This window comes from Streptomyces sp. KL116D (assembly GCF_030766975.1).
Lineage (GTDB): Bacteria > Actinomycetota > Actinomycetes > Streptomycetales > Streptomycetaceae > Streptomyces > Streptomyces longispororuber_A.
Genome location: NZ_JASERH010000110.1, coordinates 1 through 54155, shown reverse-complemented (window position 1 = coordinate 54155; position 54155 = coordinate 1). Strand labels below are relative to the sequence as shown.

Annotated in this window: 57 protein-coding genes (1 of these 57 running past the window's edge); 31 read left to right on the top strand and 26 right to left on the bottom strand. The window is 71.9% G+C overall.

Annotation, left to right across the window (positions count from 1 at the left end; genetic code table 11):
• Positions 1–181 carry the 3' portion of an APC family permease gene (locus RBJ77_RS43105; protein WP_372349997.1) on the top strand. The gene continues 1202 nt to the left of window position 1, outside the view, so 181 of the gene's 1383 nt are visible here — the last part of the coding sequence; its start codon lies beyond the left edge, outside the window; its stop codon occupies positions 179–181.
• 366 nt (positions 182–547) lie between these two features.
• On the opposite strand, the gene RBJ77_RS43100 is transcribed toward RBJ77_RS43105, so the two are convergent.
• Positions 548–1390 (bottom strand): NAD(P)H-binding protein, encoded by an 843-nt coding sequence (locus RBJ77_RS43100; RefSeq protein ID WP_372349996.1) that lies wholly within the window; start codon positions 1388–1390, stop codon positions 548–550.
• Between the two features lie 82 nt (positions 1391–1472).
• On the opposite strand from RBJ77_RS43100, the gene RBJ77_RS43095 reads away from it, so the two are divergent.
• Together RBJ77_RS43095 and RBJ77_RS43090 are read left to right on the top strand one after the other, a co-directional pair.
• Positions 1473–1871 carry a helix-turn-helix domain-containing protein gene (locus RBJ77_RS43095; protein ID WP_255983545.1) on the top strand — a complete coding sequence of 133 codons (399 nt, stop codon included), beginning with the start codon at positions 1473–1475 and terminating at the stop codon, positions 1869–1871.
• Positions 1861–3030: a DUF2786 domain-containing protein gene (locus tag RBJ77_RS43090; RefSeq protein ID WP_372349995.1), complete on the top strand. Its 1170-nt coding sequence runs from the start codon at positions 1861–1863 to the stop codon at positions 3028–3030. Before RBJ77_RS43095 ends, RBJ77_RS43090 begins: the two co-directional genes overlap by 11 nt.
• Before the next feature lie 369 nt (positions 3031–3399).
• Here RBJ77_RS43090 and RBJ77_RS43085 read toward each other — a convergent pair whose 3' ends face one another.
• Positions 3400–4506: a Gfo/Idh/MocA family protein gene (locus RBJ77_RS43085; RefSeq protein ID WP_372349994.1), complete on the bottom strand. Its 1107-nt coding sequence runs from the start codon at positions 4504–4506 to the stop codon at positions 3400–3402.
• A gap of 157 nt (positions 4507–4663) precedes the next feature.
• On the opposite strand from RBJ77_RS43085, the gene RBJ77_RS43080 reads away from it, so the two are divergent.
• Positions 4664–5002, top strand: a complete 339-nt coding sequence (locus tag RBJ77_RS43080; protein ID WP_372349993.1) for an ArsR/SmtB family transcription factor — start codon at positions 4664–4666, stop codon at positions 5000–5002.
• A gap of 89 nt (positions 5003–5091) precedes the next feature.
• Complete coding sequence (locus tag RBJ77_RS43075; protein ID WP_372349992.1) at positions 5092–7500, top strand: FUSC family protein; 2409 nt, start codon at positions 5092–5094, stop codon at positions 7498–7500.
• A gap of 33 nt (positions 7501–7533) precedes the next feature.
• On the opposite strand, the gene RBJ77_RS43070 is transcribed toward RBJ77_RS43075, so the two are convergent.
• Positions 7534–8025 carry a hypothetical protein gene (locus RBJ77_RS43070; protein WP_372349991.1) on the bottom strand — a complete coding sequence of 164 codons (492 nt, stop codon included), beginning with the start codon at positions 8023–8025 and terminating at the stop codon, positions 7534–7536.
• A 166-nt stretch (positions 8026–8191) separates the two neighbouring features.
• Here RBJ77_RS43070 and rpmG point away from each other — a divergent pair, with 166 nt between their 5' ends.
• Together rpmG and RBJ77_RS43060 are read left to right on the top strand one after the other, a co-directional pair.
• Complete coding sequence (gene rpmG, locus RBJ77_RS43065) at positions 8192–8356, top strand: 50S ribosomal protein L33 (RefSeq protein WP_255980253.1); 165 nt, start codon at positions 8192–8194, stop codon at positions 8354–8356.
• A 5-nt stretch (positions 8357–8361) separates the two neighbouring features.
• Positions 8362–8604 carry a type B 50S ribosomal protein L31 gene (locus RBJ77_RS43060; RefSeq protein WP_255980283.1) on the top strand — a complete coding sequence of 81 codons (243 nt, stop codon included), beginning with the start codon at positions 8362–8364 and terminating at the stop codon, positions 8602–8604.
• 73 nt (positions 8605–8677) lie between these two features.
• Here RBJ77_RS43060 and RBJ77_RS43055 read toward each other — a convergent pair whose 3' ends face one another.
• Together RBJ77_RS43055 and RBJ77_RS43050 are read right to left on the bottom strand one after the other, a co-directional pair.
• Positions 8678–10162, bottom strand: a complete 1485-nt coding sequence (locus RBJ77_RS43055; RefSeq protein WP_372349990.1) for an aldehyde dehydrogenase family protein — start codon at positions 10160–10162, stop codon at positions 8678–8680.
• 99 nt (positions 10163–10261) lie between these two features.
• Complete coding sequence (locus RBJ77_RS43050) at positions 10262–11128, bottom strand: helix-turn-helix domain-containing protein (RefSeq protein ID WP_372349989.1); 867 nt, start codon at positions 11126–11128, stop codon at positions 10262–10264.
• Between the two features lie 259 nt (positions 11129–11387).
• Between RBJ77_RS43050 and RBJ77_RS43045 the strand changes: the two genes are divergently transcribed.
• On the top strand, positions 11388–11879 hold the full coding sequence (locus tag RBJ77_RS43045) for an ATP-binding protein (protein ID WP_372350025.1): 492 nt from the start codon (positions 11388–11390) through the stop codon (positions 11877–11879).
• 60 nt (positions 11880–11939) lie between these two features.
• On the opposite strand, the gene RBJ77_RS43040 is transcribed toward RBJ77_RS43045, so the two are convergent.
• The 4 genes from RBJ77_RS43040 to RBJ77_RS43025 all read right to left on the bottom strand — a co-directional run bounded on the left by RBJ77_RS43040 (position 11940) and on the right by RBJ77_RS43025 (position 13532).
• Positions 11940–12182, bottom strand: a complete 243-nt coding sequence (locus RBJ77_RS43040) for a DUF397 domain-containing protein (protein WP_372349988.1) — start codon at positions 12180–12182, stop codon at positions 11940–11942.
• A gap of 159 nt (positions 12183–12341) precedes the next feature.
• Positions 12342–12800 carry an SRPBCC domain-containing protein gene (locus RBJ77_RS43035; protein WP_372349987.1) on the bottom strand — a complete coding sequence of 153 codons (459 nt, stop codon included), beginning with the start codon at positions 12798–12800 and terminating at the stop codon, positions 12342–12344.
• A complete protein-coding gene (locus RBJ77_RS43030; protein WP_372349986.1) occupies positions 12797–13153 on the bottom strand; it encodes a metalloregulator ArsR/SmtB family transcription factor in 357 nt (118 codons plus the stop codon). The genes RBJ77_RS43035 and RBJ77_RS43030 overlap by 4 nt, the downstream gene beginning before the upstream one ends.
• A 4-nt stretch (positions 13154–13157) precedes the next feature.
• Entirely contained in the window at positions 13158–13532 is a 375-nt protein-coding gene (locus RBJ77_RS43025) for a VOC family protein (RefSeq protein WP_372349985.1), read from the bottom strand.
• 157 nt (positions 13533–13689) lie between these two features.
• On the opposite strand from RBJ77_RS43025, the gene RBJ77_RS43020 reads away from it, so the two are divergent.
• The 4 genes from RBJ77_RS43020 (at position 13690) to RBJ77_RS43005 (ending at position 16707) form a co-directional block, all read left to right on the top strand.
• Positions 13690–14226 (top strand): DinB family protein, encoded by a 537-nt coding sequence (locus RBJ77_RS43020; protein ID WP_372349984.1) that lies wholly within the window; start codon positions 13690–13692, stop codon positions 14224–14226.
• 28 nt (positions 14227–14254) lie between these two features.
• The gene (locus tag RBJ77_RS43015) at positions 14255–14926 is read left to right on the top strand and encodes a PadR family transcriptional regulator (protein ID WP_372349983.1); all 672 of its coding nucleotides are present in this window, start codon (positions 14255–14257) and stop codon (positions 14924–14926) included.
• A 90-nt stretch (positions 14927–15016) separates the two neighbouring features.
• Entirely contained in the window at positions 15017–15943 is a 927-nt protein-coding gene (locus tag RBJ77_RS43010; protein WP_372349982.1) for an ATP-binding cassette domain-containing protein, read from the top strand.
• Positions 15940–16707 (top strand): ABC transporter permease, encoded by a 768-nt coding sequence (locus RBJ77_RS43005; RefSeq protein ID WP_372349981.1) that lies wholly within the window; start codon positions 15940–15942, stop codon positions 16705–16707. The genes RBJ77_RS43010 and RBJ77_RS43005 overlap by 4 nt, the downstream gene beginning before the upstream one ends.
• A gap of 386 nt (positions 16708–17093) precedes the next feature.
• Here the strand turns inward: RBJ77_RS43005 and RBJ77_RS43000 are convergent, their stop codons facing one another.
• Together RBJ77_RS43000 and RBJ77_RS42995 are read right to left on the bottom strand one after the other, a co-directional pair.
• Complete coding sequence (locus tag RBJ77_RS43000; RefSeq protein ID WP_372349980.1) at positions 17094–18512, bottom strand: glutamate decarboxylase; 1419 nt, start codon at positions 18510–18512, stop codon at positions 17094–17096.
• A gap of 45 nt (positions 18513–18557) precedes the next feature.
• Positions 18558–19808, bottom strand: a complete 1251-nt coding sequence (locus RBJ77_RS42995; RefSeq protein WP_372349979.1) for an ion channel protein — start codon at positions 19806–19808, stop codon at positions 18558–18560.
• Positions 19809–20044: 236 nt separating this feature from the next.
• Between RBJ77_RS42995 and RBJ77_RS42990 the strand changes: the two genes are divergently transcribed.
• Complete coding sequence (locus RBJ77_RS42990; RefSeq protein ID WP_372349978.1) at positions 20045–20806, top strand: MerR family transcriptional regulator; 762 nt, start codon at positions 20045–20047, stop codon at positions 20804–20806.
• A 21-nt stretch (positions 20807–20827) separates the two neighbouring features.
• On the opposite strand, the gene RBJ77_RS42985 is transcribed toward RBJ77_RS42990, so the two are convergent.
• Positions 20828–21202 carry a YbjQ family protein gene (locus RBJ77_RS42985; RefSeq protein WP_372349977.1) on the bottom strand — a complete coding sequence of 125 codons (375 nt, stop codon included), beginning with the start codon at positions 21200–21202 and terminating at the stop codon, positions 20828–20830.
• 137 nt (positions 21203–21339) lie between these two features.
• Between RBJ77_RS42985 and RBJ77_RS42980 the strand changes: the two genes are divergently transcribed.
• Positions 21340–22029 carry a DedA family protein gene (locus RBJ77_RS42980; RefSeq protein ID WP_372349976.1) on the top strand — a complete coding sequence of 230 codons (690 nt, stop codon included), beginning with the start codon at positions 21340–21342 and terminating at the stop codon, positions 22027–22029.
• Between the two features lie 277 nt (positions 22030–22306).
• Here RBJ77_RS42980 and RBJ77_RS42975 read toward each other — a convergent pair whose 3' ends face one another.
• Together RBJ77_RS42975 and RBJ77_RS42970 are read right to left on the bottom strand one after the other, a co-directional pair.
• Positions 22307–23980, bottom strand: a complete 1674-nt coding sequence (locus tag RBJ77_RS42975) for a threonine/serine exporter ThrE family protein (RefSeq protein WP_372349975.1) — start codon at positions 23978–23980, stop codon at positions 22307–22309.
• Between the two features lie 133 nt (positions 23981–24113).
• Positions 24114–24605, bottom strand: a complete 492-nt coding sequence (locus tag RBJ77_RS42970) for an inorganic diphosphatase (RefSeq protein WP_164303342.1) — start codon at positions 24603–24605, stop codon at positions 24114–24116.
• Between the two features lie 177 nt (positions 24606–24782).
• On the opposite strand from RBJ77_RS42970, the gene dacB reads away from it, so the two are divergent.
• The 6 genes from dacB (at position 24783) to folE (ending at position 32218) form a co-directional block, all read left to right on the top strand.
• Positions 24783–26261, top strand: a complete 1479-nt coding sequence (dacB, locus tag RBJ77_RS42965) for a D-alanyl-D-alanine carboxypeptidase/D-alanyl-D-alanine-endopeptidase (RefSeq protein WP_372349974.1) — start codon at positions 24783–24785, stop codon at positions 26259–26261.
• Between the two features lie 64 nt (positions 26262–26325).
• Positions 26326–27471, top strand: a complete 1146-nt coding sequence (locus RBJ77_RS42960; protein ID WP_372349973.1) for a zinc-dependent metalloprotease — start codon at positions 26326–26328, stop codon at positions 27469–27471.
• Between the two features lie 208 nt (positions 27472–27679).
• Entirely contained in the window at positions 27680–28687 is a 1008-nt protein-coding gene (gene tilS / locus RBJ77_RS42955) for a tRNA lysidine(34) synthetase TilS (RefSeq protein WP_372349972.1), read from the top strand.
• Between the two features lie 65 nt (positions 28688–28752).
• Positions 28753–29292 (top strand): hypoxanthine phosphoribosyltransferase, encoded by a 540-nt coding sequence (gene hpt / locus RBJ77_RS42950; protein ID WP_372349971.1) that lies wholly within the window; start codon positions 28753–28755, stop codon positions 29290–29292.
• A gap of 195 nt (positions 29293–29487) precedes the next feature.
• Positions 29488–31503, top strand: a complete 2016-nt coding sequence (ftsH, locus tag RBJ77_RS42945) for an ATP-dependent zinc metalloprotease FtsH (protein WP_372349970.1) — start codon at positions 29488–29490, stop codon at positions 31501–31503.
• A 109-nt stretch (positions 31504–31612) separates the two neighbouring features.
• Positions 31613–32218: a GTP cyclohydrolase I FolE gene (gene folE, locus RBJ77_RS42940; RefSeq protein ID WP_372349969.1), complete on the top strand. Its 606-nt coding sequence runs from the start codon at positions 31613–31615 to the stop codon at positions 32216–32218.
• Between the two features lie 4 nt (positions 32219–32222).
• Here folE and RBJ77_RS42935 read toward each other — a convergent pair whose 3' ends face one another.
• The 6 genes from RBJ77_RS42935 to RBJ77_RS42910 form a co-directional block, all read right to left on the bottom strand.
• On the bottom strand, positions 32223–32705 hold the full coding sequence (locus tag RBJ77_RS42935; RefSeq protein ID WP_372349968.1) for a DUF3180 domain-containing protein: 483 nt from the start codon (positions 32703–32705) through the stop codon (positions 32223–32225).
• 70 nt (positions 32706–32775) lie between these two features.
• Positions 32776–33375, bottom strand: a complete 600-nt coding sequence (gene folK / locus RBJ77_RS42930) for a 2-amino-4-hydroxy-6-hydroxymethyldihydropteridine diphosphokinase (RefSeq protein ID WP_372349967.1) — start codon at positions 33373–33375, stop codon at positions 32776–32778.
• Complete coding sequence (gene folB, locus RBJ77_RS42925) at positions 33372–33731, bottom strand: dihydroneopterin aldolase (RefSeq protein ID WP_372349966.1); 360 nt, start codon at positions 33729–33731, stop codon at positions 33372–33374. The genes folK and folB overlap by 4 nt, the downstream gene beginning before the upstream one ends.
• Before the next feature lie 227 nt (positions 33732–33958).
• Positions 33959–34423: a nuclear transport factor 2 family protein gene (locus RBJ77_RS42920; RefSeq protein ID WP_372350024.1), complete on the bottom strand. Its 465-nt coding sequence runs from the start codon at positions 34421–34423 to the stop codon at positions 33959–33961.
• 53 nt (positions 34424–34476) lie between these two features.
• A complete protein-coding gene (gene folP, locus RBJ77_RS42915) occupies positions 34477–35340 on the bottom strand; it encodes a dihydropteroate synthase (RefSeq protein ID WP_372349965.1) in 864 nt (287 codons plus the stop codon).
• 57 nt (positions 35341–35397) lie between these two features.
• Positions 35398–37161, bottom strand: coding sequence for a phosphatidylglycerol lysyltransferase domain-containing protein (locus RBJ77_RS42910; protein WP_372349964.1), 1764 nt, complete (start codon positions 37159–37161; stop codon positions 35398–35400).
• Between the two features lie 256 nt (positions 37162–37417).
• Here RBJ77_RS42910 and RBJ77_RS42905 point away from each other — a divergent pair, with 256 nt between their 5' ends.
• Positions 37418–38521: an alpha/beta hydrolase gene (locus tag RBJ77_RS42905; protein ID WP_372349963.1), complete on the top strand. Its 1104-nt coding sequence runs from the start codon at positions 37418–37420 to the stop codon at positions 38519–38521.
• On the opposite strand, the gene RBJ77_RS42900 is transcribed toward RBJ77_RS42905, so the two are convergent.
• Entirely contained in the window at positions 38514–39668 is a 1155-nt protein-coding gene (locus RBJ77_RS42900) for an ABC transporter ATP-binding protein (RefSeq protein ID WP_372349962.1), read from the bottom strand. The two genes, RBJ77_RS42905 and RBJ77_RS42900, sit on opposite strands and share 8 nt — an antisense overlap.
• A 195-nt stretch (positions 39669–39863) precedes the next feature.
• Here RBJ77_RS42900 and RBJ77_RS42895 point away from each other — a divergent pair, with 195 nt between their 5' ends.
• The 4 genes from RBJ77_RS42895 (at position 39864) to RBJ77_RS42880 (ending at position 43528) form a co-directional block, all read left to right on the top strand.
• Positions 39864–40607, top strand: a complete 744-nt coding sequence (locus tag RBJ77_RS42895) for an ABC transporter permease (RefSeq protein ID WP_372349961.1) — start codon at positions 39864–39866, stop codon at positions 40605–40607.
• Complete coding sequence (locus RBJ77_RS42890; protein ID WP_255979630.1) at positions 40604–41272, top strand: ABC transporter permease; 669 nt, start codon at positions 40604–40606, stop codon at positions 41270–41272. The genes RBJ77_RS42895 and RBJ77_RS42890 overlap by 4 nt, the downstream gene beginning before the upstream one ends.
• Before the next feature lie 106 nt (positions 41273–41378).
• Complete coding sequence (locus RBJ77_RS42885) at positions 41379–42350, top strand: ABC transporter substrate-binding protein (RefSeq protein ID WP_372349960.1); 972 nt, start codon at positions 41379–41381, stop codon at positions 42348–42350.
• Positions 42351–42487: 137 nt separating this feature from the next.
• A complete protein-coding gene (locus RBJ77_RS42880) occupies positions 42488–43528 on the top strand; it encodes a hypothetical protein (RefSeq protein WP_372349959.1) in 1041 nt (346 codons plus the stop codon).
• Positions 43529–43552: 24 nt separating this feature from the next.
• Here RBJ77_RS42880 and RBJ77_RS42875 read toward each other — a convergent pair whose 3' ends face one another.
• The gene (locus tag RBJ77_RS42875) at positions 43553–44911 is read right to left on the bottom strand and encodes a PH domain-containing protein (RefSeq protein ID WP_372349958.1); all 1359 of its coding nucleotides are present in this window, start codon (positions 44909–44911) and stop codon (positions 43553–43555) included.
• Positions 44912–44937: 26 nt separating this feature from the next.
• Positions 44938–45546 carry a PH domain-containing protein gene (locus RBJ77_RS42870; protein ID WP_372349957.1) on the bottom strand — a complete coding sequence of 203 codons (609 nt, stop codon included), beginning with the start codon at positions 45544–45546 and terminating at the stop codon, positions 44938–44940.
• Between the two features lie 31 nt (positions 45547–45577).
• Between RBJ77_RS42870 and RBJ77_RS42865 the strand changes: the two genes are divergently transcribed.
• Entirely contained in the window at positions 45578–46729 is a 1152-nt protein-coding gene (locus RBJ77_RS42865) for an NADH-quinone oxidoreductase subunit D (protein WP_372349956.1), read from the top strand.
• Here RBJ77_RS42865 and RBJ77_RS42860 read toward each other — a convergent pair.
• On the bottom strand, positions 46694–47728 hold the full coding sequence (locus RBJ77_RS42860) for an SAM-dependent methyltransferase (RefSeq protein WP_372349955.1): 1035 nt from the start codon (positions 47726–47728) through the stop codon (positions 46694–46696). The genes RBJ77_RS42865 and RBJ77_RS42860 overlap by 36 nt on opposite strands.
• Positions 47729–47846: 118 nt before the next feature.
• Here RBJ77_RS42860 and RBJ77_RS42855 point away from each other — a divergent pair, with 118 nt between their 5' ends.
• Positions 47847–49043, top strand: coding sequence for a sensor histidine kinase (locus tag RBJ77_RS42855; RefSeq protein WP_372349954.1), 1197 nt, complete (start codon positions 47847–47849; stop codon positions 49041–49043).
• Positions 49044–49099: 56 nt separating this feature from the next.
• Positions 49100–49774 carry a response regulator transcription factor gene (locus RBJ77_RS42850; RefSeq protein ID WP_255979647.1) on the top strand — a complete coding sequence of 225 codons (675 nt, stop codon included), beginning with the start codon at positions 49100–49102 and terminating at the stop codon, positions 49772–49774.
• A gap of 32 nt (positions 49775–49806) precedes the next feature.
• Here the strand turns inward: RBJ77_RS42850 and RBJ77_RS42845 are convergent, their stop codons facing one another.
• Positions 49807–50913: a DUF5937 family protein gene (locus RBJ77_RS42845; protein WP_372349953.1), complete on the bottom strand. Its 1107-nt coding sequence runs from the start codon at positions 50911–50913 to the stop codon at positions 49807–49809.
• A 158-nt stretch (positions 50914–51071) separates the two neighbouring features.
• On the opposite strand from RBJ77_RS42845, the gene RBJ77_RS42840 reads away from it, so the two are divergent.
• Positions 51072–51311, top strand: coding sequence for a hypothetical protein (locus tag RBJ77_RS42840; protein ID WP_372349952.1), 240 nt, complete (start codon positions 51072–51074; stop codon positions 51309–51311).
• A gap of 9 nt (positions 51312–51320) precedes the next feature.
• Here the strand turns inward: RBJ77_RS42840 and RBJ77_RS42835 are convergent, their stop codons facing one another.
• Positions 51321–52481 carry a low specificity L-threonine aldolase gene (locus RBJ77_RS42835; protein ID WP_372349951.1) on the bottom strand — a complete coding sequence of 387 codons (1161 nt, stop codon included), beginning with the start codon at positions 52479–52481 and terminating at the stop codon, positions 51321–51323.
• Positions 52482–52615: 134 nt separating this feature from the next.
• Here RBJ77_RS42835 and RBJ77_RS42830 point away from each other — a divergent pair, with 134 nt between their 5' ends.
• Together RBJ77_RS42830 and panC are read left to right on the top strand one after the other, a co-directional pair.
• Positions 52616–53545, top strand: coding sequence for a Rossmann-like and DUF2520 domain-containing protein (locus tag RBJ77_RS42830; protein WP_372349950.1), 930 nt, complete (start codon positions 52616–52618; stop codon positions 53543–53545).
• Positions 53542–54155: pantoate--beta-alanine ligase (gene panC / locus RBJ77_RS42825; protein WP_372349949.1), on the top strand; the 614-nt coding region annotated here is incomplete at its 3' end. The genes RBJ77_RS42830 and panC, both read left to right, overlap by 4 nt.

The window sequence follows — 54155 nt, the reverse complement described above, 5'->3', positions numbered from 1 at the left end:
CGGCGTGTATGTGGTGCTGCCGGTGGGGCTGGGTGTGTGTTGTGTCGTGTGGGGGTGGGTGGGGGTTGGTCGGGCGGGTCGTGTGCGGCTGCGGGTGGGTGCCGGCTGCGTCTGCCGGGCGGGCCTTCGTCGCGGGCTGCGGGCGGGTGGGGGCTGGTCGCGCAGTTCCCCGCGCCCCTGAAATGCCGGCTGCGTCTGCCGGGTGGGGGTTTCGTCGCGGGCTGCGGGCGGGTGGGGGCTGGCCGCGCAGTTCCCCGCGCCCCTGAGAGGCGCACTTCGTGCGCCGTCTCGTGGGGCGCCTATGGGGCTGCGGCGAAGCCGCATGCTCCAGGGGCGCGGGGAACGGCGCGAGCAACCACGACGAGAGTCGTACTCGGCGGACAACCGGTGATGGCTATGGCGCGTAGCCGTGCTCTGAGGGGCGCGGCGAACGGCGCGAGCGACCACGATGAGAGTCGTACTCGGTGGACAACCGGTGATGGCTACGGCGCGTAGCCGTGCTGTCAGGGGCGCGGGGAACTGCGCGAGAAGTCCCACCCCGCTGGGCCTACGGCGCGGTCAGGGGCAGGGCCTGCGCGTACGTGGTGAGTGCGGGGTGGGGGGCGCGGTCCAGGAGGGTGCGGAGCGTGCGGCGGTCCGCGGCGGGCACGCCGGAGCCGTCGAGGAAACCCGCTGCGATCGCCGCGTACGTACCGACCAGCATCGGCACCTGGAACGGCACCGCGCCGGACGCCGAGAGCCGGGACCGTACCTCCGCGAGCGTCCCCGGCTCGTACGATGCGCCGACGGCAGACGCCAACTCCCGGCCACCCAGGGCCACTTCGCCGACCAGCTCGTACGTACGCCCCGCATGCGGCGACGGATCGAGCGCCACCCGCGCCGCGACCTCCGCCAGATCGGCCCGGGCCACCGCCGCGAGCCGCCCCCCGGCGAGCGGCGCCGTGATCACGCCGGACGCGTCCGGCGCGGCGAGGAAGGCGAGCAGCTCGGCGTAGAGGCCGTTGCGCAGCACCGTCCAGGCCAGGGACGACTCCCGCAGGCGCCGCTCGGTCCAGCGGTGGGCGAGCGCGTACGGGAGGTGGTCGCCGTCACCGGACAGGCTCGTGTAGACGACGTGCCGCACCCCCGCCTTCTCGGCCGCCGAGATCGCCGCGTCGTGACGGGCGATGACGGTGTCGTCCTCGCCGTAACCCGCCGAGACCAGCAGCACGGTGTCCGCTCCGGCGAAGCCCTCGGCGAGGGTGTCGGGGGCGTCGAAGTCGATCCGGCGGCGCCCGTCCCCACCCCCGGCGCCGGGTTCGCGGGTGCCGAGCACGACGTCGTCACGGCCCGCGAGCCGCTCGGCGATCAACGTGCCGAGTCCGCCGGAAGCGCCTGTGAGCAGCAGCATGGAAGGTCCCCCTCGGGTGATGCGTCGGGTTTGCTGAGACCATCGTCGGGGCGTGGGCGGACGCGCGTAAGGAGGCACTTTGATGTCAGTGGGGCACACGGAGGTAACCACCCCGGAGCCGGTCGTCACCTGCGACGACCACGACGACTGCGGGATCCGGGACGTGCTCGACCGGCTCGGCGACAAGTGGTCGGTGCTCGTCGTGGTCGAACTCGCCGCGGGCGTACGGCGGTTCCGCGAGCTGCAGCGTGCCGTCACCGGCATCTCGCAGCGGATGCTGACGCTGACGGTGCGCCGTCTGGAGCGCGACGGCCTGGTCAGCCGCACGGTGCACCCGACGATCCCGCCGCAGGTGGAGTACGAGCTGACCGCGATGGGGCACAGCCTCACCCACCTGATCAAGGGGCTCGCCGACTGGTCGCGCGACCACAAGCCCGCGATCGCCGCGTCCCGCGCCTCCTGGGACAGCCGTGAGCACTAGCACCGTGGAGCGCGCCTTCGTCGCCGCCCTGTACGGGCCGGGCGGCGACGGCGACCTGGACACCGCCGCGTCCCTGCTCGCCGCCGACCCGGCCGCCGACGCCGAACTCGCGCTGCGCGGGCGGGAGTTCGTGCGCCGGGCCTGGGAGCGTGGCTGGCAGCCGGCCGACGTGATCCGGATGGTCGTACGGGAGGAGTCGCTGGACGCGGCGCACGTCCGGCTCGCCGCGCGCCTCGTCCGGGCCGAGTGCACGCGCTACGACACCCTGCCGCCGCGCTGGGCGGCCCAGCTCGCCGAACTGCCTCCGGACGGCGACGGGCCCCGCCAGGACCGCTTCTCGTCCGCCACCGTGACCCTGGAGCTGTACCGGCTGCTGCTGCGGCTGCCCGCGATCGAGCCGGTCGGGCCGGTGCCGGGGCAGCCGGTGACCGTGCCCGTCGTGGGCGAGCCGCGCGCCCTGGCCCGGATCAGGGCGCTGCTCGCGAAGGCGGAGGCGACCGGGTACCCGCCGGAGGCCGAGGCGCTGACGGCGAAGGCGCAGGAGCTGATGGCCCGGCACTCCGTCGACGAGGCGCTGCTCGCCTCCCGTACGCACGCCGAGGACGCGCCCGCCGCCTGCCGGATCGGGGTCGACGCCCCGTACGAGACGGCGAAGGCGGTGCTGCTCGACGCGGTGGCGTCGGCGAACCGGTGCCGGGCGGTGTGGAACAGCGGCTTCGGCTTCTCGACGGTCGTCGGCTTCGAGCCCGAGCTGGAGGTGGTGGAGCTGCTGTACACGTCGCTGCTGGTGCAGGCCGACGCGGCGATGACGCGGGCCGAGGCGGAGCAGCGGGCGGGTGGCCGGCGGCGCACGAAGACGTTCCGGCAGTCGTTCCTGGCCGCGTACGCCCATCGCATCGGCGACCGGCTGGCCGCGGTCGCCGGGCGGGTGGCCGAGGAGGAGGGCGGCGGGTTGCTGCCGGTGCTCGTGGCGCGGGACGTCGCGGTGGCCGGCCGGGCCGAGGAGATGTTCCCGGAGACCGTGACGACCCGGATGAGGGGGGTCACGGACGGCGCGGGCTGGGGCGAGGGCGCCGCGGCGGCGGACCGGGCGCGACTCGGCGGGGGCCCGGCCAGGCCGGACCGGGGCCGGCTCGGCGGGGGCGCTGCGTGGCGGTGAGCGGGGCCTGCTGGCCGGGTGTCGCGGCTCGACGAGAGCGCGGGCCCGGCGGACCGGGTCCCCTTCGGCGGACGTGCCGCAGGCGGTGACCGGGTGCCCGGCCGGTTCGGTGGAGCGGGGGCTCGGGCAGGCCGGACGGGGCCGGTTCGGAGGATGGACGTGCCGCAGGCGGTGGCCGGGTGCCCGGCTGGTTCGGTGGAGCGGGGGTCCGGGCAGGCCGGACGGGGCCGGTTCGGCGGACGTGCTGCAGGCGGTGGCCGGGTGACCGGCCGGTTCGGTGGAGGCAGGGGTGCGCCGGGCCCGGCCGGTTCGGTGGGCGTGGGAGTGCCGCAGGGCGGTGACCGGGCCCCGGACAGCCTGCTCCTCGGGTCAGCCGCGGTGCGCCGCGCGCTCGATGCGGTCGAGCAGTCGGTGGTGCCGGGCGGCGTGGGCGAAGTCGGGTACCAGGGAGGTGCCGTCCGTCAGGTCGCGGCGGATCTGTTCGTAGGCGGCGCCGACGTTGTACGCGGTGGTGCCGCGCAGCTCCCGGAGTTCGGGTTCGAAGTAGTGCTCGGGCACGGGGAGCGGGCCGAGCGCGGTGTCGGTGCCGTGGGCCCCCGTGACGGCGTACTCGCCCATCTGCAGGTGCCCGTGGTCACCGGTGACGACGAGGTCCCCGTCGGTCCCGTTGATCTCCCAGCGGAAGCCGGTGCCCCGCGACCGGCCGCCCCGGTAGTGCACGGAGGCCACCGCGCCGGAGGAGAGCACGCCGCCGACGACCACCTGGTCGGGGACGTCGGGCCGGTGGACCAGACCGGTGTGCGGGTCCTCGATCGCCCGGCGGCGGGTGGCGGTGACCGCGCCGACCTCGTCGAGGTCGCCGAGCACCATGGTCAGGGCGTCCAGGGTGTGCCCGAACGGAATGGTCAGCAGGTTCGCCCCCGACCTGCGGTCCAGCAGGTACGCGCCGCCTTCCGGGAACGCGGCTCCCCAGCCCCGCCCGTCCGCGACCAGGGTGGTCGACAGCACCTCGCCCAGGTAACCGTCGGCGACCAGGTCGCGCAGGTACCGCACCACAGGGGCGGAGCGCGCCTGCAGCCCGGTGAAGGTGCGCAGCCGGTGCGCGGCGGCGAGGGAGGCCAGCTCCTCGGCCTCGGCGGGGCCGGTGCCCAGCGGCCACTCGGAGAGCACCGCCTTGCCCGCGGCCAGGGCGGACCTGACGATCTCGCGGTGGTCCGGCACCTTGACGGTGACGACCACCAGGTCGACCGCGTCGGACGCGGCCAGTTCGGCGGCGGTCCCGAAATGGTGTGCGACGCCGTGCTTCTCGGCGGACTGCCGCGCGGACTCGGCGCTGCTGGCGGAGAGGGCCCGTACCTCGAAGCCCTTGAGGCCGCGCAGGGCGGGCAGGTGGGCGGTGGAGGCCCAGCCGCGCCGGGCGGAGAGGCCGACGATGCCGACGCCGATGGGGGAGGGTGGCTGCGGGGACGCGGGCATGGCGGACTCCTCCGTACGGGACGGTAGACTGTTTGATGGGGAACGAACACCCGCCACGGAGTGTACGCACGGCGTCGAACACTCTGCAAGGCGTTCGGGCCGCGAGGAGACGGTCGGCCGGCCGGGCGGGCCGGAGGCGAGGAAGGGAGTGCAGGGCATGACATCGACGGGCACGGGCGCGAGCCACCGGGCGGCACCGGTCCACATCGACCCCCGGGAGGTGTCCCTCGAATCGGCGCTGCTCGCCCTCGCGGACCCGGTCCGCCGCACCCTCGTGCGCGAGCTGGCCGCGTCGGGCCCCTGGGAGCGGACCTGCGGGACCTTCGACGTGCCGGTCACCAAGGCCACGCTCAGCAGGCACTTCGCGGTGCTGCGCGAGGCGGGGCTGCTGGAGCAGAAGGACGCGGGGCCGCGCCGGCTGAACCGGCTGCGCCGCGAGGAGTTCGACGCGCGCTTCCCGGGGCTGCTGGCCCTGGTGCTCCGCGACGAGGGCTGAGGCGGGCGCGGCTCCGGAGTGCGGGGCCGCTACGGCATCGCCAGGTCCATTTTTGGGTCATTTGTCCACCACGCCCGTATTCTGGCGGGGTGAGCTGGTTCCGGGCGCTGAAGGACACCACCCGCTCGGGACTGACGGTCGAGCGGAAACGGCTGGAACCCTCGATCGCCCTGCGCGGCGCGGCGGGTCTCGCCATCGTCATCGCCGTGAGCCTCGCGCTGTTCGGGCCGCTGGTGGCGGCCGGTTCGGCGTTCGGCGCGTTCCAGGCGGCGATCGCGACGTTCCAGCGCAGCTGGCGGCCCCGCCCCGAGCTGGCCGTGGCCTCCGGCGCGAGCCTCGGCATCTCCACGTTCCTCGGCTACCTCACCGGCTCCCACCTGGCCCTCTTCCTGCCCCTCCTCGCCGTCTGGACGTTCCTGGCGGGCCTGTCCTGGGCGGCGGGCCCGACCATCGGCATCATCGCCTCGTCGAACGTCGCGATGATGCTGGTGACCATCACCCTGCCGACGTCGATCTCCGAGGCCGCCGCGCACGCCGCGATGATGATCTTCGGCGGCCTGGTCCAGGCGGCCCTGGTGATCCTCTTTCCCGTACGGAGATGGGGAGCGCAGCGCGACGCACTCGCCGACGCCCTCGCGGCCGAGGCCGACTACGCGCGCCGGCTGCGCCACGACCCGGTCGCCCCGTTCGACCCCGAACCGCTGATGCTGGCCCGCAGCGCCGCCGCCCTCACCCCGCGCCAGGCCCGCACCCGCCCTGCCCAGCTGCACGGCGCGCGCGGCCTCGCCGAACGCATCCGGCCGGTCCTCGCCTCCCTCGCCGACCCGGCGGTCGGCGTCCCGGCGGAGGGGCCCGAACGCGACCGGGTCAGGGAACTCCTCGCCGCCACCGGTTCGATCCTGGACGCGGCGGCCCGCGCCATCCGGCACGGCGACCCGGTGTCGATCCCGGCGGGCGCGGTCGCGGTCTTCCGCACCCCGGACACCAGCGTCATCCTCACGGGCCCGCCCCGGCGAGCGGCCACCCGCCTGGGTTCGCTGCTCCGCGACGTGGTCGAGACGGCGGGCGGCACCCCGTCGGAGGCAGCCGCCTCACCCACCCTCACCCGGCACTGGGCAACGGCCCCTCTCCGCGCCCTCCGCCGCCCACCCCGGTCCACCGGACCCCAGGCCCCGCCGACCGACCCGCCCATCGCGACGACCAGCGCGCCCGCTCCCGCGTCCGATTCGCCCATCCCGGCGCCCGACCTGCCCACCCCCGCGCCCAGCTCCCCCGTCCCGGCGGCCGATCCGCCGACCCCGGCGGCCGCCCCGCCGACCCCAGCGCCGGGCCCGCCCGCCCCCACGGCTCAACCCCCCACCCTCCTGAACCGCCCCAGCCTCGTCCGGCTGCTGCCCGTGGTCGTCGCCGCCGTGCGCAAAGAGGTGCGGCCCGGGTCGCCGATCCTGCGGCACGCCACCCGTGTCACCGTGGTCGCCGTCATCGGCTACCTCCTGGGGAACGCGCTCCCGTTCGGTCACGGCTACTGGGCTCCCATGGCGGCCGTGATGATCATGCGGCCCGACTTCTCCCAGACGTACTCCCGCGCGGTGGCCCGGTTCGGCGGCACGCTCGTGGGCGTGGCCCTGGCCACCGGGGTCGTCCAGCTGACGACCCCGGACACCTACCTCTCCGCCGCCCTGGCCGTCACCTGCGCCTGCCTGATGTACCTGCTCATGCGCACGGGCCAGCTCGCGGCCCAGGCCTGCGTCGCCGCGTACGTCGTCTTCCTGCTCGGCATGGGCGGCGAGACCTGGGACCAGACCGTCCCGGAGCGCGTCGTGCTCACCCTGGTCGGCGGCCTCCTGGCGATGCTGTCGTACGCCCTGTACCCGGCCTGGGAGACCCCGCGCCTGCGCACCCGCCTCGCCGACTGGCTCACCGCGCTCGGTGAGTACGCGGCCGCGGTCGTCGGCCACTACGCCCACCCGGAGGGCAAGTCCTGCCCGGACGTCCGCGAGGCCCTGCTGAACGCCCGTAACGCGCACATCGCCTGGCAGGAGGCGGTGGCCAGGGCCAAGACCGAACCCGTACGGCACCGCGGCCTGTCCCGGGCCGCCGCCGACGACGCCGCGCACGCCCTGCACCACTTCGGCCGCGTCGCGATGCTGATGGAGGCCCATCTCCCGGAGCGCGACGCCACCCCGGTCCCCGCGGCCGAGCAGCTCGCCGACGCCCTGCGCGCGGCGACCCGCGACGGCGCCCGCGCTATCCGCGAGCGCCGGGTCCCGCGCTGGAAACCGGTCCGCGCCGCCCTCGACGCCTGGGACGGCGAGGGCGTCCCCGACCGGGTCGTGCGCCGCGGCGCCGGCCTGCTCCTCGGCACCCTCGACGAACTCACCGAGGCCCTCGACACCGACGAGCCCCCGATGACCGTCAAGCCTCGGGACGAGGCGCAGGACAAGGCCCCGGAAGCTTCCCGAGCCCCGGAAACGCCGGACGGGCCGCGCGGCTCCTGAGAGCGCACGGCCCGACGGACGGGGCGGGACGGGTCAGTTGGTGGGCATCCCGCTCGGCAGCCCCTCCGGCAGCTTCCCGTCCTTGGACTTCGTGAAGGTGTCCCGCGCCCCGGCGTCCCAGGAGACCTTCATCGTCGTGCCGTCGTTGGACTCGATCGCCCCCATCGTGCGGTCGGTGCTGCCGTCCGCACACTTGAGGTTCAGCATCGGCTTGCCCATGTCGGCCAGCGCCCCGACGCACAGGTGTCCGTCACCCGTGCTCAGCGACGCCTGCTTGCCGCCGACGACGAGGACGACGGGCTTCCCGTCCGTGGTGGCGCTCCAGATGCCCTCGGCGTCCTTCGCGGATCCGGTCGACCCGCCGGACGACGCTCCGCCGTCGGGCGCCGCCGACGAGGACGACCCGTCCGACGCCTTGTCCTTGCCCTTGTCCTTGCCGCCGTCGTCACTGCTGCAGCCGGTCACCGCGAGAGCGGCCACGACGGCCGCGGCACCCGCGACGACCCGTACGTTCCTGATGCGCACAACATCCCCCTACGTCACTGCTGTTGTCCTGAATCGCGGCTGCAAGTTACCAGCAGTCACCAGGACGAACGACAGGCCACGGGCAGGAAAACGGCGTGACGCACCTCTCACTCCCGACGAGCCCCACCCTATTGAAAACGGGAGTCATTTTCATATACTGAGCCACATGGCACGCAACGAACTCCGCCCAGTGATCAAACTCAGGTCCACCGCGGGGACCGGCTTCACGTACGTGACGCGCAAGAACCGCCGCAACGACCCGGACCGCCTGGCCCTGCGCAAGTACGACCCCGTAGCGGGCCGCCACGTCGACTTCCGAGAGGAGCGATGACCACCATGAAGAACGGCATCCACCCCGAGTACGCCCCCGTCGTCTTCCGCGACCGGGCCGCCGGCCACAGCTTCCTGACCGGCTCGACGATGACGAGCGAGAAGACCGTCGAGTGGACGGACGGGAACACCTACCCCGTCGTCGACGTCGAGATCTCGAACGTCAGCCACCCCTTCTACACCGGCAACCAGCGGGTCCTGGACACCGCGGGCCGCGTCGAGCGCTTCCAGCGCCGGTACGGGAAGTAGCCGGCAGCGGAAGCAGAAGACCCTCCGGGGCGCGGCACCGCCGCGCCCCGGAGGGTCTTCGCAAGGCAGGGGGCTAGAACGGGAACTGCGAGCGGCCGTGCTGGACCGAGATCCACTTCTGCGTGGTGAAGGCCTCCACGGTCGCCTCGCCGTTCAGCCGGCCGAGGCCGGACCGCTTCTCGCCGCCGAACGCCACGAGCGGCTCGTCGTGCACGGTCCCGTCGTTGACGTGGATCATGCCGGTGTCGATCTGCTGGGCGAACGCCACGCCCCGCTCGATGTCCCCGGTGTGCACGGCGCCGCTCAGCCCGTAGGGCGTGTCGTTCGCGATCCGGACCGCCTCCTCGTCCCCGTCGAAGGGGATGAGCAGGGCCACCGGACCGAAGATCTCCTGGCGCAGCACCGGTGAGTCGGCGGGCAGGCCGGTGAGGACGACCGGCTCCACCAGGTTCCCGTCCACCTCGCCCCGGACGAGCGCGGTCCCGCCCTCGGCGAGGGCCTGCTCCACGACGGCCGACACGGCGTCCGCCTGCGTGGAGTTGATGACCGGGCCGATCACGGTCGACGGGTCGCGCGGATCGCCCGCCTTCAGGCCCTTGACCTTCGCCACGAACTTCTCGGTGAACTCCTTCTCGACCTTGCGGTCCACCAGGATCCGGTTCGCGGCCATGCAGACCTGGCCCTGGTGCACGTAGCGGCTGAAGACCGCCGCGTCGACCGCGTAGTCGATGTCGGCGTCGTCGAGCACCGTCAGCGCGCTGTTGCCGCCGAGCTCCAGGACCGCGTGCTTGAACTGCGAGGCGCACACGGTCGCGACGTGCTGACCGATCTTGTCCGAACCGGTGAAGGAGATGACCTTCGGGACCGGGTGGGTCAGGAGCGCGTCACCGATCTCGGCGATGTCCGTGATCACCACGTTCAGCAGACCGGCCGGCAGCCCCGCGTCCTCGAAGATCTTCGCGACCAGCGAGCCGCCGACGATCGGCGTGTTCTGGTGCGGCTTCAGGACCACGCCGTTGCCCAGCGCCAGCGCCGGGGCGACGGACTTGAGCGACAGCAGGAACGGGAAGTTGAAGGGGGAGATGACGCCGACCACCCCGACCGGCACCCGGTAGAGCCGGTTCTCCTTGCCGTCCACCGGGGAGGGGATGACGCGGCCCTGCGGGCGCAGCGCCAGCTGGACGGCCTCGCGCAGGAACTCCTTGGCCAGGTGCAGCTCGAACCCGGCCTTCACCCGCGTGCCGCCGAGCTCGTCGATGATGGCGTCGGCTATGTCCGCCTCGCGCTCCTCGACGATGTGCAGCGCCCGCTCGAAGACCATCCGGCGCGCGTACGCGTTGGTCTTCGCCCAGTCCTTCTGCGCCCGCTCGGCGGCCCGGTACGCCTCGTCGATCTCGTCGGCCGATGCGACGGTGATCGAGGCCAGCTTGTCGCCGCTGTACGGGTTGAAGTCGATGATGTCCCAGGACCCGCGCCCGTCACGCCACTCGCCGTCGATGTACTGCCGGTCCAGTTCCGTGAAGTACGCCTGTGCGGACTGTGACGACTTTGAGGTCATGGGGAGATCCCTTGCTGCAGCGCCGGACACCTGAAGTGACGTCATGGTACGTCCGTTACCTGTCAGTTGCGGCAAGGGATCGGTCAACTGCCGTTGTATTTACGCGAATTCAGTCAGTACCCGGCGCAGCAGATCGATGCTCTCCTCGGGCGAGGGGCACTCCTCCTGGAGCTGCGCCATCGCCCGCTCGTACTGCGCGACGTCCTCGCGCTTGTCCAAGTACAGGGCGCTGGTGAGCTGTTCGAGGAAGACGACGTCCGAGAGGTCGGACTCCGGGAAGGTGAGCACGGTGAAGGTGCCGGACTCGCCGGAGTGCCAGCCGTGGCTGAACGGCATGATCTGCAGCGTCAGATGGGGCAGTTGGGCCACCTCGATCAGATGCTCCAGCTGTCCGCGCATCACGTCGCGCCCGCCCTGCACGCGGCGCAGCGCGGCCTCGTCGAGCACGATGTGGATGTCCGGCGCCCGCTCGGCGACCAGCAGCTTCTGGCGCTCCAGGCGCAGTGCCACGCGCCGGTCGATGTCCTCGGCGGCGGCGCCCTTCATGCCGTGCCGGACGACCGCGTGCGCATACGCCTCGGTCTGCAGCAGGCCGTGCACGAACTGGGCCTCGTAGCCGCGGATCAGCGAGGCGGCGCCCTCCAGGCCGATGTACGTCTGGAACCAGCCGGGCAGCACGTCCGAGTAACTGTGCCACCAGCCCGCGACGTTGGCCTCTTTCACGAGGGAGAGCAGCGCGGTGCGCTCGGCCTCGTCCGCCACCCCGTACAGCGTCAGCAGATCCTCTACGTCCCTCGCCTTGAAGCTCACCCGTCCCAACTCCAAGCGGCTGATCTTCGATTCGGAGGCGCGGATCGAGTAGCCGGCGGCCTCTCGTGTGATGCCGCGCGCTTCCCTCAGGCGCCTCAGTTGCGAGCCCAGCAGAATGCGCCGCACCACCGAGCCGCTCGACTCCCCAGCGGTCACGTCTCTTCATCCTCCCCATCGGTTCAAGGGCCGCAGTCTGCCATTAAAACGCTCCAGCCCGTACTCGTTCGGTTACAGAAAGGGAGAGATGCCGAAAGGGCTGCGCAAGAAGTCGTAGGAAGAAATGAGCAAGAAGCGGTGCGGGAACGACCAAGTCGGGCGCGTGCACGTGCATCTGCCCTTGCATCCGATGTACGCATTCGGAACGATGGTCGTCACCACCGCTCGCTACGTACTGCGAAACTGGGGAGAGCCTCGCATGGGGACGAATGGATCGACCATGCTCGAGCCGTTAAGGCAGGGGCTGCCTCCGCTCGATCCCTCGGCCGTCTCCAGTGCCGCGTCGTGCGCCCTGCCCGCCCGCTACGAAGCGGTGCGCAGCGCACGGGAGTTCACCCGCCGCACCCTCGCCGACTGGGACGTGCCCGAGCGCTTCGACGACATCTGTCTGGTGGTCTCGGAGCTGGTCACGAACGCCCTGCGGCACGCGCTGCCGGCCGACACCCCGTACGACCAGGACCCGCCCGTACGGCTGCACCTGATGCGCTGGGCCTCACGGGTGGTCTGCGCGGTGCGCGATCCCAGCAACGACAGCCCGGTCGCGGGCGACGGCGAGGGCGTGGTGGACGACTTCGCCTCGGAGTCCGGGCGCGGCCTGTTCCTCGTCGATTCGTTCAGTGACGGCTGGGGGTGGCATCCGCTGGCGGGCACGCTGAGCGGAAAGGTCGTCTGGGCTCTGTTCAGACTGTGAACGCGGGCCCGTATCGGCGTACGGACGGGTAGGACGTGGCGCGTGCCGGATCTACGCGCGTCAGGCGCCCGCTACCAGATGGTCGAACTCCCCGTCCTTCACACCGAGCAGCATCGCCTCGATCTCCGCGGGCGTGTACACGAGCGCGGGACCGTCGGGGAAGTTCGAGTTGCGGACGGCGACCCTGCCGCCGGGCAGCTTGGCGAACTCCACGCAGGAACCCTGCGAGTTGCTGTGCCTGCTCTTCTGCCAGACCACTCCGTGCAGCTCCGTGGCCGCCATGCCGTTGTACACGTGATGCACGGTTCGCTCCCCGGTGGTGCTGTGACTGTGAACTGACCCTGTGATGGATGAGAAAGCAGTGGTCAACTGCCCCAACTGTCCAGGATCATAGCTGTGTTCATATGCCAATGCATGGGCAGATGCACGTGCACGCGGGGTGTTCCCTCGGTTACAGCGTTGTCAGTAGCTGCCGAGTACCTGCCCCAATGCGCGCATGACATGCGAACGCCAGCCACCGTCCATGATCTTCCGGGCCATCTCCTGCGCCGGGTCGTCCGGGTCGAACCCCTCGTGCACAAGGAAGAGACGCGTCCCGCGCCCTTCCGGCTCCAGGGTCCAAGTGATCGTCCAGTCCGCGGCGTTGGCGGGGTCGCGGTCGGTCCAGCGGACGCTCAGCATCCGCCCGTCCGCGTAGTCGAGCACCTCGACGTCGACCGTTCCCGAGAAGTTCGTGTTCGGGCGCGGGACCGAGGTCATCGCGTACCGGTGCCCGATCCGGAGCTGGAAGTCCTCGCTGCCGGGCATCATCCAGCGCCGGATCAGCTCGGGCTCGGTCAGCGCCCGCCAGACCTTGGCCGGCGGGTGCGGGAGGAACTGGTCGACGGTGATGCGAGTGGGGTCGGGCTCGTCGGTGCTCATGAGGCGTCATCGTCGGGCATGGCGTCCAGCACCTCGCCGAGGCCGGTCAGCCGCTGCCGCCAGAACCGCTCGTAGGGGTGCAGCCAGTCCTGCACGTCGGCGAGCGGGGCGGCCTCCAGCCGGTAGATGCGCTGCCGGCCGGCCCGCTCCTCGCTCACCAGTCCGGCCTCCCGCAGCACCTTCAGGTGCTCCGACAGGCTCGGCCGGGCCATGTCGAACCGGTCGGCGATGGCCCCCGCCGGCTGCGGCCCCCGCTCGCGCAGCAGTCGCAGGACCTCGCGCCGGGTGCCGTTGGCGAGCGCGGCGAACAGCCGGTCCTGCCCGGCGGTGTCACGCGTGCTCGCGGTGGCCATGGCGTCAGAAGCCTTCCTTCTCCGTGATCAGCATCAGACCGTTGCCGTCCGGGTCGCGGAATCCCGCCATCCGCCCCCACGGCAGTTCGTCGGGACCGCTGACCTCGACCCCGGCGGCGGCCAGGCGGGCGCAGTCGGCGTCGACATCGGTCGTGACCAACATGATCCCCTGCGCCGATCCCGGCACGAAACCGCCCATGCCCGGGCCGGCGAGCGTGAAGACGGTCTGCGCGCCGGCGGGGGCGACCTGCAGCCAGCGCCCCGGCGGCATCTCCCGGTCCGCGGTGATGTCAAAGCCGAGCACGTCGACGTAGAAGCGCAGGGCCCGGTCCTGGTCGGCGACGGGGAGGGTGACGAAGGAGGCGTGGGTGACGTTCATGCCGCCACGATAAGTAGGAGATTCCCTACGCGTCAAACGTAGGAAAGTTCCTACGCGTAAATCGGTGGCGCCATCCGCCTTGCGGCCAGAAGCTGACCGCAAGCCTCCCTATCTTTCTCGGTACCGGCAGCAAGGCGACGACGAAAGGCGGCCCCCGATGGTCATGCACGTTTCTCCCGAAGCCCGAGGCGACGAGTGCGGGGCGCTGCTCGCGTTCATCGAGGAGCAGCGGGGCGGCATCCGCCGGTCCCTGCTCGGCCTCACCGACGAGCAGGCGTCCGCCACGCCCAGCGCCAGCTCCCTGTCCCTGGTGGGGATCGCCAAGCACGTGGCCGAGGTCGAGGAGGGCTGGATCGCCCTGGCCGGCGGTCCGAGGCCCCAGGTGGAGCGCACGCAGGAGGCGTATCTGGACGGCTTCCGGCTCCTGGAGGGCGAGTCGGTGAAGTCGGTCCTCGCGTACTGGGAGGACGTGGCGCGCCGCACCGAGGAGTTCTTCCGGGCGGCTCCCGGCCTCGACGACACGTTCCCGCTGCCCGACGAGCCCTGGTTCCCCGACGGCCAGGAGGTCTCGCTGCGCTGGCTCGGTCTGCACCTGATCCGCGAGACGGCCCGGCACGCGGGCCACGCCGACATCGTCCGGGAGTCCCTGGACGGCAAGACCGCCTTCGAGCTGGTGGCCCTCGCCCACCAGTGAGGACCGGTCACGTCCTACGCTTGACTCCATGTCAGCGATCCGCCTCCTGGTCCTCGGGGCCGTACGCCAGCACGGCCGCGCGCACGGCTACCAGGTGCGCAACGACCTGGAGTACTGGGGCGCCCACGAGTGGTCGAACGCCAAGCCGGGGTCGATCTACCACGCCCTGAAGCAGATGGCGAAGCAAGGGCTGCTGGTCGCGCACGAGGTCGCCCCGTCCACGGCGGGCGGCCCGCCGCGCACCGAGTACGAGATCACGGAGCAGGGCACCGAGGAGTACCTCGCCCTGCTCCGTGAGTCGCTCACCGCCTACGACCAGCGGCCCGACATCCTCACGGCGGCCCTCGGCTTCATGGTCGACCTGCCGCGCGAGGAGGCGATGGGCCTGCTCAAGGAGCGGGTGCGCCGGATCGAGGAGTGGCGGACCTCCGTCACCGAGTACTACACGCCCGAGGACGGCCCCGAGCAGCTCGGCCACATCGGCGAGATCATGAACTACTGGGTGTACTCGGCGGACACCGGCGCGAAGTGGACCCGGGGGCTGATCGCCCGGATCGAGGGCGGCGCGTACACCTTCGCGGGCGAGGGGGACCCCTTCGTCGGCGTGCTCGCGGAGGGGCAGGAGAACCCCTTCGCCGCGGGGGAGCAGGCCGAGCGGACGGCGCGGACTGAGCGGCGGGCTCCGGAGGAAGATCGCTAATCAAGTTTGACGAATGGATGAGGGTCGGTTACCTTCGTCCACCTAGTCAAGTTTGACTAGGTGGACTGTGCGGCGAGCGGAGGGAGCCGGATGACGGACGCGATCGTCACCGAAGGGGTGTGCAAGCGGTACGGGGAGAAGGCGGCGCTGGACGGGCTCGACCTGACGGTCGGCCGGGGCACCGTGCACGGGGTGCTCGGGCCGAACGGGGCGGGCAAGACCACCGCCGTCCGCGTCATGGCGACGCTGCTGCGCGCGGACGAGGGCCGCGTCGTGGTCGCCGGCCACGACGTGCGCACCGCGCCGGGCGAGGTGCGGCGCCGGATCGGGCTGCTGGGCCAGCACGCGGCGCTGGACGAGGAGCTGAGCGGGCGGCAGAACCTGGAGATGTTCGGCCGCCTCCACCACCTGGGGGCGCGCGGGGCGGGCGTGCGGGCCGACGAACTCCTCGCCCGGTTCGGCCTCGCGGACACCGGCCGCAAGGCCGTCAAGGCGTACAGCGGAGGCATGCGGCGCCGGCTCGACCTCGCGGCGTCCCTCATCACCGACCCCGAGGTCCTCTTCCTCGACGAACCGACGACGGGCCTCGACCCGCGCGGCCGCGCCGAGGTCTGGGCCGCGGTGCGCTCGCTGGTGGGCGGCGGCACGACGGTGCTGCTCACCACGCAGTACCTGGAGGAGGCCGACCAGCTCGCCGACCGGATCTCGCTGGTCGACCGGGGCCGGGTCGCCGCCGACGGCACGCCGGACCAGCTCAAGGCGCGACTGGGCGGCGACCGGATCGACGTGATCGTCCGCGACGCGGCCCAACTCCCGCGCGTCGCCGACCTGTTGCCGTCCGGCGCCGAGGTCGACGCGGACCGGCGGCTGGTCAGCGCGCCGGTGAAGGACCGGATGGGCGCGCTCACCGACGTCGTCCGGGCCCTTCAGGAGACCGGGATCGAGGCGGAGGACGTGGCGCTGCGCCGGCCGACGCTCGACGAGGTGTTCCTGCGACTGACGGAGGTGCGGGCATGAGCACCGCGATCACCTGGGCGGTCACGGACTCCTGGACCATGACCCGCCGCGAACTCGCCCACTGGGCCCGGCAACCGGTACAGGTCCTGGTGGGCCTCGTCTTCCCCGTGATGCTGCTCGTGATGTTCGGGTATCTGATCGGCGGCGGCAAAGGCATCGAGGGTGACTACGTCGACTTCCTCGTCCCCGGCATGCTGGCGCTGACGATGGCGTTCGGCCTGGAGTCGACGATGCTGGCGGTGACGCAGGACCTGAACAAGGGCGTGATCGACCGGTTCCGGGCCATGCCGATGACCAACGGGGCGGTGCTGGTGGGGCGTTCGGTGGCGGACATGGTGCAGTCGGCGGCGGCGCTGGTGGTCATGGCGGGGGTCGGGCTCGCGCTGGGCTGGCGCACGCACGGCTCCGCCGGGGGGCTGGTGGGGGCGTTCGGCCTCCTCCTGCTCCTCCGCTTCGCGATGCTGTGGATGGGGATCTGGCTGGCGATGGTGGCGGGGCGGCCGGAGCTGGTGCAGGCGGTGCAGATCCTGGTGTGGCCGGTGGGGTTCCTCTCCAACGCCTTTACGGTGCCGGAGACCATGCCGGGCTGGCTCGGGGCGGTCGTCGAGTGGAACCCGATGTCGGCGACGGCGTCCTCGGTGAGGTTCTTGTTCGGTAATCCGGGTGGGGCGGACGAGGTGGCACTGGCGTTGGCGTGGCCGGTGGGGTTGGTGGCGGTGTTCTTTCCGCTGGCGGTACGAAGGTTTGCTGCGCTGAGCAGGTAGGGGTGCGTCTGGTGCGGGTGCGTGGGGGTTGCTCGCGCAGTTCCCCGCGCCCCTGAGCATCTGCCGGGCCGAGCTTTCGTCGTCTTCTGCGGCCCGGCGGGACTTCTCGCGCAGTTCCCCGCGCCCCTGAAGGCATGCGCTGACGCGCAGCCTCCCCCGTCGGGGAGATGCCGCACCGAAGGTGCGCATCTCGGGGGCGCGGGGAACTGCGCGAGCGACCACGACGAGGCGCGCGCCAAAAATCGATCCGCGACATGGCAGACGCTCCAGGGGCGCGGGGAACTGCGCGAGCAGCCCCTCCGCACCCGCAGACGCCGTCCCAGGAGCAGGGTTCCGCCCGTGGGGGCGGATGGCGGTGCAGTCGCCCCCAGGGGGCCGGTCAACCGTTAGTGGTGGAAGCCTGTCGCTGCCTCGCGGTCATGCGTGAAGGGGTGCGGTTGGCGGCGCAGTTCCGGCAGCAACCGCCCCAGGTCCTCGATCAGAAGCTCCGCCAGGTCCGACGAGAACCCGTTGCGGCACACCACCCGCAGGACGGCCAGATCCTCCCGGTGCGCCGGGAACGTGTAGGCCGGGACCAGCCACCCCCGCTCCCGCAACCGCCGCGACACGTCGAACACGTCGAACGCCTTCACGTCGTCCGCCGTGGTGAACGCGAACACCGGCAACTCGTCGCCGCGCGTGATGAGCTGGAAGTCGCCCAGCGCCTCGATCCGCTCGGCGAGCCCCCGCGCCACGTCCCGCGTGGCCTGCTGCACCGCCCGGTACCCCTCCCGGCCGAGCCGCAGGAACGAGTAGTACTGGGCGACCACCTGCGCCCCGGGCCGCGAGAAGTTCAGCGCGAACGTGGGCATGTCGCCGCCCAGGTAGTTCACCCGGAACACCAGCTCCTCCGGCAGGGCGTCCGCGTTCCGCCACAGGGCCCAGCCGACCCCCGGGTACACGAGCCCGTACTTGTGGCCCGACGTGTTGATCGACGCGACCCGCGGGAGGCGGAAGTCCCACGCCAGGTCAGGGTCGAGGAACGGCGCGACCATCGCGCCCGACGCCCCGTCGACGTGCACCGGTATGTCGAGCCCGGTGCGCTCCTGCAACGCGTCGAGCGCGGCGCACAGTTCGGCGATCGGCTCGTACGACCCGTCGAAGGTCGACCCGAGGATGCCGACGACCCCGATCGTGTTCTCGTCGCACAGCTCGGCGGCCGCCGCCGGATCCAGATGGAACCGGTCGCCCTCCATCGGCACCTGCCGCGCCTCCACCTCCCAGAAGGTGCAGAACTTCTCCCAGCAGACCTGCACGTTCACACCCATGACGAGATTGGGGCGGGCCTCGCGCGAGGGGTAGCGGTCGGCGCTGCGCCGCATCCAGCGGCGCTTCAGGGCCATCCCGGCGAGCATGCACGCCTCGCTCGACCCGGTCGTCGAACAGCCCACGGCGGACGTCGGATCCGGCGCGTTCCACAGGTCGGCGAGCATGGCGACGCAGCGGCGCTCCAGCTCCGCCGTGCGCGGGTACTCGTCCTTGTCGATCATGTTCTTGTCCCGGCACTCGCCCATGAGGACGCCGGCCTGCGGCTCCATCCACGTGGTGACGAAGGTGGCGAGGTTGAGCCGGGAGTTGCCGTCCAGCATCAGTTCGTCGTGGACCAGCTGGTACGCGGTCATCGGGGCCAGCGGCCGGTCCGGCAGCCGGTGCTTGGGCGGCGCGTCCGCCATGCCGGCCGTCGGATTGGCCTCGCCGTAGAAGGGATTGACGGCGAGCGGCCGTTCGCCGGGCTTGTCGGAAGGGCTCTGGTGCAACGGGGACATGACCGTAACTCCTTTGCGGACGAAGCGAGTCGGCGCCGGCCGGGCTCAGCGCAGGGCCCGGCCGTCCTCCGACAGTTGCATCTGCGGCCGTCCGGTCACCAGGAGCCAGGCGGGCAATGACGCGATACACATCAGGGCGATGATCGCGGGCGAGGCGACGAGGACCGCCGCCGTGAAGAGACTGACCCAGCCGGAGCGGGTGACGGCGAGCAGGACGCCGAGGACGCCCGCGGCGATGCCGACCGACGCATTCACGCCGGGGACGAGCGCGTGCGCGCACAGCCCGAACGCGGCGCCGACGAAGACCGCGGGGAAGATCCGGCCGCCCCGGAACCCGCAGGACGCCGCGACCAGCAGCGCCGCCAGCTTCACCACGGTCAGCAGCGCGAACTCGCCGGCCGACCGGCCCTCCGGGTCCGCCGCGATCTCCTTGACCTCCTCCAGGCCCTTGAACAGCGTCAGATGGCCGCCGAGCGCGCCCAGCAGGCCGAGCACGAGCCCGCCGACCGGGAGCATCAGCATCGGGTGGCCGAGCCGCCCGAAGGCGCCGTGCACGTACGGGAACGCGTACACCGCCAGCATGGTGAGCACGGCCGCCGCGCAGGCGACGACGACCGCGGACGCCAGGTCGGCCGGGCCCGGGTGATCGAACGGGGCGAGCCCCAGGTCGAAGGAGGGCGAGGCGACGAGCGTGGTGGTCAGCGCGCCGGCCGAGGCGGCGAGCAGCGGCCCGAAGAGGTTGTCCCACAGCGAGCCCTTGAGCGGCATCGCCCGCCCGGCGAGGGCCTCGGAGACCAGCAGGGCGGCGGCGATCGGGGTGCCGAACAGGGCGCCGATGGTGGCCGCCGAGGCGAGGTTCGGCCAGAGCGCGGCGGGCGAGGCGGGCAGCAGGGTGCGGCCGAGCCAGAACATCAGGCCCACGTTCACGGCGATGATCGGGTTCTCGGGGCCCAGGCTCGGCCCGCCGGCCAGCATCAGGGCGGCGGCCAGCGCGAGCCCCGGCAGGACGCGGGGCGCCAGCGGTTCCTCGCCGCCGAGGCCCATCGTGGCCGGGTCGGGGCCCGCGTGTCCGGGCGCCTGCCAGACGACGAGCCCGACCAGGACGCCCGTCAGGGTGAGCATGACGATGATCCAGAGGGACGAGTAGCCGCCGACGCCGAGCGCGTCGGGCAGATCGTCCCAGAGCACGTCCTGGAGCCGTTCGGCGATCCAGCTGAGGGCGAGGAAGAGCAGACTGCAGACGACGCCGACGACGATCGCAGGACCGACGACCGGCAGCAGGGTGCGAGCGGACACGGCGGGAGGAGCCGGGGGAGGGGCCGTGGGCGGGCCCGATGGCGACGGGGCTTCGGCGGGAGTGCTCACGCGGTCACCCTAAGCGGACATTCGACACATAACACCCGGAAGTGTTCGGTCGGACGCGGGCCGGAACGACTTGCACCTCACGTGACGTGAGGACGCAGGCTGATGGGCGTACGACCCGTACGACTCCCGTACGGCACGGAGAGCGCGCACGTGAAGGAGAGCGGGCCATGAGTTACTCGGTGGGCCAGGTGGCCGGATTCGCCGGGGTCACGGTGCGGACGCTGCACCACTACGACCAGATCGGCCTGCTCGTCCCGAGCGAGCGCAACCACGCGGGCCACCGCCGGTACAGCGAGACGGACCTCGACCGGCTCCAGCAGATCCTCTTCTACCGGGAGCTCGGCTTCCCGCTGGACGAGGTGCAGACCCTGCTGGACGACCCGGCGACGGACCCCCGCGCCCACCTGCGGCGCCAGCACGAGGTGCTCGTCGCCCGCATCGAGAGACTGCAGAAGATGGCCGACGCCGTCGAACACGCCATGGAGGCACAGAAGATGGGGATCCAGCTCACACCGGAGGAGCGGTTCGAGGTCTTCGGGGACAAGGACCCGGAGGAGTTCTCCGAGGAGGCCGAGCGCCGCTGGGGCGGCACGGCGGCGTACGCCGAGTCGCAGCGGCGGGCCGCGACCTACTCCAAGGAGGACTGGCAGCGCATGAAGGCCGAGGTCGACGACTGGAGCGCGCGCTACGCGGCCCTCGTCGCGGCCGGCGAGGAACCGACCGGCGAGCGCGCCCTGGCGATGGCCGAGGAGCACCGCGCGCACATCTCCCGGTGGTTCTACGAGTGCCCGTACGAGATGCACGCCGCCCTCGGCGCCATGTACGTGGCCGACGAGCGCTTCAAGGCGTTCTACGACTCCATGGGCGAGGGCGTCGCCGACCACCTGAGCACCGCGATCCACGCGAACGCGCAGCGGCACCAGGAGTGACGCGCGGCAGGCGCGCCCGGCTCACACCATGGGCTCCTGGGCGATGACGGCGGCCGTCCCGTACGCGCACACCTCCGCGGCCCCGTCCATCGCGTCGGTCACGTCGAACCGGAACATGAGCACGGCGTTGGCGCCCCGCGCCCGCGCCTGCTCGACGAGCCGCTCCATGGCCTGGTTCCGGGTCTCGACCAGCGTCTTGGTCAGGCCCTTCAGCTCGCCGCCGATCATGGACTTCAGTCCGGCGCCGATCTGGCTGCCGAGGTGCCGGGACCGTACGGTCAGCCCGAAAACCTCGCCGATGACCTGCTGGACCCGGTACCCCGGGACGTCGTTCGTGGTGACGACGAGCACATCCGCCTGCGGATTCTGGCCGCCGCCGAAGTCTTCGATACCCATACCGACAGGTTTGCCACAGTTGACGCACAGTGCATCCTGAGAGGGCCACTGGAACCTGGCAGGGAAACCCGGCGTTGATAACTTTGCACCGCCATTGCCCTTGCCTGCCTCACCCCCTTCAGGAGCCCGGACCCGTGATGACGCTTGCTCTCGGACCAAGCTGGCTGGACCCGGACTATCTGCTGAACACGTTCGGCATCTGGGGCCTGCTCCTGATCGTCTTCGCCGAGTCGGGCCTGCTCATCGGCTTCTTCCTGCCGGGTGACTCCCTGCTGTTCACGACGGGTCTGCTGATCACGGCGGGCACGCTCGACTTCCCGCTGTGGGGAGCCGTCGCGCTGATCTGCCTCGCGGCGGTCCTCGGTGACCAGGCGGGTTACGTCTTCGGCAAGAAGGTCGGGCCCTCGCTGTTCCGGCGGCCGGACTCCAAGCTGTTCAAGCAGGAGAACGTGCAGAAGGCGCACGAGTTCTTCGAGAAGCACGGCCCCAAGTCGCTGGTCCTGGCCCGCTTCGTGCCCATCGTCCGCACGTTCACGCCGATCATCGCGGGCGTCTCGGGCATGAAGTACCGCTCGTTCATCACGTTCAACGTGATCGGTGGCGTGCTCTGGGGCGCGGGCGTGACGCTGCTCGGCTCCTGGCTGGGGAACATCGAGTTCGTCCACAAGAACATCGAGGCGATCCTGATCCTGATCGTCCTCGTCTCGGTGGTCCCGATCGCGATCGAATTCCTCCGGGCCCGCAGCAAGTCCAAGAAGACGGCCGCGGAGCCGGGCCGCCCGCCCCAGGCGACCCCGTCCCAACGCGGCCGCCACGCCAAGCGCTAGCGCTCCGCTGGGGGGCGGGTGTTGTGGGCGACTGCGGGCCGGTGGGGCTTCTCGCGCAGTTCCCCGCGCCCCTGACGGGGCGCCCCTGAGATGGCGCACGAAGTGCGCATCTCAGGGGCGCGGGGAACTGCGCGACCAGCCCCCACCGGCCCGCAGTCGCAGTCCGCGGGCAGGGTCCTCGTCCAGGGGCTGATCAGGGGCGCGGGGAACTGCGCGACCAGCCACGACGGGCCCGCGCCCGGCCGCGGACCGGATCCCGGCAGACGCCGAACCGGATCTAGAAGCCTCGCGTCCGCTTCGCCGCACGGCGCCCCGACGCCCCGGGCGAGCGGATGAACAGGCGGGAGATCTCCCCACCCAGGTTCACCCCGATCGCGATGGCCATCGCCAGCGCCGCCGCCTTGGACAGCGACACCAGCCCGGCGTCCACGTCGTTCTGGGCGATGTGCAGCAGCCCGAAGTACGTCGCCGAACCCGGCAGCAGCGGCCCGATCGCCGCGGTGACGTACGGCAGCGCCGAAGCGAACTGGTACCGCGAGAAGAGCTGACCGAACAGACCGACCAGCCCGGCCGCCGCCGCGGTGGACGCGACCGGCGAGATCTCGCCGGCGTAGTGCATGGCCCCGTAGACCACCCACGCCACGCCGCCGTTGAGCGTCACGGCGATCACGGTCGACCGCTCCTGCTGCAACAGCACGGCGAACGCGAGGGACAGCGCCATCGACGCCGCGATCTGCCAGTACGGCCGCTGCGGACCCGTCAGCGCCGCCTCCGGGTTGAGCTGCGCGTGCAGCTGCACCCCCACGTACAGCATGATCAGCACGCCGATGACGATGCCCACGAAGAAGTACATGACTTCCAGGAGGCGGGCCGCGGCCGTGATGTAGAAGCCGGTCAGACCGTCCTGGACGCCCGCCACCAGCGCCCGCCCCGGCAGCAGCGCGAACAGCCCACCGGTGATCACCGCGGAGGCGCGCACGTCCACGTAGTCGTGCGCCAGGGTCAGCAGGATGCCGATCGCGGCGGGCGGCATCGCGGCCACCGTGAACTGGTAGAACTCCGGGAACCCGCGCCCCGCGCACAGCCAGGCCAGCCGGTCCCCGAGCATCGCGCCGATCGCCGCCGCGACGAACACGATGAGATCACCGCCGACGAGGATGGAGGCGGCGCCGGCCAGCAGCCCGTTCGCCGCGGTGAGCGCCCAGCCGGGGTAGGGGTGCCGGTTGCGGCGGATCTCCGCGAGCCGCCGGTAGGCCTCCTCCAGGGTGACGCCCGCGGCCTCGTGCTCCGCGTCGCTGATGTCGTCGACGAGCCGGAACACCGCGGCGAGCCGGTTGTAGTCCGTGCCGCGCCGCCGCACCGTGCGCGACGCCGTCACCGGATCGTCGACGAGCGACGGCTGGAAGGAGATCGACAGCAGCGTGAACGTGACCGTCGGCTCGCACCGGTCGAGCCCGTAGGACCGGCACACGGCGAACATCGCCGCCTCCACGTCCTCGGCGCCCTCACCGCCCGCGAGCAGCAGCTCCCCGATGCGCAGCGTCAGGTCGAGCACGCGCGGCACGGCGGGCCCCGCGTCGTCCTCCTTCGCGACCTTCTCCGGCGCGGGCCGCTCGGCGACCGGCATCCGCAGCATCGTGCGCATCCGGTCCTGCCAGGGCGCCTCCTTGGTCAGCTTGACCACGGGGATGCCCTGCGGGGGAGTGAACGCGGGCGGGGACTGCCGGGCACTGTACGTCCGGGGCGGCGTGAACGCGGACCCCTCCGACTCGACGGCGTCCGCCGGCGGCGCGCTGAACCCCTGCGGGAGCGAGAACTCCGACGTGGTCGACGCCTCGTCGTCCACCACCGGCGCCGGTGAGACCACTCCGATGGGCTGGGTGAACGCACTGCGCGCCTCGTCGGACTGCGGTTTGCGGTCCTCCGGGGCCTCGGACTCCCGTTCCGTCACGTCTGCCGATCCTCGCCCTTCGCACGACTACTGACGCGTCTGCCTCATCTACGCCTCAGTATGCGCACGATTACACGAACGGGCCGCACGACCCCGGCTGGGATCGTGCGGCCCGTTCGTGAACGCGCGGGGGTCAGTGACCGCCCTGGTCCTGCGCACGCTTGTAGGAACGCTCGATCTCGGCCTCGGCCTCGGTGCGGCCGACCCAGTCGGCGCCCTCGACGGACTTGCCGGGCTCCAGGTCCTTGTAGACCTCGAAGAAGTGCTGGATCTCCAGGCGGTCGAACTCGGAGACGTGGTGGATGTCGCGCAGGTGCTCCATCCGCGGGTCCGTCGCCGGGACGCACAGCAGCTTGTCGTCGCCGCCGGCCTCGTCCGTCATGCGGAACATGCCGATGGCGCGGCACTTGATGAGGCAGCCCGGGAACGTCGGCTCGTCCAGGATGACCAGGGCGTCCAGCGGGTCGCCGTCCTCGCCCAGCGTGTTCTCGACGAAGCCGTAGTCCGTCGGGTAGGCGGTCGACGTGAACAGACGACGGTCGAGGCGGATGCGACCGGACTCGTGGTCGACCTCGTACTTGTTCCGCGATCCCTTCGGAATCTCGATCGTGACGTCGAACTCCACCGGTGGCTCCTCCATGATCAACACAACGACTGGTGATACTGCTTCTCCCGGGGAGCGACCCCCGGACCCCCAGCCGACTTCGGAGCCGGTGTGCCGCCCGGAAGTGATCGCGCGGCGAGGGGCAGTGGTTAAGTGTCCCTCACGCAGGTGTGTGATCGCGAAAGGGGCTGGTCCGCGGTGCCGGAGCTGAAGGCTTCGCAGCTCGTGAAGAGTGCGGCGAAGACTGTTGCCGGGTCCAAGACCAAGCACGTCACGGTGGGCGCGACGGCGGTGGGTCTCGCCCTCGCGGCCGTCGTGGTGGCCTCGGCCGGTCCCTGGGACGCTTCGGGTCAGCGTAAGGCCGAGGCGCACCGGGCGGCCTCCCAGGAGGCCACGGGTGGCGCAGATCACGGCCGTACGTCCCCGGGAGCACCCTCCGCCGCACCCAGCGCCCCCGCGGTGCTCGCGGCGCCCGGCGCCTCCGTGCCCGGCCCCACCGAGCGCGCCCTGGCCGACGTCCTCGACCCGCTCCTCAAGGACGCCGCGCTCGGCTCGCACCGCACCGCCGCGGTCGTCGACGCCGTCACCGGGAAGAGGCTCTACGGGAAGTCCGCCGGAGACACCCTCACCCCGGCGTCCACGACGAAGCTGGCCACCGCGGTCGCCGCGCTCTCGGCGGCGGGCCCCGACCACCGCATCGCCACCCGCACGGCCCTGGAGAAGGACGCGAAGGAACTCGTCCTGATCGGCGGCGGCGACCCCACGCTCACCGCCCGCGCCAAGAACCCCTACGACGCCGCGAGCCTGCGCACCCTCGCCGACGCCACGGCCGCCGCCCTGAAGAAGAGCGGCACCACCGAGGTGACCCTCTCGTACGACACCTCGCTGTACTCGGGACCGACCACCCACCCCATCGGCCCCAACGAGAACCTCGCCCAGGTCACCGCCCTGATGGCCGACGAGGCCCGGCTCGACGACTCCAACAGCGGACCGGCAGGACGCGCCGCCGACCCCGCCGCGTCGGCCGCGCAGAAGTTCGCCGGCCTGCTGCGCGAGCGCGGCGTCAGGACCAAGGGCGACCCCGGCCCCGGCAAGGCGTCCGGGCAGGCCGAGGACGTCGCGAAGGTCGAGTCGCCGCCGCTGTCCGCCCTCGTCGAGCGGATGCTGACGCACAGCGACAACGACATCGCCGAGGCCCTCGCCCGGCAGACCGCGATCGCCGCCGACGAGAGCCACAGCTTCGACGGCGCCGGCCGGGCCGTCGACAAGCAGCTGGACAAGCTCCGACTCCCGCTCTCCGGCGCCCACTTCGCCGACGGCAGCGGCCTCGACCGCGCCGACAAGATCTCCGCCGACCTGCTCACCGGACTGCTCGCCAAGGCCGCCGACCCCGCCCACCCCGAGCTCCGCTCCGTCCTCACGGGCCTGCCCGTCGCGGGCTTCACCGGCACCCTCACCAACCGCTACGAGGACCCCGCCGACGCCTCGGGGACGGGCCTGGTCCGCGCCAAGACCGGCACCCTCACCGGCGTGAACACCCTCGCCGGCACCGTCGTCGACGCCGACGGACGCCTCCTCGTCTTCGCGTTCATGACGGAGGGCGCCCCGGGACCGCAGGCGGCCCAGGCCGGACTCGACCGCCTGGCCTCCTCCGTGGCGAACTGCGGCTGCCGCTGAGAGTCAGGGTTCAGTCCGGGTCCAACCCCCTTCACGTAGGGAGAGGGTCACGTACCGTTGACGCATGACGAGCATCGGCGGTGCTGCTTCTTCAGGGATGGTCGACTGGAACCTCGCGGTGGCGACCGCGACCCGACTCGTACGCCCCGGTCCGGAGGTGAGCCGCGACGAGGCCCGCGCCATCGTCGCCGAGCTGCGCCGGCACGCCAAGGAGTCCGAGGAGCACGTGCGCGCGTACACGCGCATGGCGACGGACGCGGCGCACGACACCCCCGTCCTCGTCGTCGACCGGCCGGGCTGGGTGAAGGCCAACGTCGCGGGCTTCCGCGAGATCCTCAAGCCGCTGCTCGACAAGATGCAGGAGCGCCGCTCGGGCCCCGGCGGAGCCGTGCTCGGCGCGGTCGGCGGCAAGGTCACCGGCGTCGAACTCGGCATGCTGCTCTCGTTCCTGTCCTCCCGCGTCCTCGGCCAGTACGAGACCTTCGCCCCCGCCACCCGCGAGCTGCCCGCGGCCCCCGACGGCGGCGGCCGGCTGCTGCTCGTCGCGCCGAACATCGTGCACGTCGAGCGCGAACTCGACGTGGATCCGCACGACTTCAGGCTCTGGGTCTGCCTGCACGAGGAGACGCACCGCACCCAGTTCACGGCCGTGCCCTGGCTGCGCGACCACCTGGAGGGCGAAATCCAGTCGTTCCTCGCCGAGACCGAGGTCGACCCCACGACCTTCCTGGAGCGGGTCAGGGAAGCCGCCCAGTCCCTCGCCGGCGGCCGGCCCGACACCGAGGAGGACGACGGCGGCCGCTCCCTGGTCGAACTCGTCCAGTCGCCCGCCCAGCGCGAGATCCTCGCCCGGCTCACCGCCGTCATGTCCCTCCTCGAAGGCCACGCGGACTACGTGATGGACGGCGTCGGCCCCGCCGTCGTGCCGACGGTGGGGGAGATCCGCGAGAAGTTCCAGCAGCGCAGGCAGAAGGGCGCCTCCCGGCTCGACCTCGCCCTGCGCAAGCTCCTGGGCCTGGACGCCAAGCTGCGCCAGTACCGCGACGGCGAGCGCTTCGTGCGCGCGGTCGTCGACCAGGTCGGCATGGACGGCTTCAACCGCGTGTGGACCTCGCCGAACACGCTGCCGACCAAGGCGGAGATCGCCAAACCGGCGGACTGGGTCGCGCGGGTGCACAACAAGACAGACGGCGCTCACGACGCCACGTAAGCCACGCCCAAAATTGCTCAGGATCACCCATCCGAGGGACCGTAGGCCGTGCGCAGGCGTGCAATGCTCGGGGAATCGCTCGGCTCTGTCACCATCGACACACTCTGCGTGACTGAATTCACCGAGTCACCGTTGAGCGACTGAGCCGTTCCAGTCGGTTCTTAGATTGGCGCCCACCCCCCAGACAACGGAATGAAGGGAACCGGACATGGGTCCCCATCCTGCGGTCGCGGCGATACGCCTGGCGGTCCGCCGCGTCCTCCACGACATCCTCAACGAACACCCCCCGCTCTCCCCCGGCGAACAGCCGCTCGTGCTGGTCGCCTGCTCGGGCGGCGCCGACTCCATGGCGCTCGCCTCGGCCCTCGCCTTCGAAGCGCCCAAACTCGGCGTCCGAGCCGGTGGCATCACCGTCGACCACGGTCTGCAGCCCGGCTCCGACACCCGCGCCGAGGACGTCGTGCTGCGCCTGACCGCCCTCGGCCTCGCCCCCGCCGAATCCGTCGCCGTCCGGGTCGGCCGCGAAGGCGGCCCGGAAGCCGCCGCCCGCGACGCGCGCTACGCCGCGCTCGACGCCGCGGCCGCACGCCACGGCGCGACCGCCGTCCTGCTCGGCCACACCCGCGACGACCAGGCCGAGACCGTCCTCCTCGGCCTCGCCCGCGGCTCCGGCATCCGCTCCCTGTCCGGAATGGCCGCGGTCTCGGGGGCCGACGGCCGTTACCGCCGCCCCTTCCTGCGGCTCGACCGGCAGACCGCCCGCAAGGCGTGCCTCGTCCAGCACCTGCCCGTCTGGGACGACCCGCACAACACCGACCCGGCCTACACCAGGTCCCGGCTGCGCCACGAGGGCCTGCCCGCCCTGGAGAAGGCGCTCGGCAAGGGCGTCGTCGAGGCACTCGCCCGTACGGCCCAGCTGTCCCGCGACGACGCCGACGCGCTGGACACCTGGGCCCAGCAGGCCGCCGAATCCGTCCGGGACGCGGCCGGACTCCTCGAATGCGCCAAGCTCTACGCGCTGCCGCCCGCCGTACGCCGCCGCATCCTGCGCAAGGCCGCCATCGAGGCGGGCGCCCCGGCCGGTGCGCTCTTCGCCCGCCACATCGAAGAGGTCGACCGTCTGATCACCGGATGGCGCGGCCAGGGGGAGATCAATCTCCCGGGCAAAGTCGTCGCCCAGCGACAGGGTGGCAGACTGGTCATCCGGCAAGGCTGAGTTCGCGGCTCACGTCGCGGCGGCCGGTGGGACGACCGAAAGTGATGCGGGTGGACGCGAAAGACATGGGCACCGACCTTCAGTCGGTGCTCATCACCAAGGAAGAGATCGACGCGAAGCTGGCCGAGCTGGCCGGCAAGGTCGATGCCGAATACGCGGGCAAGGACCTGCTCATCGTCGGAGTCCTCAAGGGCGCCGTGATGGTCATGGCGGACCTGGCACGCGCCCTGTCCACCCCCGTCACCATGGACTGGATGGCCGTGTCGTCGTACGGCGCGGGCACCCAGTCCTCCGGTGTCGTCCGGATCCTCAAGGACCTGGACACCGACATCAAGGGCAAGCACGTCCTGATCGTCGAGGACATCATCGACTCCGGCCTGACACTGTCCTGGCTGCTCACCAACCTCGGCTCGCGCGAGCCCGCCTCCCTCGAGGTGTGCACGCTGCTGCGCAAGCCGGAGGCGGCCAAGGTCGCCATCGACGTGAAGTGGGTCGGCTTCGACATCCCGAACGAGTTCGTGGTCGGGTACGGCCTGGACTACGCCGAGAAGTACCGGAACCTGCCGTTCGTCGGCACGCTCGCGCCGCACGTGTACGGCGGCTGAGCACGCGTCACATCGGCGGGAACCCTCACGGGTTTCCCGCCGTTGGAGCATGCGAAGGGCAGTTTGACGGCCGTCCCCTGCGGCTTCGGGTGACAATGCTGGGGTACCGTCCGAAGAACAGTTCTTCAAACAGCTTCAAACAGCCTTATCAAACTCACTATGGCAGGAGGGACGGGGCGGCATCGCTCCGTATGGATGGACGTGAAGCGATACTTCCGTGGGCCGGTCATGTGGATCGTGCTGGCCGTCCTTGCCGTGGTCGTGTTGATGCAGGTCGTCGGTTCGTCCGGCGGCTACAAGACGGTGGACACCGGCCAGGTCATTCAGGCCATCAACGACAACAAGGTGAAGCAGGCGAAGCTCACCACCGGCGATGAGAACACCATCAAGGTCGAGCTGAAGGACGGCCAGAAGGTCGACGGCTCGGACAAGATCCAGGCCAGCTACATCGGCGACCAGGGCGTCGCGGTGGCCAAGGACCTGCAGGCCAAGTTCGAGGACAAGCAGATTCCGGACGGCTACACCGTCTCCCCGACCAAGCAGAACGCCTTCGTCGGCATCCTGCTGTCGCTGCTGCCCTTCGTCCTCATCGTCGTTGTCTTCCTGTTCCTGATGAACCAGATGCAGGGCGGCGGCTCCCGAGTCATGCAGTTCGGGAAGTCCAAGGCCAAGCTGATCACCAAGGACACCCCCAAGACGACGTTCGCCGACGTCGCCGGTTCGGACGAGGCCGTCGAGGAACTCCACGAGATCAAGGAGTTCCTCCAGGAGCCGGCCAAGTTCCAGGCCGTCGGCGCCAAGATTCCCAAGGGCGTGCTGCTGTACGGCCCGCCCGGTACGGGCAAGACCCTGCTCGCGCGCGCCGTCGCGGGCGAGGCGGGCGTGCCCTTCTACTCGATCTCCGGTTCCGACTTCGTCGAGATGTTCGTCGGTGTCGGTGCCTCCCGAGTCCGTGACCTCTTCGAGCAGGCCAAGGCGAACGCTCCGGCGATCGTCTTCGTCGACGAGATCGACGCGGTCGGCCGCCACCGCGGCGCCGGCCTCGGCGGCGGTCACGACGAGCGCGAGCAGACGCTCAACCAGCTGCTCGTCGAGATGGACGGCTTCGACGTGAAGGGCGGCGTCATCCTGATCGCCGCCACGAACCGGCCCGACATCCTCGACCCGGCCCTCCTGCGGCCCGGCCGTTTCGACCGCCAGATCGCGGTCGACCGCCCGGACATGCAGGGCCGTCTGGAGATCCTCAAGGTCCACCAGAAGGGCAAGCCGGTCGCCCAGGACGTCGACCTGTCGGCCGTCGCCCGCCGCACCCCCGGCTTCACCGGTGCCGATCTGTCGAACGTGCTGAACGAGGCCGCGCTGCTGACGGCCCGCTCGGACCGCAAGCTGATCGACAACCAGATGCTGGACGAGGCGATCGACCGTGTGGTCGCGGGCCCGCAGAAGCGGACCCGGATCATGTCGGACAAGGAGAAGAAGATCACCGCGTACCACGAGGGCGGTCACGCCCTGGTCGCGGCGGCGTCTCCGAACTCCGACCCGGTCCACAAGATCACGATCCTCTCCCGAGGCCGTGCTCTGGGCTACACGATGGTGCTGCCGGACGAGGACAAGTACTCGACCACGCGCAACGAGATGCTCGACCAGCTCGCCTACATGCTGGGCGGCCGCGCGGCCGAGGAGCTCGTCTTCCACGACCCGACGACGGGTGCCGCGAACGACATCGAGAAGGCCACCGGTACGGCCCGCGCGATGGTCACGCAGTACGGCATGACCGAGCGGCTCGGCGCGATCAAGTTCGGCGGTGACAACACCGAGCCGTTCCTGGGCCGCGAGATGGGTCACCAGCGCGACTACTCGGAAGAGGTCGCCGCGCTCGTCGACGAAGAGGTCAAGAAGCTCATCGAGACCGCGCACAACGAGGCGTGGGAGATCCTGGTCGAGAACCGCGACGTCCTGGACAACCTGGTCCTCGCGCTGCTCGAGAAGGAGACGCTGAACAAGGAGCAGATCGCCGAGATCTTCGCCCCGATCGTGAAGCGCCCGGCCCGCCCCGCGTGGACCGGCTCCTCCCGCCGCACCCCCTCGACCCGCCCGCCGGTGCTCTCCCCCAAGGAGCTGTCACTGACGAACGGGGCGAACGGATCGGCTGCCGCCATCGAGGCCACCACCCCGGTGGACACGGTGAAGGAAGACCGCCCCGAGAGCTGACCGTCGCCTCAGCAGGGCCCGGAATGCATGCCGCGTCCCCCACGCTTTACGGTGTGGGGGACGCGGCTTTTTGCGCTGCCGCGCCGGTTCATACGAGAAGAGGCACCAGATGACCGACCCGGTGACGTTGGACGGCGAGGGCTCGATCGGCGAGTTCGACGAGAAGCGGGCCGAGAACGCCGTGCGCGAGCTGCTCATCGCGGTCGGCGAGGACCCCGACCGCGAGGGCCTGCGGGAGACGCCGGGGCGGGTGGCACGGGCGTACCGGGAGATATTCGCGGGGCTGTGGCAGAAGCCCGAGGACGTGCTGACGACGACGTTCGACCTGGGGCACGACGAGATGGTCCTGGTGAAGGACATCGAGGTGCAGAGCAGCTGCGAGCACCATCTCGTCCCGTTCGTCGGCGTCGCCCACGTCGGTTACATCCCGTCCTCCGACGGCAAGATCACGGGCCTGTCGAAGCTGGCCAGGCTCGTCGACGTCTACGCCCGCCGTCCGCAGGTCCAGGAGCGCCTCACCACGCAGATCGCGGACTCCCTGATGGAGATCCTGGAGCCGCGCGGCGTCATCGTCGTCGTGGAGTGCGAGCACATGTGCATGACGATGCGCGGGGTGCGGAAGCCGGGCGCGAAGACGATCACGTCGGCCGTGCGCGGGCAGCTGCGCGACCCCGCGACCCGTAACGAGGCGATGAGCCTGATCATCGGGCGCTGAGCCGTCAGGCGGCCGGTGCCGTGCCCTCGGTGTCGTCGTCTTCCGGGAGTTTGCAGACGCGCTCCAGGAACAGGGCCGCCGCTATGACGGCGATGCCCGCGAGGACGGAGAAGCCGGCGTAGATCGCCTGGTCGCGTCGGGCGGGGACCTCCAGGTGTTCGAGGAGGAACGCCCCCGTGCCGCCGTACATGCCCGCGACCAGGGCCGCGACCAGGGCGCTCGCCTGGCCGAAGACGAGGGCGCGGGCAGCCATCATCGGGTCGACGCCCTTGGCACCGGGGCGGCGCTCGCGCTGGGCGCGGAGCCGGGAGCGGATGGACAGGGCCGTCGCGAGCAGGATGGCGGCGATCACCGCGAGGACGATGGGCGCGGCCAGCGGGACCCGGGGCAGCGTGCCGACCGAGTTCCACAGGCGGGCGCCCGCCCAGGACAGCACTCCGGCGACCACGAAGAGACCGGCCAGCGTCCTGATGCGCAGTTGCTTCATCCCCGTCGGTCGCCCCTCATGTGTTCACCTGTCGGCACTTCTGCCCGCTGGACCTACTCGACCTTAACGATTACTCGGGCAGCCGGAGTTCCAGGTCGGCGCGCGGCGCGACGCCTTCGCGGGTCACGGTGGCGAGCAGCTCGGTGACGGCGCCCCGGCCCGGCAGCTGGGCCCCCGGCTCGACGTCGTGCCAGGGCGCGAGCACGAAGGCGCGCTCGTGGGCCCGGGGGTGCGGGAGGGTGAGGACGGGGTCGTCGGAGACCACGTCCGCGTAGGCGACGATGTCGACGTCGATGGTGCGCGGGCCCCAGCGCTCGTCCCGTACGCGGTGGAAGGCCTCCTCGACGGCGTGGGCGCGCTCCAGGAGCGAGGACGGCGGGAGCGTCGTCTTCAGGACCACGACCGCGTTGAAGTACGAGGGCTGGCTGCCGGGCTCGACGCCCCAGGGCTCCGTCTCGTAGACGGGCGAGACGGCTTTGACGCGGACGCCGGGGGTGTCCTCCAGGGCGTCGATGGCGCCCTGGAGGGTCTCCAGGCGGTTGCCCAGGTTCGAGCCGAGGGAGAGCACGGCGCGCTTGGGGTTGGAGAGCGTGGTGTCGGCGGCGTCGACCTGCTCCACCACGGAAGTCGGCACCGGCTGGACGGTCGGGTCGAACTGAGTCTGATTCATGCTCGGCTCCGGGTGATGGTGACGGTCACGTCGTCGAAGGGCACGGTGATCGGTGCGTCCGGCTTGTGGACGCAGACCTCGACCTCCTGGACCCCCTCGTGCTTCAGGCACGTCTGGGCGATGCGCTCGGCGAGCGTCTCGATGAGGTCGACGGGCTCGCCCGCGACGACGGCCACGACCTCCTCCGCCACGATGCCGTAGTGCACGGTCTTCGCCAGGTCGTCGTCGGCCGCCGCCGCCCGGGTGTCCAGTCCGAGCACCAGGTCCACGATGAAGGTCTGGCCTTCCTCGCGCTCCTTGGGGAAGACGCCATGGTGCCCGCGGGCCTTGAGGCCGCGCAGCGCGACACGATCCACGCGAATCACTCCTGCAGTCGTCGGTAGAGGCCGGTCCCGTCGATGTGCGGTCGACGCGCCGGCCTCGATCGAATCTACCTGCGAGCACTGACACCGCTCGCCCGCGGGGGCTATGACTGATCCCACCCGGTCGGCGCCGGCTCACGGCTGGTAGCCGCCCATACCCACGTGATCGCGACGCGAACCCCCGGCTCTCGATTCCGGTCCTTTCGGAGGCGCCTACCCACTCAGGCGGGTGACCCGTCGTCGTCCGCGTTGCCCTCGATGTCCGGGTCGTCGTCCGATTCGGCGAGCACCGGCGAGGCGTGGTGCGACCACAGCTTCCAGCCGTCCCGGGTGCGCCGGAACACGTTCGTGGCGACGACGCGCTGGCCGACGAGCGGGCCGAGTTCCTCGCCGTCGTCGGGGGCGGGGCCGCCGCTGAGGATGTTCTCCGTGCAGGTCACCAGGGCGGTGTCGGCGACGACGCTGATGTGCACGTCGGTGAGGAAGAACTGGATGTACTCGGTGTTCGCCATGATCAGCGCGTACGAGCGCAGCACCTCGCCGCGGCCGGTGAGCGCGGGCCAGCCGGGGTGGACGCAGCTGATGGAGGTGTCCTCGGCGTCGTCCGGGTCGGCGTCCTCGGCGTAGCTGACGTCCTCGGGGGCGAGCCACAGGGAGGTGAGCTCCTCGAAGTCGCCGCGCTCCATGGCTTCGTAGAAGGCGCGGTTGGCGCCCTCGACGGCCTGGGTGTCGGTGCTGGTCACTGGGCTCCTTCGACGGCGCGCGCCACGCGGACGGCGTCGGCGGTGGCCCGTACCTCGTGGACGCGGACGGCCCAGGCGCCCTGGTGGGCGGCGATGGCGGAGACGGCGGCGGTGGCGGCGTCGCGCTCGCGGGCGGGCGGCGGGGCGCCCTGGTCGCCGGCCAGGACGTGGCCGAGGAACCGCTTGCGGGAGGCGGCGACCAGGATCGGGTGGCCCAGGGCGCGCAGCCGGTCGAGGTGGGCGAGGAGGGACAGGTCGTGGTCGGCCTCCTTGGAGAAGCCGAGGCCGGGGTCGACGACGATGCGGTCCGGGGCGATGCCGCCCTCGATGACCGCCGCCACGCGCGCGTGGAGCTCACCGACGACTTCGGAGACGACGTCCTCGTAGGTGCCTTGGACGGTGGCGCCCTCCAGGAAGCCGCGCCAGTGCATGACGACGAAGGGGGCGCCGGCGGCGGCGACGACGGGGATCATCGCCGGGTCGGCGAGGCCGCCGCTGACGTCGTTGACCAGGGCGGCGCCCGCGCTCAGGGACTGCTCGGCGACGGAGGCGCGCATGGTGTCGACGGAGACGGTGACGCCTTCGGAGGCGAGTCCGCGGACGACGGGGATGACCCGCTTGAGCTCTTCGTCCTCGTCGACGCGGGTGGCGCCGGGGCGGGTGGACTCGCCGCCGACGTCCACCAGGTCGGCGCCCTGGGCGACGAGGTCGAGGCCGTGCTTGATCGCGGCGGTGGTGTCGAACCAGCGGCCGCCGTCCGAGAAGGAGTCGGGGGTCACATTGACGACTCCCATGACCGCGCAGCGGTCCCATACGGGGAGGTTGGCTACGTGGCCCCGGCGGACCTGCGACGTGCTCATGGCTTCCAGCCTAGAGCCGGTGGGGGTGTGCCTGCGCCGGGGTGGGGCGGACGGGCCCTAGGCCGCCCGTACCTCGTGGTCCCGGCTCTCGTGGGCGCACGGGCGGGGCCGTGGTGGTCTGCGGCGCGGGAGGTGCGGCAGGCGCATGGTCACGAAGCCCTCCGCCTGCATGGCGGCCCAGCCGATCCGCGGGAGGTCCTGCGGGGAGCGGTAGACCACGAAGCGGGGCACCCAGGAGGGGCGGAACTTGGCGTTGAACTTGTACAGGGACTCGATCTGGAACCAGCGGGAGAGGAACACGAGGAGGCCGCGCCAGGCGCGCAGCACCGGGCCCGCGCCGATCTTCTCGCCGCGCGCGAGTGCCGAGCGGAACATCGCGAAGTTGAGCGAGACGTGGGCGATGCCGAGCTTCGGGGCGGCCTGGAGGGCGGCCACGATGAGGAGTTCGTTCATCCCGGGGTCGGCGGTGCGGTCGCGGCGCATGAGGTCGAGGGAGACGCCGTCGGTGCCCCAGGGGACGAAGTGCAGGACGGCCTTGAGGTCTCCGTAGGGTCCGGATGGGCCTTCGTCGCGCTTGTGGGCCGTGGCGATCAGGCAGGCTCCGTCGGAGGCGTCGCCGATGCGGCCGAGCGCCATGGAGAAGCCGCGCTCGGTGTCGGTGCCGCGCCAGTCCTCGGTGGCGCGGCGGATCCTGGCCAGCTCGGCGGGGGCGACGTCACGGACGCGCCGGACCCGGGTCTCGTAACCGCCCCGCTCGATCCGCTTGACCATCTGGCGCACGTTGCGCATCGCGCGCCCGGCCAGGGAGAAATCCGCGACGGCCACCACCGCCTCGTCGCCCAGTTCCAGTGCGTCGAGGCCGGTCTCGCGGGTCCACACCTCGCCGCCCGTCTCGGAGCAGCCCATGACGGCGGGGGTCCAGGAGTGGGCCCTGGCCTCGTCCATGAAGCGCTCGATGGCTCCGGGCCACGCCTCCACGTCGCCGATGGGGTCGCCGCTGGCGAGCATCACGCCGGAGACGACGCGGTAGCAGACGGCGGCCTTGCCGCTCGGGGAGAAGACGACTCCCTTGTCGCGGCGGAGTGCGAAGTGGCCGAGCGAGTCGCGGGCGCCGTGCTTGTCCAGGAGGGCGCGGAGCCTGGTCTCGTCGTTCTCGGTGAGGCGGGCGGCCGGGTGCTCGGGGCGGAACGCGAAGTAGATCGTGGTCAGGGCGGTGACCATGCCGAGGGCGCCGAGCGAGAAGGCCACCGTGTTCGAGGTGCGGCCCGCGTAGTCGAGGGGGCCGTCGACGCCGAACAGGCCGTACAGGACGTGCTCCAGGCGGTCGGCGAGGCTGGGGTCGCCGACGAGGTGGCGGGGATGGGCGCTGACGATGGCGAGGCCGACGAGGATCGAACCGGCGCCCATGACCACGAAGTTGGCGAGGGCGCGCCAGCGGCTGCGCGGGTCGGGGAGTGCGTCGAACTGGCCGCGGTTGCGGGCGAGGACCCACAGGAGGACCAGCGGGATGACGATGCCGGCGAGCGAGTGCCGGTAGGCGAACTGGGCGCAGGCGCCGACGGGCAGCAGCACCACGGCGGCCCGCCAGGCGCGCCGCTTGCGCCGCCGCAGGCCGTGCGCGAGCAGGAGCAGCAGGACGCCGCTGCTGAGCGCGAGGGCCGCGGCGAACGGGCCGAGCGTGCCCGGCAGGACCTCCGCCAGGGTGTGCATCCGGCTGTGCCGGAAGCGCGGGAAGACGCCCGCCGCGATGTCGAGGAGGCCGACCAGCAGGCAGGCCCGGGCGATCAGGGTCGGTACGGCTTCCGGGCGGGGGCCGCGCATCACCCGCCTCACCCGGCCCGGAACCCCTCGCGAGCTTTCCGCATCTATCCTGACGAACATCGCATTCCCGTAGTTCTGCGAGAAACGTGAACGCGGTACCAAAAGCGGCATCCGCGACGTGCGCCCTTTAGGACGGGGGGAGAGGGAATCGGGTTCACTCCCGGCCGGAAAAGAGCCGCAAAGGGTGCGGCAAGGGCGGGGAAAGCCACCGCACCGGTGTGCGGGCGGTTCCCAACGCGTAGGACAGGAACGTCGGATGGGTCTCACGAGCCACAAAGTGCTGGCGCTCGCGGTGCTGTTCGCGGTGGCGCTGTTCCTCGGCACCGTCCTGCTGTGGCCGCGTCTGGCCCATCGCACCTGGCGGTCCGTCGGCGGCCGCGTGGGGCTGCTGCTCCTCACCCAGGTGGCGGTGTTCGCGGCGGTCGGCCTGGCCGCCAACCAGGCGTTCGGCTTCTACGCGACGTGGGCCGATCTCTTCGGGCAGGAGAAGGGCCAGGGCGTGGTCAGGGACCACGACGTGGCGGGCAACGGCGGGCCCGTGCAGGTGGTTTCCCGGCAGGGGGTGGGCGGGCAGGCGGGGGAGCGGGCGAGCCTCGGCGGGCAGGTGCAGAAGGTGGACGTCGTCGGGCGGACGACGCACATCGCGACGGCCGCGTACGTCTATCTGCCGCCGGAGTACTTCCAGCCGCGGTACGCCCACCGCGCCTTCCCGGCGTCCGTCGTCCTGACCGGCTATCCCGGCACCGCGCAGGCGCTCGTGAAGGGGCTGCGCTATCCGCAGACCGCGCGGGCGGAGGCGGCGGCGGGCCGGATGCAGCCGATGATCCTGGTGATGCTGCGGCCGACCGTGGCGCCGCCGCGCGACACCGAGTGCGTGGACGTGCCGGGCGGTCCGCGGACGGAGACGTTCTTCGCGAAGGACCTGCCCGACGAGATCGGCGCCCGCTACCGGACGGCGGGCAAGTGGGGCATCGTCGGCGACTCCACGGGCGGCTACTGCGCCTTGAAGGTGGCCATGCACCACCCCGGTGTCTACGGGGCGGGGGCCGGCCTGTCCGCGTACTACGAGGCGCCGTCCGACCCGACGACCGGCGACCTCTTCCACGGCGACCGGGCGGCGCGCGACCGCGCGGACCTGATGTGGTCCCTGGACCACCTGCCGCCGCCCGGGACCTCCCTCCTGGTCACCAGCAGCAAGCAGGGCGAGAGCAACTACCGGCGCACACAGGAGTTCATCGGCAAGGTGAAGTCGCCCACGCGCGTGTCGTCGATCATCCTCGACAGCGGTGGGCACAACTTCAACACGTGGCGCCGGGAGATCCCGGCGACGCTTCAGTGGCTGAGCCGGCGGCTCACGTGACCAGCTGCTGCACCGTCTCCAACTGCACGTCCGCGCGCGGGATGTCCTGGGCGTCGGCCGCGGTGGAGCGGCGCAGCGCCTCGTGCAGCCGGGCCGGGGTCAGCACGCCGAGGAAGCGGCCCTCGGACTTCTCGTCGATGACGGCGATCCAGCCCGCGTCGTGCTGGAGCATCGTCGCGAAGGCCTGCTTCAGGGGTGCTCCGACGGGCAGCCAGGCCTCCATGCGGCGGGCCCGGTCGCGGACGGTGCCGGTGCCCGCGCGCGCGTGCTCGGCGGAGATCCAGCCGTGCAGGTTGTTGTCGTGGTCCAGGACGACGGCCCAGCGGGCGTCCAGCTCCCGGGGCAGCGGGTCGTCGAGGTGCACGACGGGCGGCTGCTCCAGGTCGCCCTCCTCGATCGGGGTGACCGAGAGGCGCTTGAGGCCGCGGTCGGCGCCCACGAAGTCGGCCACGTAGTCGGTGGCGGGGGCGCCCAGGACGGCCGACGGGGTGTCGAACTGCTCGACGCGGCCCTGTCCGTAGACGGCGATGCGGTCGCCGAGGCGGACGGCCTCCTCGATGTCGTGCGTGACGAACAGGACGGTCTTGCCGAGCGTCTGCTGCAGGCGCAGGAACTCGGTCTGGAGGTGCTCGCGGACCACGGGGTCGACCGCGCCGAACGGCTCGTCCATCAGCAGGACCGGCGGATCGGCCGCGAGGGCCCGGGCCACGCCCACCCGTTGGCGCTGTCCGCCGGAGAGCTGCTCGGGGTAGCGGTCGCCGAAGACCTTCGGGTCGAGGCCCACCAGGTCGAGGAGTTCGGCGGCGCGCTCGCGGGCCTTGGCGCGCTTGACGCCGAGCAGGTGCGGCACGGTCGCGGTGTTGTCGAGCACCGTTTTGTGCGGGAAGAGCCCCACTTGCTGGATGACGTATCCGATGCGGCGCCGCAGTCGCACCGGATCGATTTCGGATATGTCGTCACCGTCGAGGAATATCCGGCCCTCGGTGGGTTCGATGAGCCGGTTCACCATTTTCATCGTGGTGGTCTTGCCGCAGCCCGACGGGCCGACGAGCGTGACCAGTTCGCCCTCGTTCACCTCGAAGGACAGGTCGTCGACGGCAGTGGTGCCGTCCGCGTACCGCTTGCTGACGTGCTCGAACCGGATCATGGGACCCCATTCTGCCGGGGCGCGGTCGTGTTCGGACCGCCCGTACACGGCAGTTGTGTGAAGGCGGTGTTGCAGCCGGGGGACGGGTATCGGCCATTGTCAGTGGTGGGGGCTAGGGTCGTCGACAGTCGAAAACCTGTGTGCACGGGTGCGGACGCCTGACATACGTTCGGGGAATCGGGGGAGGTGGGCGGGGTGAGCGAGCAGAACTGCCTGGTGGCCAATGACTGGGTGTGCGGGGAGTATCTGCGCACCCGCAGCCAGGAATTGGTCGACGCGACGGTCCAGCACGTGGGCATCACGGTGGCCTCGGTGGCGATCGGTGTCCTCATCGCGTTCCCGCTCGCGCTGCTCGCGCGGCACCGACGCGCATTCGCGGGCCCGGTGCTCGGGCTGACCACGGTCTTCTACTCGATTCCGTCGCTCGCGATGTTCTCGCTGCTGCTGCCCCTTTTCGGCCTTTCCGTCTCGCTGGTCGTCACCGGGCTCGTCCTGTATTCGCTGACGATTCTCGTGCGCAACATATTGGCGGGCCTGCAGGCCGTCCCGGACGAGGCCAGGGAGGCCGCGCGCGGGATGGGGTACGGGCCGGTGAGGCTGTTGTGGGAGGTCGAACTGCCGCTGGCGCTGCCCGCGCTGCTGGCGGGCGTGCGCATCGCCACGGTGTCCACGGTGGCGCTGACCACGGTCGGCGCGATCGTCGACTACGGCGGCCTGGGCACGCTGATCCTGGACGGCCTCGACAGCGACTTCAAGGCGCAGGTGCTCACCGCCTCGGTGCTGTGCGTGCTGCTCGCGATCCTCGCCGACCTGCTGCTGCTGGGGGTCCAGCGATGGCTCACCCCGTGGACGCGGGTGTCCGTACGGAAGACGCGCGGGGTTCGCCTGCGCGCAACAGCGGACGCCGTTGAGCCGCGCACGCCGGAGAAGGTCGCATGAACGCGATATCGGGGGCCTACGACTGGCTGAGCACGGGAGCCAACTGGCAGGGCGAGAAGGGGGTGTGGCACCGCCTGGCCGAGCACCTGTACTTCAGCGGTGTCGCCCTCGGCGTCGCCTGTCTGATCGCGCTGCCGCTGGCCCTGTGGCTCGGCCACATCGGCAAGGGCGGCGCCCTCGCGATCAACGTCTCGAACGTGGGGCGCGCGGTGCCGACCCTGGCCGTCCTCGTGCTGCTCACGCTGACCCCGCTGGGCCGGCACGGTGACATACCGACGCTGATCGCCCTGGTGCTGTTCGCGGTCCCGCCGCTGCTGACGAACGCGTACGTCGGCATGCGGGAGGTCGACCGCTCGGTGGTGGAGGCGGCGCGCGGCATGGGGATGAGCGGCGGGCAGGTCTTCGCCCGGGTCGAGCTGCCGCTCGCGTACCCGCTGGTGATGACCGGGCTCCGGTCGGCGGCGGTGCAGGTGATCGCGACGGCGACGCTGGCCGCGATGGCCGGCGAGGGCGGGCTCGGGCGGATCATCACCGCCGGGTTCAACCTTCAGGACACGCCGCAAGTGGTCGCGGGCGCCGTGCTCGTGGCCGCGCTCGCCCTGGTCGTGGAGGGCGTGTTCGTGGCGGTCGGGCGGGTGCTCGACCCGATGAGGGGGCGGGCGTGACGCGGGTGGGGCCCGGTGCCGTGCGGGTGTGCGGGGCCGCGGCGACCTGCGGTGAGGCGTTTGTTTTGTCCGGTTCGGCAGTGCGATCAGTGCAACGAGGAGAGCGATGAGCAGCAGGACGCGTCGGATGGCCCTGGCGGCCGTGGCGGTGGGCGCGCTGACCGCGGGACTGACCGCGTGCGGCGGCGACAGCCTCGAGGGCAAGGACGATTCGGGCAGTGCGGGCTCGGGCGGCGGCAAGAAGGGCAAGATCGTCGTCGGCGCCGCGAGTTTCACCGAGGCCAAGGTGCTCGGCGAGCTGTACGCGCAGATATTGGACGACGCCGGGTACGACGCGTCGGTGAAGACGGTCGAGAACCGCGAGATCTACGAGCCGCAGCTCGCCAAGGGCGCCATCGACGTGGTGCCGGAGTACGCGGCGACGCTCGCCGAATTCCTGAACCTGAAGAAGAACGGCGCCGATGCGAAGCCGGTCGCGTCCAGCGATGTCGACGCGACGGTCACCGCGCTGCGCGGGCTCGCCGAGCCGCAGGGTCTGAAGGTGCTGGACGCCGGCGAGGCCGTCGACCAGAACGCTTTCGCGGTGAGCGAGTCCTTCGCGAAGAAGCACGACCTCAAGACGCTTTCGGATCTCGGCAAGTCGGGCGAGAAGGTGAAGATCGCGGCCGGTGACGAATGCGAGGAGCGGCCTTTCTGCGCCCCGGGTCTGAAGAAGACGTACGGCATCGACGTCACGGGCATCGACCCGAAGGGCGTCGGCACCACGCAGTCCAAGCAGGCCGTGAAGAACGGCACGGACCAGCTGGTGCTGACCACCACGACGGACGCGACGCTGAAGAACTTCGGCCTCGTCCTTCTGGAGGACGACAAGAAGCTGCAGAACGCGGACAACATCATTCCGGTTGTGAACGCGAAGGACGCCGGGGACAAGGCGATTGCGGACGTCCTGGGGAAGCTGACGAAGGCGCTCACGACCGAGGATCTCGTCGAGTTGAACCGCAAGGTCGACGCGGAGCGGCAGAAGGAAGCCGACGTGGCGAAGGCCTATCTGGAGTCCAAGGGCCTCGTCGGTAAATGATCTTGATTGGTCAGGGGTGAGGAGTGGTCGGTAAAAGGGCTTCTTCTGACGGGAGTTCGGTGGTTCGTGGGGCGCTTGTGCCCGGATTTTGCCGGGCGGGGCTTCGCGATTCGCCTACGCGCGGTAAGTTTCTGGCCATGCCACGTGGACGTCACCGCCATTCCCCACCCCTGCACCGCCTGCTGCCCCCCTCGGTGATCGCCGGTGTGCCCCTCGTCTGTGCGGGTGGCGTCTGGCTGTCCGGCGACCCCCTCGTCCTGCGGGGCGTCACCGCCGCCGCGGCGGCGGCCGCCGTGATCGGCGCCGTCGTGATGCGCCGCTGGGACCGGCTCGCCGGCAAGCAGGTCGCCGATCTGACCCGCGGCGCCGCGAGCGAGCGCTGGCGGCACGAGGAGGCCGTGGCCGAGCTGGAGGGCGACCTCGAGGAGTCGCGCGAGCTGCGCACCCGCCTGGAGGGCAAGCTGCGCGCCAAGCGTTCCGAGCTGGCGGCGCTGCGCAACGAGCACGCGGCGCTGCTGCGCCGGTACGCGAACGCGGAGACCGAGCGGGCGAGCGCGCTGGAGGGCCGGCGCCGGCTCGCGATAGAGGCGGCCGCCCCCGCGAAGGCGCTGCCCCCGGCCGAACCGCCGGGGCCGGGCCGCCGGCTCACCCCGACGCTGTACCTGCGGGCCAATGCCGCACTCGACCGCCTGGCTCGGCCCGCTGCCGCCGCCGCGGAGGAGGCCGATTCGCAGGGGAAGCCCCGCGCGGCGTCCGGTCACTTCACGGTGCCGGCCGCCGCGGCCGTGGTGCCCGCGGCGCCGGTGCGGAAGATGCCGCAGGGCGCCTTCGACTTCTTCGGCACGGGCGGCTCCGCCGAGGAGCAGGAGCGTTCCGCCGCCGAGCGGGACCTCGCCGACGTCGTCGGTGAGGAGCTCGCCGCCGACGTGGCGGCGGAGACCGCCGATGTGGCCGCGGTGAAGGCCGACGACGCCACGGAGCAGGCCGACGCCGAGACCGAGACCGAGACCGCCGAGGTGGTTGCGGAGAAGGCCGAGCAGGCCGATGCCGAGGCCGAGCAGGCCGGCGTCGGGTCCGAGGAGGCCGAGAAGGCCGAGAAGCAGGTCATCGACCTGACCGCGCACGACGAGACCGAGCAGATCGACGTGGGCGTCCTGAGGTCCGCGCTGCAGGCCTGATCGCCACCGTGCACGAAGGGCGCCCTACTCGCCGTGGGGCGCCTTTTGCCGTGGGCCCGCCATCCACCGGTCGGGCCGCGCGTCCCTGCGCCCCGTCCGGGACCGGTCGGCCTGGCCGCGCAGCAGCTCCGCGGCCTCCTGGGCGTCCCTGAGGCGGGCGGTGACCGTCTTGTTGGCGCCCGTGTCGAGGTGCAGGTCGGCGACCCGCCAGAAGCGCTCCCAGGGGCCCTGCGTGACGCGCACGCTCTGCACCTTGGCGTGCGGGACGACCGAGAGGCAGCGCTGCAGCAGCCCGTGGCGCGCGGCGAACGCGGTCTCGGTGACCGCCACTCCGTAGGCCCGCCACCAGAACGGCACGCACCACCGGGCGCGCCGCGGCGCCGCGGTGAAGTCGGCCGGCTTCGGCACGGCGACCCCGGGCAGGACCCGCGCGACGACGTCCTCGGCGTGCTCGCGCGGCGCCACGGGCACCAGTACGGAGTTGGCGGAGCCCGCCACGTGCAGCTCCACCCGGACCCAGCCGTGGCGCCGCCACAGCAGCGGTTCGACGATCCGCACGGTCTGCACGCGGCCCGGCGGCACCGTCTCGTGGACCCGGTCGAGCAGGCCGTGGTCGATGCGCAGCCCGTCGGGGGACTCGCCGACCGTCCAGTCGTACTCCTTGATGAACCGGCCCGCGCTGTTGGTGAACGCCCCGCCGAACAGCGGCACTCCGACCGCGATCACCGTCCACAGGTTGTGGGTGGCGAACCACAGGAAGCCCGGCACGGCGACCGCCGCGAGGAGCATCGCCCACGGGGTGCCGGTCAGCAGCAGGGCGACCGCGAGCATCCGCGGCGGGGTGCGCAGGACCTGCTGCGCCGGGGCCTCGCCCACCTCGCGCGCCGACTCGGGCGCGAACCCGGCGGCGCGGGCGAGGAGTTCGGCCCGCAGGTCGCGGGCCTCCTTCTCGCCCAGGTAGGCGAGCTCGTCCTTCTTGTCGGCGCCCACCACGTCGAGTTTCAGCTTGGCGACGCCGACGAAGCGGGCGAGGAGCGGCTGGGTGACGTCGACGGCCTGGAGGCGTTCGAGGCGGATGTGGGCGGTGCGGCGGAACAACAGACCCGTACGGATGCGCAGTTCGGTGTCGGTCACCGCGAAGTGCGTGAACCACCAGGTGAGGAAGCCGTAGAGGGCGGCCGCGGGGACCAGTACGCCGAGGCCGATGGCCAGGGTGGTGGCGGTGAGCTGGGCGAGCTGGCGCTGTGCCTGGTCCATGTCGTGGACGGCCCAGCCGAGCAGGATGGCTATCGGCGCCCAGGCGCGGCGCAGCGGGGTGACGGGGTGCAGGCGCCGCTCGCGCAGGCCCGTGGTGTCCTCGGGGGGTCCGGGTTCCTGGCTCATGACGTCCTCGTGGACGCGGGAGGCCGTCACAGGCCGGCCGATCGGGCCTCGCCGAGCTCGGTGAGGCGGTCCCGCAGCCGCTCGGCCTCGGCGGGGGCGAGGCCGGGGATGGTGGCGTCGGTGGCGGCGGCCGCGGTGTGCAGTTGCAGGCTGGCCAGGCCGAACTTCCGCTCCAGCGGGCCCGACGTCACCTCGACCAGCTGCATGCGCCCGTACGGCACGATCGTTTCTTCGTGCCACAGCACGCCGCGGCTGAGCAGCAGGTCGTCGGCCCGCTCCGCGTACCGCCACGAGCGCCAGTTGCGGCCGAGCATCGGCCAGCCCCACAGCAGCAGCGCCAGCGGGATCAGGGCGAACGCGGCCCAGGCGGGCCCCGCGAGGATCTGGAGCAGCACGCCGACCGCCACCGCCAGCGGCACCAGCCACAGCACCAGCAGCAGGCGGCGCAGTTTCAGCAGGCCCGGCGGCAGGCCCGTCCACGCGGGTTCGGCCTCGGGGGACGCCCAGGAAGGTGCCCCGGCCGGTATCCCGGCAGGCGTCCCGGCAGACGTCCCGGCCCGTATCCCGGGAGGCGGCTCGGGAGATGTGTCCGCGATGCCCGAAGTCCCCGTCGCGCCTGCTGCCCCGTCTTCCATGGGTCCACCCTACGTAGGAGACACTGTCGGCATGACGCCCACGACTCAGGCCACGGTCGGCATCGGTGGTGCCGCGGAGAGCACCGACATGGTGCTCAACATCGGTCCGCAGCATCCGTCCACCCATGGTGTGCTGCGCCTGCGTCTCGTGCTCGACGGCGAGCGGATCCAGCACGCGGAGCCGGTGATCGGCTACATGCACCGCGGTGCGGAGAAGCTCTTCGAGGCCCGGGACTACCGGCAGATCGTGATGCTCGCCAACCGCCACGACTGGCTCTCCGCCTTCTCGAACGAACTGGGCGTCGTGCTCGCCGTCGAGCGGATGCTGGGCATGGAGGTCCCCGAGCGCGCCGTCTGGCTGAGGACGCTGCTCGCGGAGCTGAACCGGGTGCTCAACCATCTGATGTTCCTGGGTTCGTACCCACTCGAACTGGGCGGAATCACTCCGGTCTTCCACGCCTTCCGGGAGCGCGAGGAACTCCAGACCGTCATGGAGGAGGTCTCCGGCGGGCGCATGCACTACATGTTCAACCGGGTCGGCGGCCTCAAGGAGGACCTGCCGCTGGGGTGGACCACGCGCGCGCGGGCCGCGGTCGCGGACGTGCGGTCGCGCATGGACGTCTACGACCGCCTCGTCCTCGGCAACGAGATCTTCCGGGGCCGCACGCGCGGTGTCGGTGTGCTGTCGGCCGAGGCCGCGCACGCCTACGGGGTGAGCGGTCCGATCGCCCGCGCCTCCGGCGTCGACTTCGACCTGCGGCGCGACGAGCCGTACCTCGCCTACGGAGAGCTGCGGGACACCCTCAAGGTCGTCACGCGGCAGGAAGGCGACTGCCTGGCCCGCTTCGAATGCCTCCTGGAGCAGAGCCACAACGCGCTCGACCTGGCCGACGCCTGCCTCGACCGCCTCGCCGACCTGCCGCCCGGACCGGTCAACCAGCGCCTGCCCAAGGTCCTCAAGGCGCCCGAGGGACACACGTACGCGTGGACGGAGAACCCGCTCGGCATCAACGGCTACTACCTCGTCAGCAAGGGCGAGAAGACGCCGTACCGCCTCAAGCTGCGCTCCGCGTCCTACAACAACATCCAGGCGCTGACCGAACTGCTGCCGGGGACGCTGGTCGCCGACATGGTGGCGATCCTCGGGTCACTGTTCTTCGTGGTCGGCGACATCGACAAGTAGCGCCCCGGCGGGCAGGCCCACCGGCTCGACCAGCCAGCCGAAGTCGCCGAGACCGCCGCGCGCCGTCAGCTCCGCGGCCTCTCCCGCCCGTGTGAGGGCCCGGACGTACGCCGCCGGGTCCTGGGAGGCGAGGGCCAGCGACGGGCGCTCAGCGGCCACCCCGAGGGCGTTCAGGGCGGTGCGCTGCGCGACGACCCGGGCCCCGGCCGTCACCGCGCACGCGTCGAGCGCCACGTGCGCCGTGATGTCGCAGGAGCCGTCCGGCACGGGAGCCGTCTCCCGGCCCTCCCGGAAACCCGTCAGCGTGCCGAAGGGCGGCCGGGCGGCGCGGCCGTGGGCGTAGTCCACGGCGACCGCGAGGCCGCGCTCCAGGGTGCCCACGGCCGCCGCCCACGCCTCGTCGCGCGGGCTCCCGACCTCGGCGCGCAGCCCCGGCTCGGGCGGCAGCGGCCACCAGGCGTCCAGCCAGCGCAGGTGCGCGGCGTCCAGCGGCGCGGCGTCGAGGGTCTCCGTGCCGTCGTCCCGGACGAGGACGCGGCGGGGCACCCCGTCCGCGTCGATCTCGACGACGTCCAGGGGCACGTTGTCCAGCCATTCGTTGGCGAAGAGCAGGCCCGTCACACCGGCGGGCGGCTCGGCCCGCCACTCGATCCGGTGGTCCAGATCGGCGGGGCGGTCCGCCTTCTCGACCGCACAGGCACGCACGCGTACCGCGGTTTTCTCCGGCAGCACCTGAAGGACGCGGGAAACCAGCTCGCCGCGCCCCGCCGCCATGTCCACGAACGCCAGCTCCGCGGGCTCGCCCAGTGCCGCGTCGACCCGGCGCAACAGCTCCGCCACGGCCCCGGCGAACAGCGTCGACGCATGCACCGACGTGCGGAAATGCCCGGCAGGACCCGCCGGGCCCAGGGCCCCGCGATAGAAGCCGGCGGGCCCGTACAGCGCCTCCTCCGTGGCCTCGCGCCACCCGCGCCCGTCGTCCTGCCGTACGTTCTGCACACCCGAAGGCTATGCGCAGGGGGCGCACGCGCCTCCACCTTGGGGAGTACGCGCGCCGGGCGCGGATCGGTCCTCCGGTTGACCCCTGCACGCTGCACGCTTCCCTACTCTGGGTTACGTGCAGCGCGTTTACGACTTCCTCCGCAGACACCCGACATGGGTCGACGGCTTCTGGGCCGTGATCCTGTTCGGGATGTCCGTGGTGGGCGTGACCGGTACGGGCCCGCCGCGCGGGAACGCGGCCGCGGCGCTCGGCTGCGCGGCGCTGCTCAGCGTCGTCGTCACCCTGCGCCGCCGGATGCCCGAGCGGATGCTGGTCCTCGCCGTGGTCACGGGCCTGGCGCAGCTGGTCCTCGACGCGGAGACCAACCCGTCGAACTTCGCGATGCTGGTGATCGTCTACACCTGCGCGGCGGACGGGGCCCGCTGGTCGTCCCGGCTCGCCCTCGGCGCGGGCCTGTGCGCGGCGCCGCTGGCGCAGCTGCGCTGGCCCGAGGAGCACGGCAGTCCGCTGGGGCAGCTGGCGGTCGCGGTCTTCACGATGGTGCCGTTCGCCCTCGCCTGGGTGCTCGGCGACTCGCTGCGCACCCGCCGCGCCTACCTGGCGCAGCTGGAGGAGCGGGCGAACCGTCTGGAGCGGGAGCGCGAGGCCCAGTCGAAGGTCGCGGTCGCGGCGGAGCGGGCCCGGATCGCCCGCGAGCTGCACGACGTCGTCGCGCACAACGTGTCGGTGATGGTGGTGCAGGCCGACGGCGCCGCCTACGTCCTCGACCAGGCGCCCGACCAGGCCAAGAAGGCCCTGGAGACCATCTCGGGCACCGGCCGGCAGGCCCTCGCGGAGATGCGCCGGCTGCTCGGCGTGCTGCGCACCGGCGAGCACGAGGAGGGCGGCGAGTACGTCCCGCAGCCCGACGTGGACCAGATCGAGGACCTCGTCGAGCAGGTGCGCACCGCGGGCCTCCCGGTCGACTTCAAGGTCGAGGGCACCCCCCGCCCGCTGCCCAGCGGCGTCGAGCTGACCGCGTACCGCATCGTCCAGGAGGCCCTCACCAACACCCGCAAGCACGGCGGCCCGAACGCGGGCGCCAGCGTCCGCCTCGTCTACTTCGACGACGGCCTCGGCCTGCTCGTCGAGGACGACGGCAAGGGCGCCCCGCACGAGCTGTACGAGGACGGGGGCGCGGACGGCCGCGGCCACGGCCTCATCGGGATGCGCGAGCGCGTCGGTATGGTCGGCGGCACGCTGGACGCGGGCCCGCGCCCCGGCGGTGGATTCCGCATCAGCGCCCTGCTGCCCCTCAAGCCCGCCCACTGACACGTACCGGTGCACCTGCCGGTACCCGCCGCCCACCAGATGTGAGGACCCGCCCGATGTCGATCAAGGTGATGCTCGTCGACGACCAGGTGCTGCTGCGCACCGGTTTCCGGATGGTGCTCGCCGCCCAGCCGGACATGGAGGTCGTCGCCGAGGCGGGCGACGGTGTCGAGGCGATCGAGGTGCTGCGCTCCACGGCCGTCGACGTGGTCCTGATGGACGTCCGCATGCCGAAGCTGGACGGCGTGGAGACGACGCGGCGGATCTGCGCGGACCCGAATCCGCCGAAGGTCCTCATCCTGACGACGTTCGACCTCGACGAGTACGCGTTCTCGGGGCTGAAGGCGGGCGCCTCCGGGTTCATGCTCAAGGACGTGCCGCCCGGCGAACTGCTCACCGCGATCCGTGCCGTGCACAGCGGTGACGCGGTGGTCGCGCCGTCCACCACGCGGCGGCTGCTCGACCGGTTCGCGCCGATGCTGCCCAGCAGCTCCAAGGAGCCGCAGCACAAGCAGCTGGAGCGGCTCACGGAGCGCGAGCGCGAGGTCATGATCCTGGTCGCGCAGGGCCTGTCGAACGGGGAGATCGCGGCGCGCCTGGTGCTGTCCGAGGCGACGGTGAAGACGCACGTGGGCCGCATCCTCACGAAGCTCGACCTCCGGGACCGGGTCCAGGTCGTCGTCCTCGCCTACGAGACGGGACTCGTCCGGGCCGGCGGCGGCCAGAACTGATCCGCCCCGCCCCGCCCCGCCCGGCGCGGGTGCTAGCGCAGCACCCCTTCGATGAAGTCGCCGCCGAGCCGCGACACCACCGACAGGTCCAACTGGTGCTGCACGTACCGCCCGTGCCGCCGCGTCGTGATCAGCCCCGCCTTCTTCAGCACCGACAGGTGCCGGGATATCTCCGGCGCCGACATGCCGTGCGCGTCGGACAGCTCGCTCGTCGTGTACGCGCCCCGGGCCAGATGACGGCACAGCCGCATCCGCACCGGGTGGGCCAGGGCCGACATCCGCAGCGTCAGCTCCTCGACCGACGGCGGCGCGGCGAGGCCGGGCGACGACACCGGGTACATGATCGACGGCTGCCAGCCCTCCCGGTGCAGCACCCACAGGTGGGGCCAGCCGAGGCTGGTCGGCACGAAGGTGAGCGCGCCGTCGCCCGTCGCCGTGTGTCCTTCGGTGAGCTTGTCGACGGTGACGGTGCGGCCCGCCTCGTCCAGCGCGACCGACGCGGAGACCGACGCGAGGGCCTCCCGCAGGCCCTTGCGGCGCAGCAGCTCCGTCTTGTGCCGCGCGTCCGCCGCCAACTGGTGCTGCACGCGCGCCCACACGTCCGCGAAGAACGCCTCCTCGCACTCCTGCAGCAGCTCGCGCAGCCAGGCCCTGATGGCGGGCGGATCGTCCAGCAGCCGCTTGGTGAAGCGGACCTGCTGCACCCCGCGGGTGGCCGCGAGGTCGAGTGCGCGCTCCCTGGCCCGCGGGTCGTCCAGCCGGTTCACCGTGCGGCCCGCGTACGTGGACTGGCAGGTGAACTCCAGGGCGGCGTCCACGAACTGCTCGTCGGAGAGCTTGTCCAGCAGATCGAGCTCCTCGGGGAGCGTGGCGCCGGGCGGGGTGCGCCGACCCGGCATCCCGGCGGACGGCGTGAACACGTCCGAGAACGTCGTCCGCCACAGGAAGTCCGCCTCGCACAACCGGTCCGCCAGGCAGGCGTCCAGGCGCGTGGACACGCTCGTCGTCCACCCCTGCAGCCCCGGGTGGTGCGCGGGCTCGGACAGTGCGTGCAGCGCCATGCCGAGCTCGGCCAGGGGCGAGGGCACGACGCGGATGCGCTCGGGCGGCAGGCCCGTGATGTCGATGCTCACGCTCATGACCCCATGGTGCACGCCCCCACCGACAGCCCGGTCGTCGATTGACGGCTCGCGTCAATCGACGTGACCGGGGCGCGGCGCCGGGCGCAACCTCGTGTCATCGGCCCCGAAGCGTCACAGAACGGCATGTTCCGGGGCGTAGCGCGACAATCGAGATGATGAGCGAGGTGGTCGCCATGACCGTCAACCAGCAGTACGCCCTCGACGTCTACCGGGCCGCACAGCGCGGCGAGACCCCCGGCCCCGCCCCCGGCCTGCACGACTGGGCCGCCGTCCGCGAGCTGCGCGACCACCGCCGCTTCGAGGCGGTCCTGGCCGGCCGCCCGGCGCGCGGCCGGATCCGCGCGGCCCTGGCCCGCCGCTTCTCCGGCCACCGCGGCCACGCCGCCGGTTGCTGATCGCGGGCGTCAGGCCAGACGCCGTACGAAGTCCGCGACGGCCGCGCGGACGTCGTCGGCACTCCAGCTCAGGCCGGGGCCCGCGACGGTGACCTCGGTGACCGCGAGGCCCGGCGGGCCACCCGCGGACCAGCGTCCGAACAGCGACGTCTTCGTCTCCTCCGCCTGCTCGACCGCCGCGCGCGTCAGCGCCCCGGCGTCATGGGGCAGCCACACCTGGAACTGGTGGGTGTGCGGCACCTCGGGATGCACCCGGAACCACGGCGCCCCGCTCTGCGCGAAGCCCTCCCGCAGCGCCTGCGCGACCACGCGCGCGTGCGCCACGTACTCCGGCAGCCGCGGCAGCTCCCGCTCCAGACCCGACAGCGCCGCGATCGCCGCGGGGAACTGCTGGAAGACCTGCCCGCCGTACCGGTGCCGCCAGGCCCGCGCCTCCTCGACCAGCGTCCGCGGGCCCGCGAGCACGGCGCCGCTGATGCCGCCGAGCGACTTGTAGAACGACACGTAGACGCTGTCGGCGAGCGCCGCGATCTCGTCCAGCGGACGGCCGAAGTGCGTGGTGCACTCCCACAGCCGGGCCCCGTCGAAGTGCACCACGGCGTCACGCGCGCGTGCCGCCTCGCAGACCTCCTCCAGCTCCTCCCACGTGGGGAGCACGAAACCGGCGTCCCTGAGCGGCAGTTCGAGCATCAGCGTGCCGAACGGCTCGTCCAGGCCGTGCACCTCGTCGGCCGTGGGCAGGCGCGGCTCGGTCGTCGGGTGCACCGTGCGCAGCCCGGACACCGTGGTCAGCGCCTCCCGCTCGTGCACCTCCGGGTGGGCCAGCGGGTGCAGCGCCACCGTGGGGTTGCCGGTGCGGCCCGCCCAGCAGCGCAGCGCGACCTGCTGGGCCATCGTGCCGGTCGGGAAGAACGCGGCCTCCTCCTTGCCGAGCAGAGCGGCGACCTTCGCCTCCAGGCCGGCGACGATGCCGTCCCCGTAGAGGTCGATGTCGGCCTCCGGGTCGGCCACCTCCCGCGCCGCCCGGGCGAGCTCCGTGAGCCGCTCGCCCAGCGTCGGCTGCTGCGGCCGGTGCGCCAGCGAACGCTCCGCTCCCCGCCAGGCCGCGAGCCGTCGCGCGGCCTCCCTGGCTTCCTCGGTGTCTTCCTCGGGTCCGTACGTTCCGCTCATCCTCGGATCATGTCGCACCCGCGTGCTCTTGCCCACAGCCTGTGGACGGCCGAGGCCCGCCCGGGCAGATAGCGTTAACATGACGAGAAATCGTCCGGTACCCCGAGCGGACTGGAACGGAAGGCCATCGCCTCGTGACACCTCCGAACCCGCGATCCGAACCCATCGACCCCAAGGACCGCCCCGCACGCCTCACCGTGGGCGTCGTCGGAGCGGGCCGGGTGGGCCCCGCGCTCGCCGCGTCCCTGCAGCTGGCCGGGCACCGTCCGGTCGCCGTCTCCGGAGTCTCCGACAGCTCCGTGCGGCGGGCCGCCACCATGCTGCCCGACGTCCCCCTCGTGACGCCCGCCGAGGTCCTCGCCCGGGCCGATCTGGTGCTGCTCACCGTCCCCGACGACGTCCTGCCCGGCCTCGTCGAGGGCTTCGTCGAGACCGGCTCGATCCGGCCTGGGCAGCTGCTCGTGCACACCTCGGGGCGGTTCGGCACCAAGGTGCTCGACCCGGCCCTGCGCGCGGGCGCCCTGCCGCTCGCGCTGCACCCCGCCATGACGTTCACCGGCACGCCCGTGGACGTCCAGCGGCTGGCCGGCTGCTCCTTCGGGGTGACCGCGCCCGAGGAGCTGCGGCTCGCCGCCGAGGCCCTGGTCATCGAGATGGGCGGCGAGCCCGAGTGGATCGCCGAGGAGAACCGGGCGCTCTACCACGCGGCCCTCGCGCTCGGCGCGAACCACCTGGTCACGCTGGTCGCCGAAGCCATGGAACTGCTCCGGGACGCGGGCGTCGCCGCCCCCGACCGGATGCTCGGCCCGCTGCTCGGCGCGGCCCTCGACAACGCGCTCAGGTCCGGCGACGCGGCGCTCACCGGACCGGTCGCGCGCGGTGACGCGGGCACCGTCGCCGCGCACGTCTCCGAGCTGCGCAAGCACGCCCCGCAGACCGTCGCCGGCTACCTCGCGATGGCCCGCGCGACCGCCGACCGCGCCCTCGCGCACGGGCTGCTGAAGCCGGAGCTCGCCGAGGACCTCCTCGGTGTCCTCGCGACCGGTTCGGAGGAGACCCGATGAGCACCACGCTGCTCCACGAGGGCGAGGAACTGCGGGCCCGCACGCGTGCCGGGCAGCGCGTCGTCGTCATGACGATGGGCGCCCTGCACGACGGCCACGCCACCCTGATCCGTACGGCCCGCGAGCGCGCGGGCGACGACGGCGAGGTCGTCGTCACGGTCTTCGTGAACCCGCTCCAGTTCGGCGCGGGCGAGGACCTCGACCGCTACCCGCGCACCCTGGAAGCCGACGTCAAGATCGCCGAACAGGCGGGCGCGGACGTCGTGTTCGCGCCGTCCGTCGACGAGGTCTACCCCGGCGGACAGCCCCAGGTCCGCATCACGGCAGGACCGATGGGCGAGCGCCTCGAAGGCGCCGTGCGCCCCGGCCACTTCGACGGCATGCTCACCGTCGTCGCCAAGCTGCTGCACCTCACGCGCGCGGACGTGGCCCTCTTCGGCCAGAAGGACGCGCAGCAACTCGCCCTGATCCGCCGCATGGTGCGCGATCTGAACTTCGACGTGGAGATCGGCGCCGTGCCCACGGTCCGCGAGCCCGACGGCCTGGCCCTGTCCTCCCGCAACCGCTACCTCTCCCCGGACGAGCGCCGCACCGCGCTCGCCCTGTCCCG

Bases quoted from the DNA above. Each gene is read 5' to 3' on its own strand.
- RBJ77_RS43100 (WP_372349996.1), bottom strand. From the start codon at position 1,390: ATGCTGCTGCTCACAGGCGCTTCCGGCGGACTCGGCACGTTGATCGCC.
- RBJ77_RS43095 (WP_255983545.1), top strand. From the start codon at position 1,473: ATGTCAGTGGGGCACACGGAGGTAACCACCCCGGAGCCGGTCGTCACC.
- RBJ77_RS43085 (WP_372349994.1), bottom strand. From the start codon at position 4,506: ATGCCCGCGTCCCCGCAGCCACCCTCCCCCATCGGCGTCGGCATCGTC.
- RBJ77_RS43080 (WP_372349993.1), top strand. From the start codon at position 4,664: ATGACATCGACGGGCACGGGCGCGAGCCACCGGGCGGCACCGGTCCAC.
- rpmG (WP_255980253.1), top strand. From the start codon at position 8,192: ATGGCACGCAACGAACTCCGCCCAGTGATCAAACTCAGGTCCACCGCG.
- RBJ77_RS43060 (WP_255980283.1), top strand. From the start codon at position 8,362: ATGAAGAACGGCATCCACCCCGAGTACGCCCCCGTCGTCTTCCGCGAC.
- RBJ77_RS43055 (WP_372349990.1), bottom strand. From the start codon at position 10,162: ATGACCTCAAAGTCGTCACAGTCCGCACAGGCGTACTTCACGGAACTG.
- RBJ77_RS43045 (WP_372350025.1), top strand. From the start codon at position 11,388: ATGGGGACGAATGGATCGACCATGCTCGAGCCGTTAAGGCAGGGGCTG.
- RBJ77_RS43035 (WP_372349987.1), bottom strand. From the start codon at position 12,800: ATGAGCACCGACGAGCCCGACCCCACTCGCATCACCGTCGACCAGTTC.
- RBJ77_RS43030 (WP_372349986.1), bottom strand. From the start codon at position 13,153: ATGGCCACCGCGAGCACGCGTGACACCGCCGGGCAGGACCGGCTGTTC.
- RBJ77_RS43025 (WP_372349985.1), bottom strand. From the start codon at position 13,532: ATGAACGTCACCCACGCCTCCTTCGTCACCCTCCCCGTCGCCGACCAG.
- RBJ77_RS43020 (WP_372349984.1), top strand. From the start codon at position 13,690: ATGGTCATGCACGTTTCTCCCGAAGCCCGAGGCGACGAGTGCGGGGCG.
- RBJ77_RS43015 (WP_372349983.1), top strand. From the start codon at position 14,255: ATGTCAGCGATCCGCCTCCTGGTCCTCGGGGCCGTACGCCAGCACGGC.
- RBJ77_RS43010 (WP_372349982.1), top strand. From the start codon at position 15,017: ATGACGGACGCGATCGTCACCGAAGGGGTGTGCAAGCGGTACGGGGAG.
- RBJ77_RS43005 (WP_372349981.1), top strand. From the start codon at position 15,940: ATGAGCACCGCGATCACCTGGGCGGTCACGGACTCCTGGACCATGACC.
- RBJ77_RS43000 (WP_372349980.1), bottom strand. From the start codon at position 18,512: ATGTCCCCGTTGCACCAGAGCCCTTCCGACAAGCCCGGCGAACGGCCG.
- RBJ77_RS42990 (WP_372349978.1), top strand. From the start codon at position 20,045: ATGAGTTACTCGGTGGGCCAGGTGGCCGGATTCGCCGGGGTCACGGTG.
- RBJ77_RS42985 (WP_372349977.1), bottom strand. From the start codon at position 21,202: ATGGGTATCGAAGACTTCGGCGGCGGCCAGAATCCGCAGGCGGATGTG.
- RBJ77_RS42980 (WP_372349976.1), top strand. From the start codon at position 21,340: ATGACGCTTGCTCTCGGACCAAGCTGGCTGGACCCGGACTATCTGCTG.
- RBJ77_RS42960 (WP_372349973.1), top strand. From the start codon at position 26,326: ATGACGAGCATCGGCGGTGCTGCTTCTTCAGGGATGGTCGACTGGAAC.
- tilS (WP_372349972.1), top strand. From the start codon at position 27,680: ATGGGTCCCCATCCTGCGGTCGCGGCGATACGCCTGGCGGTCCGCCGC.
- hpt (WP_372349971.1), top strand. From the start codon at position 28,753: ATGGGCACCGACCTTCAGTCGGTGCTCATCACCAAGGAAGAGATCGAC.
- ftsH (WP_372349970.1), top strand. From the start codon at position 29,488: ATGGACGTGAAGCGATACTTCCGTGGGCCGGTCATGTGGATCGTGCTG.
- folE (WP_372349969.1), top strand. From the start codon at position 31,613: ATGACCGACCCGGTGACGTTGGACGGCGAGGGCTCGATCGGCGAGTTC.
- RBJ77_RS42935 (WP_372349968.1), bottom strand. From the start codon at position 32,705: ATGAAGCAACTGCGCATCAGGACGCTGGCCGGTCTCTTCGTGGTCGCC.
- folK (WP_372349967.1), bottom strand. From the start codon at position 33,375: ATGAATCAGACTCAGTTCGACCCGACCGTCCAGCCGGTGCCGACTTCC.
- RBJ77_RS42920 (WP_372350024.1), bottom strand. From the start codon at position 34,423: ATGGAGCGCGGCGACTTCGAGGAGCTCACCTCCCTGTGGCTCGCCCCC.
- folP (WP_372349965.1), bottom strand. From the start codon at position 35,340: ATGAGCACGTCGCAGGTCCGCCGGGGCCACGTAGCCAACCTCCCCGTA.
- RBJ77_RS42910 (WP_372349964.1), bottom strand. From the start codon at position 37,161: ATGCGCGGCCCCCGCCCGGAAGCCGTACCGACCCTGATCGCCCGGGCC.
- RBJ77_RS42905 (WP_372349963.1), top strand. From the start codon at position 37,418: ATGGGTCTCACGAGCCACAAAGTGCTGGCGCTCGCGGTGCTGTTCGCG.
- RBJ77_RS42900 (WP_372349962.1), bottom strand. From the start codon at position 39,668: ATGATCCGGTTCGAGCACGTCAGCAAGCGGTACGCGGACGGCACCACT.
- RBJ77_RS42890 (WP_255979630.1), top strand. From the start codon at position 40,604: ATGAACGCGATATCGGGGGCCTACGACTGGCTGAGCACGGGAGCCAAC.
- RBJ77_RS42885 (WP_372349960.1), top strand. From the start codon at position 41,379: ATGAGCAGCAGGACGCGTCGGATGGCCCTGGCGGCCGTGGCGGTGGGC.
- RBJ77_RS42880 (WP_372349959.1), top strand. From the start codon at position 42,488: ATGCCACGTGGACGTCACCGCCATTCCCCACCCCTGCACCGCCTGCTG.
- RBJ77_RS42875 (WP_372349958.1), bottom strand. From the start codon at position 44,911: ATGAGCCAGGAACCCGGACCCCCCGAGGACACCACGGGCCTGCGCGAG.
- RBJ77_RS42870 (WP_372349957.1), bottom strand. From the start codon at position 45,546: ATGGAAGACGGGGCAGCAGGCGCGACGGGGACTTCGGGCATCGCGGAC.
- RBJ77_RS42865 (WP_372349956.1), top strand. From the start codon at position 45,578: ATGACGCCCACGACTCAGGCCACGGTCGGCATCGGTGGTGCCGCGGAG.
- RBJ77_RS42850 (WP_255979647.1), top strand. From the start codon at position 49,100: ATGTCGATCAAGGTGATGCTCGTCGACGACCAGGTGCTGCTGCGCACC.
- RBJ77_RS42845 (WP_372349953.1), bottom strand. From the start codon at position 50,913: ATGAGCGTGAGCATCGACATCACGGGCCTGCCGCCCGAGCGCATCCGC.
- RBJ77_RS42840 (WP_372349952.1), top strand. From the start codon at position 51,072: ATGAGCGAGGTGGTCGCCATGACCGTCAACCAGCAGTACGCCCTCGAC.
- RBJ77_RS42835 (WP_372349951.1), bottom strand. From the start codon at position 52,481: ATGAGCGGAACGTACGGACCCGAGGAAGACACCGAGGAAGCCAGGGAG.